Annotated in this window: 61 protein-coding genes and 2 riboswitches (1 of these 63 only partly in view); of the genes, 36 read left to right on the top strand and 25 right to left on the bottom strand. The window is 43.0% G+C overall.

Annotated features, from left to right (window positions below; genetic code table 11):
- Nucleotides 1-49 precede the first annotated feature (49 nt).
- The 3 genes from P343_RS24175 to P343_RS24185 all read left to right on the top strand — a co-directional run bounded on the left by P343_RS24175 (nt 50) and on the right by P343_RS24185 (nt 3,832).
- Nucleotides 50-973 (top strand): ABC transporter ATP-binding protein, encoded by a 924-nt coding sequence (locus P343_RS24175; protein ID WP_023509337.1) that lies wholly within the window; start codon nt 50-52, stop codon nt 971-973.
- 48 nt (nt 974-1,021) lie between these two features.
- A complete protein-coding gene (locus tag P343_RS24180) occupies nt 1,022-1,720 on the top strand; it encodes an ABC transporter permease (RefSeq protein ID WP_023509338.1) in 699 nt (232 codons plus the stop codon).
- A 444-nt stretch (nt 1,721-2,164) separates the two neighbouring features.
- Complete coding sequence (locus tag P343_RS24185; RefSeq protein ID WP_023509339.1) at nt 2,165-3,832, top strand: alpha-keto acid decarboxylase family protein; 1,668 nt, start codon at nt 2,165-2,167, stop codon at nt 3,830-3,832.
- 146 nt (nt 3,833-3,978) lie between these two features.
- Here the strand turns inward: P343_RS24185 and P343_RS24190 are convergent, their stop codons facing one another.
- On the bottom strand, nt 3,979-5,118 hold the full coding sequence (locus P343_RS24190) for a YhgE/Pip domain-containing protein (RefSeq protein ID WP_023509340.1): 1,140 nt from the start codon (nt 5,116-5,118) through the stop codon (nt 3,979-3,981).
- A gap of 60 nt (nt 5,119-5,178) precedes the next feature.
- Nucleotides 5,179-5,826, bottom strand: a complete 648-nt coding sequence (locus P343_RS24195) for a TetR/AcrR family transcriptional regulator (protein WP_023509341.1) — start codon at nt 5,824-5,826, stop codon at nt 5,179-5,181.
- A 294-nt stretch (nt 5,827-6,120) separates the two neighbouring features.
- Between P343_RS24195 and P343_RS24200 the strand changes: the two genes are divergently transcribed.
- The gene (locus P343_RS24200; protein ID WP_023509342.1) at nt 6,121-6,405 is read left to right on the top strand and encodes a type II toxin-antitoxin system Phd/YefM family antitoxin; all 285 of its coding nucleotides are present in this window, start codon (nt 6,121-6,123) and stop codon (nt 6,403-6,405) included.
- Nucleotides 6,389-6,529: a hypothetical protein gene (locus P343_RS24205; RefSeq protein ID WP_023509343.1), complete on the top strand. Its 141-nt coding sequence runs from the start codon at nt 6,389-6,391 to the stop codon at nt 6,527-6,529. Before P343_RS24200 ends, P343_RS24205 begins: the two co-directional genes overlap by 17 nt.
- A gap of 20 nt (nt 6,530-6,549) precedes the next feature.
- Here P343_RS24205 and P343_RS24210 read toward each other — a convergent pair whose 3' ends face one another.
- Nucleotides 6,550-7,416, bottom strand: a complete 867-nt coding sequence (locus tag P343_RS24210) for a DMT family transporter (protein WP_023509344.1) — start codon at nt 7,414-7,416, stop codon at nt 6,550-6,552.
- Between the two features lie 60 nt (nt 7,417-7,476).
- Complete coding sequence (locus tag P343_RS24215; protein ID WP_023509345.1) at nt 7,477-8,088, bottom strand: TetR/AcrR family transcriptional regulator; 612 nt, start codon at nt 8,086-8,088, stop codon at nt 7,477-7,479.
- Between the two features lie 192 nt (nt 8,089-8,280).
- Here P343_RS24215 and P343_RS24220 point away from each other — a divergent pair, with 192 nt between their 5' ends.
- The gene (locus P343_RS24220; protein WP_023509346.1) at nt 8,281-9,750 is read left to right on the top strand and encodes a DHA2 family efflux MFS transporter permease subunit; all 1,470 of its coding nucleotides are present in this window, start codon (nt 8,281-8,283) and stop codon (nt 9,748-9,750) included.
- Nucleotides 9,751-9,829: 79 nt separating this feature from the next.
- Here P343_RS24220 and P343_RS24225 read toward each other — a convergent pair whose 3' ends face one another.
- Both P343_RS24225 and P343_RS24230 read right to left on the bottom strand, forming a co-directional pair.
- Complete coding sequence (locus P343_RS24225) at nt 9,830-10,195, bottom strand: fluoride efflux transporter FluC (protein ID WP_023509347.1); 366 nt, start codon at nt 10,193-10,195, stop codon at nt 9,830-9,832.
- A 2-nt stretch (nt 10,196-10,197) separates the two neighbouring features.
- Nucleotides 10,198-10,581: a fluoride efflux transporter FluC gene (locus P343_RS24230; RefSeq protein WP_023509348.1), complete on the bottom strand. Its 384-nt coding sequence runs from the start codon at nt 10,579-10,581 to the stop codon at nt 10,198-10,200.
- A gap of 62 nt (nt 10,582-10,643) precedes the next feature.
- Nucleotides 10,644-10,711, bottom strand: a riboswitch (Fluoride riboswitch).
- Between the two features lie 388 nt (nt 10,712-11,099).
- On the opposite strand from P343_RS24230, the gene P343_RS24235 reads away from it, so the two are divergent.
- Nucleotides 11,100-12,698, top strand: coding sequence for a lactate permease LctP family transporter (locus tag P343_RS24235; protein ID WP_023509350.1), 1,599 nt, complete (start codon nt 11,100-11,102; stop codon nt 12,696-12,698).
- Between the two features lie 123 nt (nt 12,699-12,821).
- Here the strand turns inward: P343_RS24235 and P343_RS24240 are convergent, their stop codons facing one another.
- From P343_RS24240 to P343_RS24265, 6 genes are all read right to left on the bottom strand, one after another.
- The gene (locus P343_RS24240; RefSeq protein ID WP_023509351.1) at nt 12,822-13,268 is read right to left on the bottom strand and encodes a ferritin family protein; all 447 of its coding nucleotides are present in this window, start codon (nt 13,266-13,268) and stop codon (nt 12,822-12,824) included.
- A gap of 335 nt (nt 13,269-13,603) precedes the next feature.
- A complete protein-coding gene (locus P343_RS24245; RefSeq protein ID WP_023509352.1) occupies nt 13,604-14,368 on the bottom strand; it encodes an ABC transporter permease in 765 nt (254 codons plus the stop codon).
- The gene (locus P343_RS24250; RefSeq protein WP_023509353.1) at nt 14,365-15,282 is read right to left on the bottom strand and encodes an ABC transporter ATP-binding protein; all 918 of its coding nucleotides are present in this window, start codon (nt 15,280-15,282) and stop codon (nt 14,365-14,367) included. Before P343_RS24250 ends, P343_RS24245 begins: the two co-directional genes overlap by 4 nt.
- The gene (locus P343_RS24255; protein ID WP_023509354.1) at nt 15,279-15,482 is read right to left on the bottom strand and encodes a PLDc N-terminal domain-containing protein; all 204 of its coding nucleotides are present in this window, start codon (nt 15,480-15,482) and stop codon (nt 15,279-15,281) included. Before P343_RS24255 ends, P343_RS24250 begins: the two co-directional genes overlap by 4 nt.
- A gap of 42 nt (nt 15,483-15,524) precedes the next feature.
- Nucleotides 15,525-16,568 (bottom strand): DUF5808 domain-containing protein, encoded by a 1,044-nt coding sequence (locus tag P343_RS24260; protein WP_023509355.1) that lies wholly within the window; start codon nt 16,566-16,568, stop codon nt 15,525-15,527.
- Entirely contained in the window at nt 16,565-16,954 is a 390-nt protein-coding gene (locus P343_RS24265; protein ID WP_023509356.1) for a GntR family transcriptional regulator, read from the bottom strand. The genes P343_RS24260 and P343_RS24265 overlap by 4 nt, the downstream gene beginning before the upstream one ends.
- Before the next feature lie 184 nt (nt 16,955-17,138).
- Between P343_RS24265 and P343_RS37755 the strand changes: the two genes are divergently transcribed.
- A complete protein-coding gene (locus tag P343_RS37755) occupies nt 17,139-17,264 on the top strand; it encodes a hypothetical protein (RefSeq protein ID WP_422784804.1) in 126 nt (41 codons plus the stop codon).
- A gap of 129 nt (nt 17,265-17,393) precedes the next feature.
- On the top strand, nt 17,394-17,681 hold the full coding sequence (locus P343_RS37760) for a hypothetical protein (protein ID WP_422784805.1): 288 nt from the start codon (nt 17,394-17,396) through the stop codon (nt 17,679-17,681).
- 12 nt (nt 17,682-17,693) lie between these two features.
- On the opposite strand, the gene P343_RS24275 is transcribed toward P343_RS37760, so the two are convergent.
- On the bottom strand, nt 17,694-18,059 hold the full coding sequence (locus tag P343_RS24275) for a winged helix-turn-helix transcriptional regulator (RefSeq protein WP_023509357.1): 366 nt from the start codon (nt 18,057-18,059) through the stop codon (nt 17,694-17,696).
- A 126-nt stretch (nt 18,060-18,185) separates the two neighbouring features.
- Here P343_RS24275 and P343_RS24280 point away from each other — a divergent pair, with 126 nt between their 5' ends.
- From P343_RS24280 to P343_RS24285, 4 genes are all read left to right on the top strand, one after another.
- Entirely contained in the window at nt 18,186-19,205 is a 1,020-nt protein-coding gene (locus tag P343_RS24280) for a zinc-binding alcohol dehydrogenase family protein (RefSeq protein ID WP_023509358.1), read from the top strand.
- Nucleotides 19,206-19,658: 453 nt separating this feature from the next.
- Nucleotides 19,659-20,654, top strand: coding sequence for an AraC family transcriptional regulator (locus P343_RS36670; RefSeq protein ID WP_236620327.1), 996 nt, complete (start codon nt 19,659-19,661; stop codon nt 20,652-20,654).
- Between the two features lie 570 nt (nt 20,655-21,224).
- Entirely contained in the window at nt 21,225-21,362 is a 138-nt protein-coding gene (locus P343_RS37085) for a hypothetical protein (protein ID WP_023509360.1), read from the top strand.
- A 252-nt stretch (nt 21,363-21,614) separates the two neighbouring features.
- Entirely contained in the window at nt 21,615-24,647 is a 3,033-nt protein-coding gene (locus P343_RS24285) for an efflux RND transporter permease subunit (protein WP_023509361.1), read from the top strand.
- Between the two features lie 231 nt (nt 24,648-24,878).
- On the opposite strand, the gene P343_RS24290 is transcribed toward P343_RS24285, so the two are convergent.
- Entirely contained in the window at nt 24,879-25,766 is an 888-nt protein-coding gene (locus P343_RS24290; RefSeq protein WP_023509363.1) for a LysR family transcriptional regulator, read from the bottom strand.
- 175 nt (nt 25,767-25,941) lie between these two features.
- On the opposite strand from P343_RS24290, the gene P343_RS24295 reads away from it, so the two are divergent.
- From P343_RS24295 to P343_RS24315, 5 genes are all read left to right on the top strand, one after another.
- Nucleotides 25,942-27,132 (top strand): aminotransferase-like domain-containing protein, encoded by a 1,191-nt coding sequence (locus P343_RS24295; RefSeq protein ID WP_023509364.1) that lies wholly within the window; start codon nt 25,942-25,944, stop codon nt 27,130-27,132.
- A gap of 27 nt (nt 27,133-27,159) precedes the next feature.
- Entirely contained in the window at nt 27,160-28,077 is a 918-nt protein-coding gene (locus P343_RS24300; protein WP_023509365.1) for a ketopantoate reductase family protein, read from the top strand.
- A 212-nt stretch (nt 28,078-28,289) separates the two neighbouring features.
- Nucleotides 28,290-29,330 (top strand): NADH:flavin oxidoreductase/NADH oxidase, encoded by a 1,041-nt coding sequence (locus tag P343_RS24305; protein ID WP_023509366.1) that lies wholly within the window; start codon nt 28,290-28,292, stop codon nt 29,328-29,330.
- A 479-nt stretch (nt 29,331-29,809) separates the two neighbouring features.
- Nucleotides 29,810-31,285 (top strand): MDR family MFS transporter, encoded by a 1,476-nt coding sequence (locus P343_RS24310; protein ID WP_023509368.1) that lies wholly within the window; start codon nt 29,810-29,812, stop codon nt 31,283-31,285.
- An 86-nt stretch (nt 31,286-31,371) separates the two neighbouring features.
- Nucleotides 31,372-31,914, top strand: coding sequence for a DUF4811 domain-containing protein (locus P343_RS24315; protein WP_269077905.1), 543 nt, complete (start codon nt 31,372-31,374; stop codon nt 31,912-31,914).
- A 142-nt stretch (nt 31,915-32,056) separates the two neighbouring features.
- On the opposite strand, the gene P343_RS24320 is transcribed toward P343_RS24315, so the two are convergent.
- Entirely contained in the window at nt 32,057-32,851 is a 795-nt protein-coding gene (locus P343_RS24320) for an SDR family NAD(P)-dependent oxidoreductase (RefSeq protein ID WP_023509370.1), read from the bottom strand.
- Between the two features lie 220 nt (nt 32,852-33,071).
- On the opposite strand from P343_RS24320, the gene P343_RS24325 reads away from it, so the two are divergent.
- From P343_RS24325 to P343_RS24335, 3 genes are all read left to right on the top strand, one after another.
- Entirely contained in the window at nt 33,072-33,500 is a 429-nt protein-coding gene (locus tag P343_RS24325; protein ID WP_023509371.1) for a MarR family winged helix-turn-helix transcriptional regulator, read from the top strand.
- Between the two features lie 407 nt (nt 33,501-33,907).
- The gene (locus P343_RS24330; RefSeq protein ID WP_023509373.1) at nt 33,908-34,693 is read left to right on the top strand and encodes a glucose-1-dehydrogenase; all 786 of its coding nucleotides are present in this window, start codon (nt 33,908-33,910) and stop codon (nt 34,691-34,693) included.
- Nucleotides 34,694-34,958: 265 nt separating this feature from the next.
- A complete protein-coding gene (locus tag P343_RS24335; protein ID WP_023509374.1) occupies nt 34,959-35,831 on the top strand; it encodes a GRP family sugar transporter in 873 nt (290 codons plus the stop codon).
- A gap of 165 nt (nt 35,832-35,996) precedes the next feature.
- Here P343_RS24335 and P343_RS24340 read toward each other — a convergent pair whose 3' ends face one another.
- Genes P343_RS24340 through P343_RS24350 form a run of 3 tightly spaced genes read right to left on the bottom strand, consistent with a single transcriptional unit; the run spans nt 35,997 to nt 38,346 of the window.
- Nucleotides 35,997-36,452 (bottom strand): heme-degrading domain-containing protein, encoded by a 456-nt coding sequence (locus tag P343_RS24340; RefSeq protein WP_023509375.1) that lies wholly within the window; start codon nt 36,450-36,452, stop codon nt 35,997-35,999.
- A 12-nt stretch (nt 36,453-36,464) separates the two neighbouring features.
- Nucleotides 36,465-37,652: an MFS transporter gene (locus P343_RS24345; RefSeq protein ID WP_023509376.1), complete on the bottom strand. Its 1,188-nt coding sequence runs from the start codon at nt 37,650-37,652 to the stop codon at nt 36,465-36,467.
- 28 nt (nt 37,653-37,680) lie between these two features.
- The gene (locus P343_RS24350; RefSeq protein WP_023509377.1) at nt 37,681-38,346 is read right to left on the bottom strand and encodes an IclR family transcriptional regulator; all 666 of its coding nucleotides are present in this window, start codon (nt 38,344-38,346) and stop codon (nt 37,681-37,683) included.
- Nucleotides 38,347-38,658: 312 nt separating this feature from the next.
- Between P343_RS24350 and P343_RS24355 the strand changes: the two genes are divergently transcribed.
- The 3 genes from P343_RS24355 to aac(6') all read left to right on the top strand — a co-directional run bounded on the left by P343_RS24355 (nt 38,659) and on the right by aac(6') (nt 42,452).
- Nucleotides 38,659-40,122, top strand: coding sequence for a DHA2 family efflux MFS transporter permease subunit (locus P343_RS24355; protein WP_023509378.1), 1,464 nt, complete (start codon nt 38,659-38,661; stop codon nt 40,120-40,122).
- A gap of 335 nt (nt 40,123-40,457) precedes the next feature.
- Nucleotides 40,458-41,834 carry an amino acid permease gene (locus tag P343_RS24360; protein ID WP_031263691.1) on the top strand — a complete coding sequence of 459 codons (1,377 nt, stop codon included), beginning with the start codon at nt 40,458-40,460 and terminating at the stop codon, nt 41,832-41,834.
- Nucleotides 41,835-42,011: 177 nt separating this feature from the next.
- Entirely contained in the window at nt 42,012-42,452 is a 441-nt protein-coding gene (gene aac(6'), locus P343_RS24365; RefSeq protein ID WP_023509380.1) for an aminoglycoside 6'-N-acetyltransferase, read from the top strand.
- A gap of 44 nt (nt 42,453-42,496) precedes the next feature.
- On the opposite strand, the gene P343_RS24370 is transcribed toward aac(6'), so the two are convergent.
- The gene (locus P343_RS24370; RefSeq protein ID WP_023509381.1) at nt 42,497-42,883 is read right to left on the bottom strand and encodes a carboxymuconolactone decarboxylase family protein; all 387 of its coding nucleotides are present in this window, start codon (nt 42,881-42,883) and stop codon (nt 42,497-42,499) included.
- A 54-nt stretch (nt 42,884-42,937) separates the two neighbouring features.
- Here P343_RS24370 and P343_RS24375 point away from each other — a divergent pair, with 54 nt between their 5' ends.
- Both P343_RS24375 and P343_RS24380 read left to right on the top strand, forming a co-directional pair.
- The gene (locus tag P343_RS24375) at nt 42,938-43,324 is read left to right on the top strand and encodes a MerR family transcriptional regulator (RefSeq protein ID WP_236620329.1); all 387 of its coding nucleotides are present in this window, start codon (nt 42,938-42,940) and stop codon (nt 43,322-43,324) included.
- A 10-nt stretch (nt 43,325-43,334) separates the two neighbouring features.
- Nucleotides 43,335-43,817 carry a GNAT family N-acetyltransferase gene (locus P343_RS24380; RefSeq protein WP_023509383.1) on the top strand — a complete coding sequence of 161 codons (483 nt, stop codon included), beginning with the start codon at nt 43,335-43,337 and terminating at the stop codon, nt 43,815-43,817.
- A gap of 9 nt (nt 43,818-43,826) precedes the next feature.
- Here P343_RS24380 and P343_RS24385 read toward each other — a convergent pair whose 3' ends face one another.
- Nucleotides 43,827-44,705, bottom strand: a complete 879-nt coding sequence (locus tag P343_RS24385) for a cation diffusion facilitator family transporter (protein ID WP_023509384.1) — start codon at nt 44,703-44,705, stop codon at nt 43,827-43,829.
- Nucleotides 44,706-44,883: 178 nt separating this feature from the next.
- On the opposite strand from P343_RS24385, the gene P343_RS24390 reads away from it, so the two are divergent.
- The 3 genes from P343_RS24390 (at nt 44,884) to P343_RS24400 (ending at nt 47,644) form a co-directional block, all read left to right on the top strand.
- The gene (locus P343_RS24390; RefSeq protein ID WP_023509385.1) at nt 44,884-45,261 is read left to right on the top strand and encodes a DUF2500 domain-containing protein; all 378 of its coding nucleotides are present in this window, start codon (nt 44,884-44,886) and stop codon (nt 45,259-45,261) included.
- 150 nt (nt 45,262-45,411) lie between these two features.
- Nucleotides 45,412-46,584 (top strand): tryptophan synthase subunit beta, encoded by a 1,173-nt coding sequence (gene trpB / locus P343_RS24395; RefSeq protein WP_023509386.1) that lies wholly within the window; start codon nt 45,412-45,414, stop codon nt 46,582-46,584.
- Between the two features lie 10 nt (nt 46,585-46,594).
- Nucleotides 46,595-46,701: riboswitch (guanidine-I (ykkC/yxkD leader) on the top strand.
- Nucleotides 46,702-46,822: 121 nt separating this feature from the next.
- A complete protein-coding gene (locus tag P343_RS24400; RefSeq protein ID WP_023509387.1) occupies nt 46,823-47,644 on the top strand; it encodes an MBL fold metallo-hydrolase in 822 nt (273 codons plus the stop codon).
- Nucleotides 47,645-47,759: 115 nt separating this feature from the next.
- Here the strand turns inward: P343_RS24400 and P343_RS24405 are convergent, their stop codons facing one another.
- Nucleotides 47,760-48,203, bottom strand: coding sequence for a hypothetical protein (locus P343_RS24405; RefSeq protein ID WP_023509388.1), 444 nt, complete (start codon nt 48,201-48,203; stop codon nt 47,760-47,762).
- Between the two features lie 97 nt (nt 48,204-48,300).
- Here P343_RS24405 and P343_RS24410 point away from each other — a divergent pair, with 97 nt between their 5' ends.
- The 4 genes from P343_RS24410 (at nt 48,301) to P343_RS24425 (ending at nt 51,084) form a co-directional block, all read left to right on the top strand.
- The gene (locus tag P343_RS24410) at nt 48,301-48,852 is read left to right on the top strand and encodes a GNAT family N-acetyltransferase (RefSeq protein WP_023509389.1); all 552 of its coding nucleotides are present in this window, start codon (nt 48,301-48,303) and stop codon (nt 48,850-48,852) included.
- 57 nt (nt 48,853-48,909) lie between these two features.
- Nucleotides 48,910-49,317, top strand: coding sequence for a GNAT family N-acetyltransferase (locus tag P343_RS24415; protein ID WP_023509390.1), 408 nt, complete (start codon nt 48,910-48,912; stop codon nt 49,315-49,317).
- 68 nt (nt 49,318-49,385) lie between these two features.
- On the top strand, nt 49,386-50,111 hold the full coding sequence (locus tag P343_RS24420) for an HAD-IA family hydrolase (RefSeq protein WP_023509391.1): 726 nt from the start codon (nt 49,386-49,388) through the stop codon (nt 50,109-50,111).
- Nucleotides 50,112-50,142: 31 nt separating this feature from the next.
- Nucleotides 50,143-51,084: a coiled-coil domain-containing protein gene (locus P343_RS24425; protein WP_023509392.1), complete on the top strand. Its 942-nt coding sequence runs from the start codon at nt 50,143-50,145 to the stop codon at nt 51,082-51,084.
- A gap of 205 nt (nt 51,085-51,289) precedes the next feature.
- On the opposite strand, the gene P343_RS24430 is transcribed toward P343_RS24425, so the two are convergent.
- The gene (locus P343_RS24430) at nt 51,290-51,931 is read right to left on the bottom strand and encodes an alpha/beta hydrolase (protein ID WP_023509393.1); all 642 of its coding nucleotides are present in this window, start codon (nt 51,929-51,931) and stop codon (nt 51,290-51,292) included.
- A gap of 338 nt (nt 51,932-52,269) precedes the next feature.
- Between P343_RS24430 and P343_RS24435 the strand changes: the two genes are divergently transcribed.
- Nucleotides 52,270-53,712, top strand: coding sequence for a purple acid phosphatase family protein (locus P343_RS24435; RefSeq protein ID WP_152525262.1), 1,443 nt, complete (start codon nt 52,270-52,272; stop codon nt 53,710-53,712).
- A gap of 109 nt (nt 53,713-53,821) precedes the next feature.
- Here P343_RS24435 and P343_RS24440 read toward each other — a convergent pair whose 3' ends face one another.
- Nucleotides 53,822-54,028: a hypothetical protein gene (locus P343_RS24440; RefSeq protein ID WP_023509395.1), complete on the bottom strand. Its 207-nt coding sequence runs from the start codon at nt 54,026-54,028 to the stop codon at nt 53,822-53,824.
- A 48-nt stretch (nt 54,029-54,076) separates the two neighbouring features.
- Nucleotides 54,077-54,763 (bottom strand): tyrosine-protein phosphatase, encoded by a 687-nt coding sequence (locus P343_RS24445; RefSeq protein WP_023509396.1) that lies wholly within the window; start codon nt 54,761-54,763, stop codon nt 54,077-54,079.
- A gap of 597 nt (nt 54,764-55,360) precedes the next feature.
- Here P343_RS24445 and P343_RS24450 point away from each other — a divergent pair.
- Nucleotides 55,361-56,137 (top strand): tyrosine-protein phosphatase, encoded by a 777-nt coding sequence (locus tag P343_RS24450; protein ID WP_023509397.1) that lies wholly within the window; start codon nt 55,361-55,363, stop codon nt 56,135-56,137.
- An 86-nt stretch (nt 56,138-56,223) separates the two neighbouring features.
- Here P343_RS24450 and P343_RS0118585 read toward each other — a convergent pair whose 3' ends face one another.
- Nucleotides 56,224-57,090: a DUF1643 domain-containing protein gene (locus P343_RS0118585; RefSeq protein WP_023509398.1), complete on the bottom strand. Its 867-nt coding sequence runs from the start codon at nt 57,088-57,090 to the stop codon at nt 56,224-56,226.
- Between the two features lie 327 nt (nt 57,091-57,417).
- Between P343_RS0118585 and P343_RS24455 the strand changes: the two genes are divergently transcribed.
- Nucleotides 57,418-57,671: the 5' portion of a LemA family protein gene (locus P343_RS24455; protein ID WP_023509399.1), read on the top strand. 292 nt of this gene lie beyond the right edge of the window; only the first 254 of its 546 coding nucleotides appear in the window; it begins with the start codon at nt 57,418-57,420; its stop codon lies beyond the right edge, outside the window.

The following is a 57,671-nucleotide window of genomic DNA, read 5'->3' on the forward strand; positions in this document are numbered from 1 at the left end:
AACGATCGCCCGGTACACTGAAAACATAGTCAAAACGAGGAGGCTAACGATGAATTTTGTTGTACAGACGAGAAATCTGACAAAAACATATCAAGGACATGATGTTGTAACCAATGTAACGATGAACATTAGACAAGGTGAAATATATGGATTTCTCGGACCTAATGGCGCTGGTAAGTCAACGATCATGAAGATGCTGACCAATATGATTAAGCCGTCACATGGTGAGATTACACTCTTTGGGAAACCGCTAAAGCACGATTCATTCGAATTTTTAAAGAGAATAGGCAGCATGATTGAGTATCCGATCTTTTATGAAAAAATGACCGCACTAGAGAATTTAGAACTTCATTGCGCATACATGGGGTACCATGACCCAAACGGTATTCGTGAAGCTTTAGAACAGGTTGGTCTCGAAAATGTAGAGAATAAGCGGCCAAAAGAATTTTCATTAGGAATGAGGCAGCGTCTTTGTGTTGCAAGAGCAATCATTACAAAACCGGAATTCTTGATTTTGGATGAACCCATTAACGGGCTGGATCCTGCCGGAATTAAGGCTATGAGACAATTATTCAAAATGCTTAACAAGGAATACGGAATGACTCTGTTAATTTCCAGTCACATTATTGGTGAAATCGAACAAATTGCTGATACAATCGGCGTCATTAAAAGTGGCAGACTCATTGAGGAAGAGCCTATGGATACGATAAAAGCGAGAAATACAGAGTATATTGAAATCGTAACGAGTCAGCAGAGGAAGGCAGCGATGGTTCTGCATGACAAACTAGGCATTGATAACTTTAAGGTGATTGATGAGCAGGGCATTCGTGTTTATGCCACAGATGTACCTCAGTCGACCATTTCAAAGACATTAATACTGGAAGATATTAATATTGAGTCAATCGATAGAAAACGGACAACACTTGAAGAATATTTCATAAAAAAAGTTGAGCTTGATCAACCAGTAAATTGATTCTTGGATTAAGTATTGAACGTTCAATGAAGAAGCAGGAGGGATACTTTGTTTCATTTAATAAAACTTGAGATAAAAAAGAATAAGTTAGGATGGTTTTTCAAGGGATCCGTTCTTGCTAATATCATTATCCTCGGTTTTGTATGTATGTTTCCGTTAATTGAAAGAAATGAAGGAGAACATATATTTACGAAGTACACGGATTATTTTATGATCAGTGGAGCCTTTGTCAGGGCTACTTTTACTATATTTGCCGCTGTACTTATTTCAAAGATGATTATTGATGAGTTTAAGAATCGAACGATCCTTGTTCTCTTTTCTTATCCGATCAACCGAAAAAGGATCCTAAGTGCAAAATTAATTCTCATCTTTTGTGTAACATTTATGGCTATGGCAATCTCTAATGTAGTAGTGATTAGTGGTTTTATTGGATTGAATCAAATCTTTCATTTAACTTCTGCAATGAGTTTAACAATCGATGATTTTTTGGCGGGAATATCAAATTTAATGATGTTCAGTCTGGCGACTGCAGGTGCTGCACTTGTACCGTTATATTTCGGAATGAGGAAATATTCCACACCAGCAACGATCATTTCTTCACTGTTAATCGTTATGGTAATGTGTTCGTCATCGGGTTCGGCTTTCTCATTGGCTAGTATCATTTATATTCCACTTGGCTTAGCAATTATTGCGCTTGGTATAGTTGCGGGGGCAATTCGAAAAATTGATCGTATTGACTTAAATTGAGTAACGTTTTCTCATAATAAATTAAGAAGAGACATCGCATGATTAGCCGAATATGTGATGTCTCTTCTCTAATTGATAACTGGGGACGCAGGGAGTCTAATTTATTTTTATTTAACTATCGTGTACGTTGCAGTATGAAAAGAAGATTGGTAGTTACTTAAATTGTACACGCTACGATTTGTTTTTGATTGTAACACATCTCCATAACAGGAAGTGTGATCGCCATCATGGGTTCGTTCCTTGAAGTCCAAGCTGTCTATTTCTTCGTAGTTCGGCACCATCATTTGCGATTGTTCCAGCAATACATGACCGCTTAGTCGAAATATTTCGGGCAGGGATGAACTGTTCCCTATTATTGATTCACCTACATCGCTGATACATAACTCTTCTTTCTTTGGTCAAAATAGAGGGCATGACAGCTTTTTAACAGGAGGACACAAGGTGATGCAAGTAGGTGAATTTTTGTTTGAATGCTTGAAAAATGAAGGCATTACAGATATTTTCGGGGTTCCGGGCGACTATAATTTTTCATTACTCGATCAAATCGAAAAGGATGGAGAGGTGCGCTTTGTCCATTGTCGCAACGAATTGAACGCGGGCTATGCTGCTGACGGCTATGCACGCGTTAAGGGGATCGGCGCGTTAATTACCACATTTGGCGTTGGCGAATTGAGCGCATGCAACGCAATTGCTGGAGCTTACAGCGAATCGGTTCCGATTATACACATTGTCGGAGGACCGAAATCAATGATGCAGATGCAGCACAAGCCGATGCATCATACTTTGCTTGACGGCAATTTCGATACATTCAAGAACATGTATGAGCAGATTACAGCCTATGCGGCCAGCATTACCCTGGAGAATGCAGGTATTGAAATCCCCAATGCGATTCAAAAAGCGAGAGAAACGAAAAAACCGGTGTATCTGACCATTCCTATGGACGTCGTCACAACGAACATGACCTCAAGAGCAGGAAACCCGCAGCGAAAGAAAACGGATAAAGCGTCTCTGAAAGAAGCCGTCCAGATGATTACTACTCGTTTGCAAGCCGCCGAACGCCCGGTTATTCTGCCGGATGTTTATGCCATGCATTATGGACTTGGCGAAAAAGTAGAGGCACTTGCGCAGAAAATGAACGTTCCGGTCGTTACAATGATGATGGGGAAAGGCGGATATGACGAGAGTTTGCCGAATTATGCGGGCTTTTACTGCGGAAAACTCAGCAGTAATAAATCGGCTCGAGAACTTGTTGAAAACTCGGATTGCGTGCTCGCGTTCGGAGCGGTGTGGGACGATTACAATACCGGACTATTTACCGACAAAATTGATCCGCTCGCAATCATAAATGTGATGCCGAACTATGTGCAGATTGGGAAAACAATCTATCCGAATATTATTATTGACGATATGATTGAAGCTTTTCCAACGGAGAATCATTCATGGACGCTGCCGAATCCGGTTGCGTTTCCTTTTGATCAGATGAATCCGAGCGATGGCAACCTATCTGCGGACAGCTACTATCCTCAATTTCAGAATATGCTCAAGGAGCGAGACATAGTAGTCACGGAGTCTGGAACGTTTGCATGGGGCTTGGCGGAGGTCCGGTTGAAGAAAGGGACAACTTATATCACTCAAGGTGGCTGGGGCGCGATCGGCTATGCGCTACCGGCTGCATTCGGCGCGTGTATCGCAGCGCCAAACCGACGGGTTCTGCTTTTTACCGGTGAAGGCTCAATGCAGATGAATGTGCAGGAATTAAGTTCAATGCTGGAGAACGGCTGCAAGCCGATCATCTTTATCCTGAACAATAAAGGCTATACGATTGAGAAGTACATCAATACAGTGAAAAATACGGTATATAATAATTTTCCTGATTGGGCTTATCACAAACTGCCTGAAGTTTTTCAACATGAAGCGTTTACTGTGCAAGTTTCCACGGACAGTGAACTGCGTCAAGCAATTTCTGAGGCGGAACAAAAGTGCGTCAAGCAGCTCTGCATCATTGAAATGATGGTGGCCCCAATGGATGCGCCGGAGATCATTCACCGCATGCATGAGACAGTATTGGAAATGGAGAACAAGAGCAAAGGCTTGCTTTCCGTTTTTAAATGAGCGACAGATTTCAAGTATTAGCAAACTTGGCTTTGCCAAGCCTTAGTTCCGTTTATACTATAATCCTTTTAGTATAAAAAAAGAGACGGTCATTGATCTCAGAGCTTTCACTGAGTCGATGACCATCTCTTTTGTCCACGTATAATTTATACTGTTTTTCTTTTTCTTTTCCACCAGCCGGAAGCAAGTACTGCAACTAAGGCACCCAAACCGGTGTAACCCAAGATCGAAGCCATTGTCCAAAGATCTGCTTTTCCTCCAAAGTAGAGAACGTCTTTGATCATTTCCATACCGAAACGTACGGGTACCCAGCTGTAGACCCAATAATGGAAGAAGCTGTTCAGCATTTCAGGTGGGTAAGGAAGAAGTGGTGATCCATAGAACCAAACGAGAATAATAATCGGCCATCCTGCTAGGCCTAGCCAATTCAGTATCGTCGTTTGTAATAAATAATAGACAAAAGCACTAAATGTAAGGGCGACAATGAGGTTCCAACTGTTTGGAACATGCAAATTCATCAAGCCGCTGACAACGGCGAACAGGATCATGGCTTGTGCAATCGAAAGGACAAACCCTGCAAGAACCTGACCAATGGTTAATCGAAGGGATAAATCGCCTCCACCTATTTTTCTAGATGTTCGCCACATTAATAATGAACTGATCAGTCCGCCCAGCCAAACAAGCATGGTTAGGAGTACCGGCGCATTTCCACCGGCACTGTGGCTGCCCACTTTATTCATGAGGTGAGTCTCAGCGACAATTGGATGATTGATGACTTTAGCCTGTGCTGATGTCAGTGGCATCTTTTTCATATCTAGAGCATGAAACAGGGTATTACTTATGCTCGTATTCAATTTTATTGAAACTTTATTAAGGACTGTTTGAACAATGTTTGCTGCCTGAGCGTTCATTCCTTGATTGATCCAAAATTCTATTTGTGCAGGTTGCGGTTTAGGTGTTTGCAGGGAAGCCAATTGATTTGTAAAATGCTCAGGTATGATTACAGCTCCATAATATTCTTTATTATCTAGAGCTTTTTTAGCGGCATGGCTACTGCTCAGCTTCACTAATTTAATTGGCGAATCCTTTTTACTGAACGATTCCTGCAACTTTGACTGGATCGTTTTCCCTTGTGTTCCCCGATCTTCATTAACGATGGCCACCTTTAGTCCTTTCACTTTTGCGGTACTTGACGGGCCGAATTGGGCAAATGAAAAGAGGGAGAGAACAAGCATTATAAGAACAAGGTAGAGCCAAAATGTTTTTCCTGTAAAAATACGAAACATTCATTTTCCTCCTTATTATTCACTGACCAATCAGTGAATTAAAATGTAAAATAATAATCGTTAAATTTGCCAGCACTCTAATAAAAAATCGATATTAACGATAATATAGCGCTCAGAGTCTTCATTGAGTTCGTATTCACCCATAATGAAGACCCGTTCAAAAATATGACTTTGAAAGGTGCTGGCCAACTGACGTGCCATAAGTTTGCAATTGAGCGGACGCAATTCTCCATTTAAGACTCGTTTTTCTAGAAGCGTAGCAATTTGATCAATAACCGCATGAAATGTATCGACAACCCAAGTGGTTTGCTCCTTTTTCAATAAAGGCTGTTCATGAAACAGAATCATCAATGTTTTTCGATTGGTGTCGGACGTGATGGTCTCCCACATCCCTCGAAAGAGGTTGATGAGCATGTCGCGAATAGGCGCTTGTTGATCGACATCTTGAAGAAGCCGACGAATCAATTGGAACTTATATTCAGTTGCTTCTTGGATGATTGAATCCAGAATTTGCTGTTTTCCTTCAGGGAAATAGTAGTACAATAATCCGTCAGCCATGCCGATCGATCGGTTGATCTCTTTGCTCGATGTATTATGGAATCCTTTTTCAGCGAATAAATCTCTTGCAGATTCTAATAATTGTTTTTTTCGTTCGATTGCCTGAAGATCTCTACTCGTCAGGCTTTTTTTTCGTGATGATCCGGCCATATTCACTCACCTCATGGTCAATCGTAATCGTTAGAGGAGGTGAACGTCAATACACTACGGTTGCCTCCTTCCGGCATATAAAATCAATTTCATTGACTGATCAGTCAATGAAATTATAGCTGATTCTTTTTTAATCGTCAACAAGTGTTCTTCGGTATCTGTGAGATGAATGAAATAATTCCCTGAATTTTTTACCACTCAAGAAGTGGCGGTTCCAAACGTTAAATTTGGTTTTGCTCCATATTGATCACTGTAGCCACAAAGGAATATAATTATACTACGGAGGGTTGCACGGTGAAGATAAAACCTTCAGCATCTATTAGAAAAAACTACAATGAAATAGCGGAATTGTGCAGAGAAAGCGGTGAACCGGTCTACCTGACAAAAAATGGTGAAGGTGACCTTGTTGTCATGGATATCGAAGCATTCATAAAACGTGAAAGTATGTTGAGACTGAGGGAACATTTGGTAGCGGCTGAAGAAGATCGATTACATGGGAAACAAGGGTACACCATTGATGAAACAACCTCATTCATACGCAATGCAGTCCAAGAGGTTTTAGATGGAAAACGAAAATAAGCGATATACGGTTATTGTATCGGAGAAAGCAGCAGAAATACTGGTATCACATGCTCGGTTTCTTGCAAATGTTAGTGAAGGCGCGGCAAAAAAACTCATCGAAGATTGTCCGGTGCACTTTTAATACTAAAGAATGAGGGCACATTATTCTGATGATTGTTGCTTTCTAAATGTATAAGACAACGCGATGAAAATGAACAAAATACCGAGAATCTGCAAATAAGCAGGCACAAATCCGGTAATCAATACATCCAGCAGAATCGCGACCAGAGGATCCAGATAGGTAAGAGCGGAAATCACGGGTGTTGGGAGCGAGCGGATGCTTCCATAAAACAGCAAATAAACGATACCTGTATGAACGATTCCGGTAAAGATGCTGTAAAACCAGTTGGCTGCGGTTAAGTGCATGAAGAATGAGTAATGAACAAATGGCAGCAGCATGATCACACCGATAAAGGTTTGAATAATCGTTACCAGATAAGGGCTAGCTTGCTTAATGTACTTTCCGGTGATGATTACGAAAGCGTACAGTAAAGAAGCAGCAAGCGCATAGAACGGGCCAACAACGGATTTACCGCCAGATAGATCGTTAATACTGATGCCTGATATCAGAACGGTACCGATAAAAGCAAGGACAACAGCTAGGATACCGAGCAATTTAATCCGGTCTTTGAAAAAGATCCAACCGATAATAAGCACGATAATCGGAGCCAGATTATAGATTGAGATCGCAACGGTAATTGCTGTTTTTTCAAATGAAGCAAAGAAAAAAATCCAGTTAAGGACGAGAAACACGCCGCCAATCAAGATGGCGGTCATTTCTTTTTTCTGCCATGTTTCTCGCGTATACTTCCCACTGATCAACCAGTAGGCAGTGAGAAAGACCGTTGCGCTAATGCAGCGGACAAAAACCAGCTCCAGAGACGGAAGCCCGGACAGCCGCGAAAAGAAACCGATCGAACCAAAAATGGTCATAGCAATACTTAGTTTAATTAAAGCGGACTTGTTCACTGATGTATGTGCTCCTTTGATGCTAAAATAATACTGGACTTAGATTATAGTACGGTATCTTCATCGTTTCTCAATAAAAAGCGGTTCAAGTAATGTTTTGTTGAAGTTTTCGATCACTTCTTTTGCAGAATACCCACTTTTTTGGCGAAGAAAATTATATATTTTGGGATTCATAGAAGCAATCAGTGTATGGGCGGTAAAATCCGCATTAATCGGCCGTGCTTCTTTTTTTTCACTCGCCTCTTCAAGCAGAGAGCAAATGGTCTGATGGAAAAAAATATAAGGCGCTTTTTCGTAGAACGGCTTTGCGTTATTTGTACATGTTATGAATGAGTGAATCGTCTCAAAAAGTTGCGCGTGCTTCTCTAGAAAATTGAGATGCAGTTTAAGGAGCGCCAGCATTCTTTCTTTTACTGGTTTTGATTTCAGTTCTGCTAAGCTTTGGAGTGTTTTAACCTGCAAACAATGAAAATTTTCACTCATTAATTCTAGGCAAAGCTCGCCTTTATTCGCATAACGGCGATACATCGTGCCCTGTCCCACATTCGCGGCCTTTGCAATCTGATGCATGCTGACATTCTCAACACCGTATTTAGAGAATAAGGATTCAGTTGTCTGTAAAATTGATTTGCTTATTTCATTTGCATCTCTGCGTTGCGTTTGATCAGACATACAAAGTAGATCTCCTTTTCTTGAATCGAGTAAATGATTTGACAAGCGGACAATTGTCCGTTAATATTTTTCTATGCATCGGACAATTGTCCGCATAAATGTCTGTTCTTTTGATTTATTGTAAAGATTAATTGATAGCAGGTCAACAATGAGGGTCCCTGGATAAATGATTCGTAAATTGGAGGATGAGGTATGGCTTTAAATGAAACATCAGATATTCGCTCTGATCAGGCAACGTCAATAAAGGGGATTATTGCCCCGCTGTTGGCGATTATTGTCGGTATGTTTATGGTTATTTTAGATGGAACAGCAATGAATGTTGCGCTTCCTGGATTGGTTAAGGATTTTGACAGTAAGATTTCTGTTGTTCAGTGGGCGGTGACTGGGTACGCGCTGGCACAAGCAGCAGTTATTCCGCTTGCCGGCTGGCTTTCTGATCGCTTCGGCGCAAAAAAGGTTTTTCTTTTTTCAGTGATTATGTTTACGGTTGGCTCAGGATTATGCGCGCTTGCTTCAGGAGTGGAACAGCTTATTGCGTTCCGAGTGCTCCAGGGCCTTGGCGGCGGGATGGTTGCCCCGATTGCGATGGCTTTTGTTTACCGCCTGAGTCCTCGTGATAAAGTAGGTGCGGTCATGGGGATGATCGGCATCCCAATGCTGCTTGCTCCGGCACTCGGACCGGTTTTATCTGGCTGGCTCGTTGATTATGCAAGCTGGCACTGGATTTTCCTTATTAATCTGCCCGTCGGTGTACTCGCTGTTTTTGCTGGCATTCGCACAATGCCGAATCTTGAACGTCAATCTGTGCCCGCACTGGATGTTCTGGGTATGTTTCTCGCTCCGATCGCCTTTGCTTCAATTGCTTATGGCGTGAGTGAAGGCGGAACAAGCTGGACATCCGCGAAAACGATCACCGGCTTAGTCGTAGGTGGCATTGCACTTATTCTTTTTGTCATTACAGAGCTTCGCCGCAAGCAGCCTTTGTTAGAGCTCCGCGTCTTTCGTTCTGCTGATTTTACAAGAGGAATTATTGTTCAATGGATTACACAAATCGCGTTGTTCGGTACGATGTTTCTCGTTCCGCTGTTTCTTCAGCAAGGCAAGGGATTTAGCGCGTTCGAATCGGGATTGGCTGTACTTCCGCAAGCGATTGCTGCAGGGATCTTTATGCCAATTGGCGGACGTTTGTTTGATCGTCTGGGCGCGCGTCCTGTTGTAATTACCGGTTTAGTGTTTGTCACATCAGCAGCATACTTACTGTCAGGCATTTCAGCTGAGGACGGATCGAGCGCACTGATTCTTCCACTGGCACTTCTCGGAGCCGGAATGGGCTTGTCAATGATGCCGCTCAATACACATATTATCCAAGCGGCCCCGCAAAATATCGTTAGCCGTGTCACATCGCTGACCAATGCCGCGCAGCAAGTCATGATGTCGTTCGCAGTTGCCGGTTTGTCGACGATTCTTTCTGAACGAATGGACCTGCACATGAAAGAAGGCGTCCAGCCGCTTCACGCACTATCTTCCTCATTTGGAGATACATTCTCTGTATTAGTGGGGATCGCTATTGTAGGGATGATTCTAAGTCTCATGCTTAAGCGGCCGAAAAAAACAAGTGATGGACCAGAAAGTAAAAAAGTGCCGGTAATGGCTGAGCAATAAAAAATTCATTCGAGTAAAATAAAAACGGGCGGGAGAAATCGACACATGATTTCTTCCGTCCGTTTTTATTGTGGAAAAATTAGCCGAATAAATGTCCGGCGGCGAGTCCGGCATAAATCAGCAGGATACCAAATACATAGGTGCCTCCTGCGTAACACAGAAAAAGTGCGAACTTCTTTTCACGTAAAAGTTTCATATTTTCCGCGTTAAGTGTGGAAAAGGTTGTGAAGGTGCCGATAAGTCCTGTTGTCAGCAAGAGTAAGAAATGCTGTTCGAGCGGCAACGCGACTACAAAACCGAGAATAAAACAGCCGATCATATTGATGGAAAAGGTGGCAATGGGAAATGGAACGTGTTTCTCTCGATCGATTTGTTTGGAAAGTGTCGCTCGACCCAAGACACCAAATACAGCACCGATGGCGACCATAATTCCGTTGATTAGCATGATTATGCCCCCTCTTCTGAATGAAGTGCAGAGTGACTGACGAGATAGCCAAGCCAGCAGGCGGCAAGTCCGCATATGATCGTAGCAGAGAAATAGAGAGCGGCAAGCAGGATATGTCCGCTATGAACAAGTTTGATGACTTCTAACAGAAAAGAGGAGAGCGTAGTGAACGAACCGATAAAACCGGTACTGATTAATGAACGCCATGAATCTGGCAGATTTCTGAAGAAGCGAGACGACTGTGCAATAAAAGTGATGAGAAAACAGCCAATGACATTGATCAATAATGTAGCAAATGGGAAAGGCGGGACTTGGATGATGCATTCCAATGCATATCTTGTCAGTGCACCGAGGATGCCAAACAAAATGAGCAGTAAATAAGACAAAACGATTCCTCCTTTAATAAAAAAACAAAAACGCCTACCTCAAATTACCCTTAAAAAAGGGGATCAAGGTAGACGTTATTAGCTGATTCTAGTACAGCGGTTGAAGGCGAACGTCATCGCCTATTTACTAGACATCATACCGCACAACACGGGCGAGTACAACCTGATGGTTGAATGGAAAGCTGTTTTTCGCCTTATCTCTTTTTTTCTGAAGAGGGTCGCGGATCAATTGTAACGCTGGGCCTCTATTTAGGGTGTATAAAATAATTGATATGAATTCATGCAACGTCGTAACAAAAGTTACAAAAAAGGCCTTATTCATTAATGAAAGCGCTGTTATAATAAAGATGTTGGATAGGATACTAGTTTTAACAAAGCCATATGAAGAAAGGGAGAATGAAAAAGCAAAGATAACAGTTTCAGCTTATGAATGACGGTACATATTTTGTTCAATAATTATTAAGTAGGTAAGATGTACAATTAAAAAGCAGCAGCTAAACAAGCAGGAGGTGTAGACAATGACTTGGACACAAATCTACGATCCGGGACACAATATATTTATATCTGCGGCAATTGCCGCTTTACCAATTGTTTTTTTCTTTTTAGCCCTAACGCTTTTTAAGATTAAGGGATATCTTGCTGCATTCTTGACTGTGCTTATTGCTGTAGCAGTTGCCTTGAACTTCTATCATATGCCGGTGAAGGCTGTTATTGGTGCGGCAAGTTATGGAGCCACCTACTCGATTTGGCCGATCGCATATATTGTTTTTGGCGCCGTCTTTTTATATAAATTGACGGTGAAAAGTGGAGCGTTTGAAGTGATTCGTCAATCCATTATCTCTCTGACGGATGATCCGAGAGTCCAAATACTTATTGTTGGCTTTGTTTTTAACTCATTTCTCGAGGGGGCGGCGGGATTCGGCGCTCCTATTGCGATTACAGCCGCACTGCTTGTCGGTCTCGGCTTTGATCCGATAAAAGCGGCGGGGTTATGCCTCGTTGCCAATATCGCTCCGGGATCATTTGGAGCAATTGGCATTCCGGTGATTGTTGCCGGTCAGGTTACAGGGCTCTCACCCAACTTGATCGCAGCGCAGCTGTCCACGTTCATGCCCTATATTTCCTTCACCGTCCCATTCCTAATTGTAGCGATTTTGAGTGGTTTTAAAGGCGTGAAAGAAGTATGGCGGCCAACGTTGGTTACGGCGCTTTCCTATTCACTGACACAGTGGTTCACCATTCGTTTCATTGGTCCTGAGCTTCCGGATATCACGTCGGCTATTGTTTCTTTAAGCTGCCTTGCCGTATTTTTAAAAATAGGGAAAAAGGGTCAATCACCTGCTTCAGAAAACCATTTGACTTTAGGAAGCATCATAAAAGGATGGTCTCCCTTTATCATTTTGACAGTGTTTGTTTTGATTTGGTGCTCAAGCATCTTCAAGCAAATGTTTTCCCCATCAGGAATTCTTGCAGGGACCACCGTCAATATTCCTATTCCATGGCTGAACAATGTGGTGATGAAGGTAGCCCCACTGGTTCCGAAAACGACGCCTTACCCGGCGATTCTGACGCTTGATTTTATTTCGGCGACCGGTACAGCAATTTTTCTCGCTTGCGTGACAACAATGCTTCTATTGAAGATTAATCTGCGTGCGGGTAAACAAGTATTTGTTGAGACTGCTAAAGAACTCTATAAACCGATTATGACCATCATGTTCGTTCTCTCATTTGCTTTTATAGCTAATTATTCGGGTGAGTCAGCGACACTTGGTATCGCTTTGGCTCGTACTGCACAGTATTTCCCAGCAGTCTCACCTATCCTTGGCTGGCTTGGTGTGTTTCTGACAGGTTCGGTTGTATCGGCGAATGCACTTTTCGGAGGGTTGCAGCACACGACGGCTAACCAGATCGGCGTTTCTCCGCTTATTTTGATAACAGCAAATGTCGCAGGAGGTACAATGGCGAAAATGTTGTCACCACAATCCATTGCCGTAGCGGCAGGTGCGGTTGGTCTAGCAGGAAGAGAGTCGGCGCTCTTTCGCTTTACAATAAAATACAGTCTAATCTTTCTCGGCATTGTTTGTTTTGTGATTTTTATCCAGTCGCTGAATTTTTAATTACAAGTGTGCTGATTTGCAATCATTTTTCAGACGGTTTTTCAGTGGAATAAAAAAACGCCTCCCTTGATCCTTTGACAAAAGGATGAAGGGAGGCGTTATTCGCTGACTTCAGACAGCACTTTAACGTAAGGACGTTTCCATAAAACCAATACGAACAGCATGTTTTATTTCATCTGAGAATGCGCGAAAAAAGATATCTCTTAGCGTCTGGTCATGTGTCATCAAATAAAAATTGCGGTATTTTTCGTAGTCTTCCAATTCGTCACGATAGGCAATCTGTAATCCTTGACGGAATGATTGAAATTGAACTGGCGTTATTTGAAAAACAGGCTTAGTTCCGGTCAATTGAGTATAGAGCCGGCTATACATTAGAAAATGATCGTGTTCGTCGTGTTGAATCCTAAGGATATCTTCTCGCATTTGGGGGGTTGGAGCGGCTTCGGCCAATCGTCCATAGAAATCAACACCAGTTGCTTCTCCTTTAATGGAGCCAAGGATATCTTTAATTAAAGAAGACGAAGGACTTTCTTGACTCATTTGGCGATATTGCTCTTCATCATAATACAACTCATGTCACCACCTATTCTTTACACAAATTTTTATAAAGATTCAGAGGAATTTAGTGTACGTGGTTCGGCAGTAAGAGAACTTTCGCTAACTACGTGTACGTCCTGTACACAACGCGAAAGCCATCGCATCCTGCGAAAGTACGTCCTGTGGCAGGCCGAACACTAGGTCATCCGCCGTGACCGTCGCGACGGTGGCTTAGCCTGCGCTAGATGCTTGGCTTCGCCAAGTTTTCTTTATCTCGTTATAGGCTATGGTGAATTAAGATTTATGTGAATGTCCAACAGAGTGGGTTGCCCGAATACGACGTGAAATTACACCGTTAAAATGCAGAATCATATACTCTTTTTCTTAAATACAGCCATGGCGAGGATCAGAGCGGCGAGAATCAGAGCGCCTGTGATCCAAGCGATATTTAGTAATTGGTCGAACTCTGCTTTGCCTGTCAATAAGGCAACGTTTTCTGAAACGAGCTTTAAAGGATTAAACGTATCCATCCTGAAAATGGTTTGGCAGATGAGTAGAATCCCCAGCCCAGCAGCAGTCACAAAGAGTCCGCCATAAGTCCCCCGTGTGATCACACTCGCCATCAGGAGAACGGCGAGAAGAAATGCACCAAACAGCCAGAGGCAGAAAAGTGAGAAAAACAAATGTCCGACTGAAATGGGTTTGAACAAATAGAGGGTATAGCCGTAATGGATCGTAATGGCAAGGACATAACTCAGTGTCCACAAAATTAAAGCTGCAGCATATTTTGCAAGAATGACAGTGTAGCGGGACAAGCCCTTGGATAGCGGGATAATTAATGTCCCTTTGGCCAGATCTTGAGACAGTAAACCGCCAAAGACGAGAAGTAATATGGCCATACCCATTTGCGAGAAATTGTTGAAAAACTGAACAAAGGCATCGATGAATGTCGGTTCCGGAACCTTGAGAACCATTCCTTCAACTTTCACATTGGCCAGAATATCGGGCATCATTTTCGCAGTCAGTGGACTCATCATGCCGAAAATAGCAGAAACAGATAATAAAATAAGCACTTTATAGTTGCGCACATGCTCAAGCAGTTCTTTTCTTAGAAAAGCAGTAAATCCATTCATTTGATCACATCCAAAAAGACATTTTCGAGCGAAGGTTCAAGTAGTTCATAGTTCATAATTGGTATTTGCTCATCAGATAGCACATCGATAATTTTTAGCCCGTTCTTCTGCGGATCATGGAGCTGCACCGTTACTGCATTTTGACTGCGTTCAACGGATTGAATAAATGAGAGTGCGTGAAGGTGTTCAAGCAGGCGTCTCGCCTGTGCTTCATTAAGTGTTTCAATGCGTACGGCTTCTTTTCTGTACGTATTTTTAATCTCGGACAGCTTTCCATGCAGGGCGAGTTTTCCCTCATGAAGCAGGCCGATCGAATCGCAAATACGTTCCACGTCAGACAAAATGTGCGTTGAGAACATGACGGTTGTCTGATCAGCAGCTACAGACAGAAGGTCAAGTATTTCTTTTCTTCCTTTTGGATCAAGCGCCGATGTTGCTTCATCACAAATCAGTAGCTTTGGTTTGTTCAGCAGCGTTTGTGCAATTCCGAGTCGCTGCTTCATGCCTCTTGAGAAACTGTGTATTCGCCGTTTGATCCCGTCAAGGCCGACAAGCGGCAGTAACTCTTGGATCCGTTTACTAGTTTGCAGCCTTTTAAGTCCGGTGATCCGGCCGCACATCATCAAGTATTCTTTGGCAGACATATATCCGTAAAATTCAGGTACATCGGGCAAGTAGCCGATAAACCGGTTCGTCGCTGTATTGCCATAGGCCACGTTTTCACCGCAAACGCGTATTTCTCCGCCGGTAGGTTTAAGAAAGCCCATGATCATCTTCATCGCAGTCGTTTTGCCTGCCCCGTTTTTTCCGATCAGTCCGAAAATGGAATGCTCAGGAACAGAGAAGCTGAGGTCGTTCAAGACGGGATGCTTGCCAAAATTTTTCTGAATGTGGCGTACTTCTAAAATGTTCATTCGTCTTCACCTCTGCCGATTGTGAAATAGATGATTGGACCAATGATCTGAAAAAAAAGAACAATGATGATCCAGATGAACATATTCCCGAATCTGAACGATCTGTGCCGAAGAATATGAATCAGGGCAGAGAGGGCAAGAATAAGTTCAAGAGCAATAATCGGGATCAGGAACGGCAGGTAATCTGAAATGTGGGTCATAAAACTCACTCCAATTCAAGTGGATGTATGTGAAAGTCATGCTTAACGAGAGAAAGCAATCGCAATGACGATGATACCAACCAAAACAATCCAAGCAATCGGGCGGGCAAAATTTACTGTGTAGCCGATCCCGATCCGCTTTTCCACAAAAATTGAGGGATCGGAGCGATTGAAATAGAAGAGTCCCCAGATCCACTTGGCATCGTCATCAAGGATCGGTCCGGATGAACGCTTGCTTCGGACAAAACGGTTATAGAGCAAAAGCATTGTGATGAGAAAACCGAGATCGACAAGTGTAATGATCATATACCACAGCGTGCTGACAGGCGTAATAAAGCCGATGACGATCAGCAAGAAAAGAAGTTCGGACAGCAGACAAAAGACGATCAGCAAGATGCCCATCATTTTTCGATACTGTGCGTAACCTGGGGCAGCATTCGGATTGCCTTTTACGGATGCCGGTGCACGCCGGATGAAAAGAATAAGGACACCCAGCAGCACTTCAATAAAGACAGGCGACAGCACGGAACGCCATGATTTAGGCGCCCATCGATCGGGGCCGGCGATTCCAAAGTGCGTTAGAATTGAGTCGGTCATGTACGGATAGCCAAACCAAACGACAGCAACTGTAGCAATGAAGAGCGGGACCAACAGCAGAAACCAGCAAAGTGACAATACGGTTTCTCGATCACTTTTTCCAACCTCGACAACAATTTTATCCGTGGTCAACTGGGCATTCGGCACCATACTTTGCTTCAGTATCCGTGTCCGCCGGTTAGCAAGCACAAAAATGAACGAATCGATGAAAATGAGCGCAACCATGGCAACATTAAAGACATCTACCAATGTTCCTTTTGCTAAGAAAAAGGGAAGAACGAAAAGAATGACTAAAATTGCAAGTGCGGTACCAGTCGCTTCGATCAGATAGCGGCGACGGATATAGGTAGCCTGAGCATGCTGCCAGATCGCGCCATCCGCGAAAACCACGCCAAACAGAACATTTTTACGTGAAAACCAAGGCTGCAAAATAAAGAGACAAGCGACAAGGACATAGGTGCAGATAAGAATAAGGCTGGTTCCACTCATGGTTCATTACCCTCCAGTTCGTCATACAGATGATCAATCATTTGATGCAGCACGGCCCGGTCTACACGGCGAGTAATTGCCTCAGATACGATTGCCCGCAGCGGATCTCCGGATGCTTGAAGAAATTCGGCAGCGTTCTTTGCTGCATTTCCTGCTTTGATAAAGGTTCCTCGGCTACGCTGGATTTCGATGAACCCTTCGCTCTGCAGTAATTTATAGGCCTTGTTTACTGTATGGAGATTGACGCCGATTTCCGCACCAAGTGTGCGCACAGAAGGCAATGCATCACCATCCTGAAGCTGACCGGAGGCGATGCCGGTCACAATCCCATTGCGTATTTGCATATAAATGGGCTGATCCGAGCCGAAATCAATGGAAAGAAGCAAGTTGATCTGCCTCCTTTTTTTGTTCTATCTGTTATACACTATATATAACACGAATTAAATGAATCGTCTATAAGGTAAATGATAAAAAGTGTAAAATCGAAAGAACAAAGATGAAGATCTCTGCTGGAATCCGATGCAGAATGTCATATAAAATAAGCTAAATAAGAAAATTGGAGGATAATAAATGGACCCGATCATTCAATCACTGTTTGCTGATCTCGAAGCTACAGACAAAAATGCCCAATATGAATCGTTTAAAAAGTTGCTCGCGATTACTGAAGAAAAAGTGGATTGGGCTTATGAGGTGTAGGACGAGCTTGTTGAAAATCTTGCCGATATAGACCCACATCAGCGGGCGAGAGCTGCTCAGTTTCTTGCGGCACTGGCAATCAGTTATCCTGAGAAGCGCATACTGAGCGCGTTTCCGACGCTATGGAAGGTGACCAAAGATCCGAAGTTTGTGACGGCGCGTCACAGCCTGCAGTCCATATGGAAGGTTGGACTGGCGGGCCCTGAGCAAAAAGAGAAGGTCGTTAATCTGCTTGTCCATCGCTATCATGAATGCTTAGGCGAGAAAAACGACACGCTGATTCGCTTTGATATTATCCAAGATTTAAGAAAACTCTATGACCGACTGCAAGATGAAGCGATCAAAAAGGCGGCGCTGGAATTAATCGCTGCGGAAGAGCGGGATAAGTACCGGAAAAAATACAGCAAGCTTTGGTGAATGAACTGCTTGTTAGTCTGTACGTATGTTTCTTTCTTGTACCTCCTGATGGGTCTCCTCATAATGGTCGCCCCAGCGTTTCATTTCTTGAATAATAGGCTTCAAGGTTTCACCAAACGCGGTCAGCGAATATTCCGTCTTCGGAGGGACGACCGGGAAAACCTCTCTGTGAATGACGCCGTCTTTTTCCAATTCACGAAGCTGCAACGTGAGCATGCGTTGGCTTACACCGGGCATCAAGCGGCGCATTTCGTTAAACCGTCTCGTTTTATTCATCAAATGATAAAGGATGACCCCTTTCCATTTTCCGCCGATTATATCAAGCGTTGTTTCAACAGGGCAATGTTTGCACGCGTATCCCGTTTTCCGATTGCGCATCAATAGGCCTCCTAGGTTACATTCTTGTTCCTTCGTCACGCTAATGTGCGTTCTATCCGAGTCACTTTAGAGCCATTATACTATAAATGTGCTTGAAACTAAGAAAAGAAGCCAGGAGGCGTTAAAATGAAAGCATTTGGTACGCTTGAAGTTACAGACATCTCAAATCCAAACAGTATTGTCCCCATAGAGATTCCGGATCAGCAGCCGACAGGACATGACTTGCTTGTAAAGGTTAAGGCAGTTTCTGTGAATCCAGTAGATACAAAGGTACGGAACTCGCGGAATGGGCTGACAAATGGCGCACGAATCGTTGGGTATGATGCGAGCGGGATTGTTGTGGCAACAGGGGAAAAGGTGACGCTTTTCAAGCCAGGAGACGAAGTGTATTATGCGGGCGACATTACACGTAAAGGAACGAATGCTGAACTGCATCTTATTGATGAACGGATTGTTGCGATCAAACCTAAAAGCCTGGACTTTCTTACAGCAGCTGGACTGCCTCTGACCAGTATCACGGCTTATGAGGCGCTCTTTGATCGGTTGCCATTCAGTGCGGAGCATCTTGAGAGCAATGCGGGGAAGCGGCTATTAATCATAAATGGTGCAGGCGGCGTCGGATCAATCGCCATCCAGCTTGCCAAATGGGCGGGACTCCATGTTACAGCAACCGCCTCACGCCCGGAAACGGTTCAATGGGTTAAAGAGCTCGGTGCGGATGAAGTGATCAATCACAGAAACTCATTCAAGGACGAATTTGAAAAACTTCCGTTTGATACGGTTGATGCGATTTTGTGTCTGAACAATACGAAGGGGCACTGGCAAAACATGCATGATGTGATCAAGCCTCAAGGACATATCTGCTCCATTGTTGAAATTGGCGAGACAGTAAATCTTGATTTGATCAAACCGAAGAGTATTACCTTTAGCTGGGAGTTCATGTTCACACGTCCGATGTTTGAAACCGAGGACATCATTGAGCAGCATAACCTCCTCACAAAGGTTGCAGAGTTATTAGACAGCGGTGTAATTAAGGATACGGTAACGAAAAAATTGACACCATTGAACGCAGAAAATCTCCGCGAAGCACATGAACTTATTGAAAGTGGACGAATGATTGGCAAAGTCGTTGTTGGAGAAAATTAAATCGATGAACAAGCTGCCTTTAGGGATGACCTAAGGGCAGTTTTTTTTATTGAGCAAGAACTCGACAGAAGTTAAGCTGTAAACCATTTTAAGGGAATTTCGTATCAAATCAGCGGAAAGCTGTAACTAGTTGGGAAAAAGTCGTAACGAATTCCAGAAGTAGAAACGAACGAGTGAAAAGTCGTAACTAATCCCGAGAAAATTGTAGCTAATTGATCAAAAGTAGTAACGAAATTCAGAAGTTAAAACCAGCGCTTGAAAAGTGAAACCGAATCGATCGAAGAAGTGACACTACTAAGCAAAGGTGGACTGATACTGTGCAGCAATTATTGGGTTCTTGGTAATTTTTTTCAGTTAAATCAATCGTCGATCACTTTTAATGTAAGGCTTAGTTCACTTCTTCTGTTATCATGGCTTATATTAATTCTATAGATAATAAAGTGGTTCAACAAATTGAAAAAGTCCGATAAAATAGATTTTATCAGCAGCTTTATAGACAACAAAGCAGGGTTGGAGGCGTCTATGAATTCAATCTATCAGGAGAGAATTAAGGCAGTCATTGATTATATTGAAGATCACTATACTGAAAAAATTAATCTCAATCAGCTAGCAGACATCTCTCACTTTTCAAAATTTCATTTCAGTCGTATTTTTTCTTCTGTGACAGGGGCGACGCCAATAGCTTTTCTGAATCAAAAAAGACTGGAGAAGTCCATCGATTATCTTACAGAAACGGATCAGTCCATTTTAGAAATAGCGCTGCTTTGTGGATTTGGCTCAGCTTCAACGTTTAACTCTCTCTTTAAAAAACATTTTCAATTATCACCGTCGGAGGTAAGAAAGCGCCAAAATAAAGAGAGCAATATCTCGCAACAGCTTAGCAAGATTCTGGAAGAAGGCCATGATTCTCTTTGTTACTCTGGAAGTGTAGAGAACAACTTTTTGAGGAGGATCTGGTCTATGAACATTACATTAAAAGAATTACCGGATTATCAAGTGGCTTATGTTCGCCATGTTGGAAATTACTTGGGCACTGGTCAGGCATGGGAAACTTTGATGACTTGGGCAAGTAAACACGAGATATACCCCACGGAACACTATTTTATTGGCATCTCACTCGATGATCCACAGGTTGTCGAAGAAAATAAGTGCCGTTATGATGCCTGTGTTACCCTTCCTGACGATTTTGATCGCAAGCCTGACGGTGATATTCAATTTAAAATGCTTTCCGGGGGGAGTTACGCACTCTATCAATTCTATGACACGATTGATAAACTGGCTATCGCTTATCAAAGCCTTTTTGGGCAGTGGCTGCCAAGCAGTGAATACGAGGCTGATGACAAACCGTGTCTTGAATTTTGCATGAATAATCCATTTGAAGATCCTGAAGGAAAAGCCAAAGTCGATTTGTATCTTCCTATTAGAAAACCTGAATTCGTCAATCCTTAAGAAAGCGAAGCTCTAGTTGCGTTTAAAAATCCACTTTTATACTTTCTGATGGCATAAAACACTAAAAGATCCTCGGTCGTCTTTCGGGGATCTTTTTCTATGAGTACAACGAAAGAGCTTTTTAGAATACGAACATTGGTTAAGCTATTTTCCAAATCGATTTTTAAGACAAATGCGAAAGTATAAAAGATTAGCGGTGTCTACTATAAGTGTAACGAAAAGAGGAACTTCGACTAATAAAAAGGAACTTCAACTAAATACGCTCACTTCCATTGAGCAACATTGAAGCACCGCTTCCTACGGAATCAACCGGTGTTAAAGAATTGGAGTTGCCAAGTTATTCTTTAAATTACTTTGACAGATAGAGTAATCGATGCTATTATTACTATATCAGATAGAGTAATTAGTGAGTGGAAACGGGGTGGCCCTATTCGCAGTGAGATCCTAAGAGAATATCTAGACTCAATGATTTTTCGCTTGCTTAAAGAGGAAGATTCGTATGGCTATGAACTTTCGAAGTAGATTAACCAGTAAACTAACAGTCGATTTTAATTAAAGAAGCCACACTCTGTGTCGCTTTTCAAAGATTTGAAAAGTGAAGATGGAAGACGCTATGTGGCCGATCAATCACTTTCTGTGGTGGCCGTCTCCGATGGAAAACAAATCGGCCGTACGGATGATGGCGGTTACTGTAGTTTTTCCTCTTAATCCTTAAACGAGTCATTCCACGGCTTTCTTAACCAAAAATTAAACTAAAGGGCCATCTCATTTTACCTTCTTTACCTACAATGAATAAGCATTGAACATTTGACGAAAAAGAAATGTTCTCTACAAGTTCAAAATTTTCCCATCTACATCTTAAGTCTTATAGAGATCTACAATTCAGGTCCGTTTCTGGACCGTTCTCCCACCTGTACAATGAAGAAAATACTACAGCAATCATTATTAGGAGGAACGTTCATGGGTTCTATCATCAAATTTTCCTTGAAAAACGTGGCGATTATTGTGATCGCGATGATCTTAATTGTTGTCGGCGGGCTCTACTCCGTCAAAACGATGAAAATGGAGTCGATGCCGAATGTCGACATTCCGTACCTGGTTGTACAGGTCCCTTACCCGGGTGCGACACCGGAACAGTCATTGAATGACATTGGCAAACCATTGGAAGAATCACTGTCCGGTATTAGCCAGCTGAAGAATTTATACATCGAAACCTACAGCAATATGGCGGTGGCAGTCCTTGAATTCGATATGGATAAAAAAATGGATGAGGCGAAAAAAGATGTAACGTCAGCAGTCGCCTCAACAGAGTTTCCCGCTGATGCCGGCAAGGCAGTCATTCAGGAACAGGGGCCGTCGGCAGCACCGGTATTCAGCTTTGCACTGTCTTCAAAAAGTGCAAATCAATCGGATTTGACTCAATTCATTGATGATCAGGTAAAACCGGCCTTTTCGAAAATTGATGGAGCCGGAACCGTAGATGTGTATGGTGAGACAGATAAGCAGATCCACATTCAACTGAACACCGGCAAAATGAAACAGTTGGGCGTTACATATGATGCGGTGAAGCAAGCCATTCAAGCGAATAACTTTTCTTTACCGGCAGGGCAAGTTTCTATAGATCAAAAGACGCTGAATGTGCAAACGGACGCTAGCTTGCATTCAGTGAAAGACATTCGATCTATTGTTCTTCTGTCCGCTGGCCCGCAAGGTGTTCACAAAGTGAAACTGACGGACATCGCGAAGGTAAATAATGGAGAAAAGGAAGAGACGGTCTATACACGTCTTAACCAAAAACCGGCTGTTCTCGTTGAGTTAAAAGCACAAGCCGGAGCGAATGCCGTCGAAGTCGTTAAAGAAGCGAAACAAAAATTATCGGATCTTTCCTTGCCTCAAGGATACAAATTGACGAATCTTTACGATAGCTCTAAAGATGTCCAAGATTCGGTGTACAGCATGCTTCGCGAAGTGCTGCTCGGTACATTATTTGCCGTCATTGTGACCTTTGTGTTCCTGCGCAACATTCGCGCGACGATCGTTGCCGTGCTTTCGATCCCGCTCTCAATCCTTGCATCCATGATTGTGATGCATTACATTGGCTACAGCATGAACATGATGACGCTTGCCGGTATCGCCGTTGCAGTTGGACGTGTTATTGATGATTCGATCGTTATTATTGAAAACATCTACCGGCGTACGTTAAAAAGCAAAAAGCGTGATGAGCATCTCGTACTGAATGCGGCTAAGGAAGTAGGCGGCGCAGTTCTGGCTTCAACGCTGACCACAATTGCTGTTTTCGGTCCGCTCTCTTTTGTACCTGGAATTGTTGGGAAATTCTTTGCGCCATTCGGTATAACCGTAATTGTCGCATTAGCTTTTTCCTTTATCGTATCTGTGACGGTTGTGCCGCTATTGGCAAGAATCTTCTTATTAAATATGAAGCATAAGGAACCAAAACCAAGTATTTTCCATAAAGCATATCGCGCTGCTTTGAACTGGTCGCTTGGGCATAAAATTATTACGATTGTTCTGGCGGCGCTTGTCTTAGGAGGATCAGTTGCTCTTGTGCCGGCGATTCCGAAGAACTTTATGCCAGAGGAGAAGGCAACGTCCTATACATTGAACGCCGAGCTTCCGGTTGGAACATCACTTGATCAATCCAATCAGAAAGCGGAACGGTTAGAATCAATCATTAAGAATGAAGAACATGTGAAATATATTCAAACGTATGTTTCTGGTGATCGGGTACAAATGACGATTGATTTGTCTGATAGCGTGACGGTCGCTCAAAGTAAAGCTTTTGAAAAACAGACACGAGACGCGGTGAAGGGCCTGGACGATGATACGGAAATTTCGATCGCGCCGATTGGCATGACAGGCGGAGACAGCGGATTTGCGTTGATTGTCGATGGCGGCAGCAAGGAGCAGCTTGCTGATGCCAGTGATAAGATTGTCGCAAAATTGAAAGGTGTAAAAGGCCTGACCAATGTACAGACCAATTTATCCGGTGTCGAGCCACAGATAAAATTGACGATCGACAAAGATAAGGCAGCCGATAAAGGATTAAACCCGATTATGGTTGCATCGTACGTGAGAAGCGTTCTGTCCGGAGACAGCGTAGCGAACGCTCAAGTAGATGGGAAAACCGAGCAGATTAACTTATCACTTGGGCATGATCCGCTGCATTCAATTAAAGCCATCTCCAATTTGACCATGACGAATAGTTTGGGGCAGGACGTGAAGATATCAGATGTGGCCACACTGAAAAGACAACCAGGTCCATCCGGACTCTACCGACTGAACAGTCAGGAATACGTGCAGATTACCGGGCGATTTACCACAGATAATGTTTCGGAAGTTCAGGCGACTATCGACCAACGGATCAAATCATTGCACTTGCCGAAAACGATCAAAACCAGTTCAGAAGGATCTTCACAAGCGATGAGTGAAGGGTTTACGAATATGACAATCGCTATGGGTATTGCTGTCGTACTCGTCTTTATGGTCATGCTGCTGGCGTTCGGTAATTTGCTCGCACCCGTTGCCATTCTCTCGTCGCTGCCATTTATCTTCACTGGTGGATTGTTCGGACTTTATATTAGCAAGAAGGCGCTCGGAATGCCGGCATTGGTCGGCTTCCTGATGCTGATCGGTATTGTGGTAACCAATGCGATTGTGCTGATGGATCGCGTCATGCAGAATAAGAAAAAGGGCATGTCGATCAATGACGCTCTGATTGAGGCAGGTATGACCCGTCTCAGACCGATTTTGATGACGGCACTCGCCACAATCGGCGCGTTGCTACCGCTGGCAATTTCCACAGAAGGCGGACTCATTTCCAATGCACTTGCCATTGTCGTCATTGCTGGGCTGATCACATCAACTTTACTGACGCTGATCATTGTGCCGACGGTTTATGATTTGCTCGTTTCGATTAAAGAACGGATCTTCCGTAGAAAAAACAAACAGGTACAGGATGAAGATATTGCTTAACCTAACAAGCAATAAATGAAATACGGAAAATGCCGCAGCGAAAGCTGCGGCATTTTTTTCAAAGTACAAAACTATAGTCATATCATCAACGACAAGAAAATTGGAAAGTGCGTGATCGATGGACAGAATGACGTGATTGACGCTAACCCTTGAGGCTTGAAACCATCAAGTGAAAAATCGAAATGAACAGTAAGGTTGGTTGGATATTTTCCCGGACTTTTCGAAAACCCTCTAAAGCTTATTTAGTCCTTCCTTTTCAACATAAGCCAAAATGTGGTCAAATATTTTCAGAGCGGCGGGAGACAAGTACTGTTTTTTTAGATAGGCAAGTCCAATGAGTCGATGTTCATCCGGTTTAAAGCGGTAGATGCCGACGTCAGAGTGATTTTTCTGTAACACGAGCTCGGGAAGAATGGCAATACCGAGACCGCTTTCCACCATTGCGACAATTGACTGGTCATCAATGCTGTAAAATTGAGAGTGGACCGATAAATTGTACTTTAGCAGCAGCGCCTTAGTATCTTTGTTGTAATCATCACGCTGCAGGATGAAACTCATATCCTTAATTTCATCAACTGTAACATAATCTGGGTGCTCGGGTCTGAAATCCTTAGGGGTAACACACAGTAAGGGATCTTTGCTCAAGGGTGTAACTGCTAGATTTTCTTCTGCCGGTAGCGATATGAATCCGAGATCAACAGCGCCTGTCTTAATCCATCCAGTCACATCTTCATAACCGCCTTGAAAGATGATGATTTGGATATGAGGGAAAAGTTGCCGGAACGATTTGACGATATCGGGAATCCAATTGATACAAATGCTGCTGTATGTACCGATTCGAACCACTCCTTTTTCCAAACCGTTAATATGGGCAGCTTCTTGCTTCAGCCGTTCTTCACAATTGAGGACTGCACGAACATAAGGTAAAAGATTTTGACCCTCAAAAGTCAGCTGCATTCCAGTCCGGTCTCTGATAAAAAGCGCCACACCCAATTGATTTTCCAATTTTGTAATGGAGTGACTTATTGCTGATGGTGTTAAGTTCAGAACCTCTGCAGCTTTTAGAAAACTCTTTTGCTCTGCTACTGCGTTAAAAATCGAGTATGAAAACAGGGACATCGAGCTGCTCCCCTTTTGAATGAATTTTATTCATTTAAACGTGAATAAGATGAAGTTTACTTTCCTTTATTAACACATTACTATAAATGAAGACAAATAGAAAAGAAGTTTTTTCAATGATGCGCGAGTGGATGGTTTTCTCACATTTTTTTACTTTGATCGTGAGGAGAATAAGATGAAAACTTATCGGTATGCAGAACGAATGAGCTTAGTGAAACCTTCGGCGATCCGGGAACTACTAAAATTAGGTGCAGACCCGGACGTTATTTCTTTTGGAGGCGGGTATCCGGATCCCGATCTTTTCCCGCTTGAAAAGCTGAGTTTAGTTTTTGAACAGGTCATTAAGGAGCAAGGAAAATCAGCACTTCAATATACCATTTCAGAGGGACTTTCTGAACTCCGTCTGAAACTAATCGAAAGAATGAAACGCGTCGGGGTCACCTGCGGCCTGGAAAATCTTTTCTTACTGCAGGGCAGCCAGCAAGGCTTGGATTTGGTCGCAAAAATGTTCTTGAATAAAGGCGATATTGTGATTACGGAAAATCCGACTTTTCTTGGGGCGCTGGTCGCTTTTAATCCGTATGAACCGCAGTATGCAACGGTTTCGATGGATGAAGAAGGTATGGATATGGATAAATTGGAAACTGTGCTTAAGGCGAATCCGAATGCCAAATTCATTTACACGGTGCCAACCTTCCATAATCCGACGGGCATCACAATGAGTCTGTGTCGCAGAAAACGTCTTGTCGAATTAGCCAACGCCTACGATGTGATCATTCTAGAAGATGATCCTTATCGTGAAATTCGCTATGAAGGAGAGCAGCTTCCAAGTATCAAGAGCTTTGATACGGAAGGGCGGGTTATCCATTTAGGCAGTTTCTCTAAAATTCTTTGCCCGGGTTTGCGCCTTGGTTGGGTAGTTGCTGAGAAAGAATTGGCGGAAAAACTGTGCCTGCTGAAAATGGCTGCCGATACGCAAAATTCAACGCTGAACATGTATGCTGTAAACCGTTTTATGGAGTTGTATGATATAGATGAACACATTACGCATATTCGGAAGATCTACAAGGACAAAAAGGATTTGATGCTCGAGACGTTACGTGTCGCTCTTCCACAAAGTGTCAAATATACAAATCCGGAAGGTGGGCTCTTCACTTGGCTGACCTTTCCGGAAGGGGTAGATACAACCCGGTTGATGAAGGAGCGTGTTCTTCCTGAAGCAAAAGTAGCCTATGTCCCAGGAAGCACATTCTTCCCGGTGAAAGAGGAAGTGAACCACTGCAGATTTAATTTTTCATACATGTCCAAGGAAAACATTGTGCGGGGCGTGACTGCGTTTGGGCGTATTCTAAAAGAGTACTGTTAACAAGGTAAGCAGCGAGGGGGAAAATCAATGGAGATAAAATCTGTAGCAATCATTGGACTTGGTGCACTTGGAATCATGTATGGAAAACATTTTGTTGATCATTTAGGTGTGGATGCGGTGCGTATTATTGCCGACCACGATCGGATTGAGCGTTATAAGAAAGAGGGCATCTTCTGCAATGGCGAGCCATGTGCATTCCGGTATGTCGATGCTGAGGAACAAATGGAATCTGCTGATCTGCTCATTTTTGCGGTGAAATACACCGGATTAAAAAGTGCAATCGAAAGCGCAAAAAATCAAATTGGCAAACAGACGATTATTCTATCGGTGCTTAACGGAATATCAAGTGAACAAGTCATTGGCGAGGCTTTTGGCTTTGACCGGCTGCTCTATTGTATTGTCGCCGGAATGGATGCTTCCAAAGTAGGCAATGAACTGACCTATAAAAATATCGGTTTTCTCAGCTTTGGTGAGGCGAATGACGAACGGAGCGAGAAGGTGCAGGCACTTGCCCGTCTTTTTGACAAGGTGGACATGCCCTATGAAATTCCGGATCGCATGCTTCATAAAATGTACGGCAAGCTGATGGTCAATACAGGCGTGAATCAGTCGACCGCAGTATTCGAAACGAATTACGGCGGAATACAGGTTCCAGGCAAGCCGCGCGATACGGTGATTGCCGCAATGAAAGAGGTCATCCAAGTCGCAAATGCTGAAGGCGTGGACCTTCAAGAATCTGAAATTGCCGAATGGCTGAAAATCAACGATTCACTGAATCCTGAAGGCATGCCGTCCATGCGCCAGGACACTTTGCAGCATCGCCCAACGGAAGTTGACCTGTTTGCAGGAACAATTCGGAAGCTGGGCAAGAAGCACGGTATTCCAACGCCGGTCAATGATTTCCTCTATGATCGAATCCGAACAATTGAAGCAAGCTACGCATAATAAACGATAACCAAAAGCTGAATGTCACCGCGGCATTCAGCTTTTTCTTTTTACGCTCAAGTCTTCATGCTTGGTATCAAGCAAATGAATTTGATAGGATTTGAAATGAAGGCGGCAAAAAAGAACTCATTCGCTTGGGCAGATTTGCGATCATGACAGTACCAGATCGGATCAGATATGCTCAGCTAAAATTAGTCAAGGAGTGACCAGCAATGATTGATCTGTTTACACCATGGAAATTCAAGGGATTAGAATTAAAGAATCGTGTGGTTATGCCTCCGATGTGCCAATATTCGGTTGAGAAAAAAGATGGCGTAGCAACGGACTGGCATTATGTTCACTATGTCAGCCGAGCAATAGGCGGTGCCGGACTGATTATTATTGAAATGACGGATATTGAACCGGACGGCCGGATTTCGGATCATGACCTTGGTTTATGGTCCGATGAGCAGATTCCGGCACTGGCGAGGATTGTGGATGCCTGCCATCAGTATGGTGCCAAGGTTGCGATCCAGATCGCACATGCCGGACGGAAAGCACAAGATGCACCAACTCCGGTTGCTCCATCGGCGATTGCGTTTAATGAGCAGTACAAAACACCACGAGCACTGACAACGGATGAAGTTAAGGCAATGCCTGAGAAATATGCTCAGGCTGTAAAAAGGGCAGTTAAAGCCGGGTTTGATGCGATTGAGCTTCATGGTGCGCACGGTTATTTAATACATGAGTTCCAGTCCGCGTTTACGAACAAACGTGATGATGAATACGGCAAGGATTTAAGTAAATTCGGTACTGAAGTTTCGCAAGCGGTTCGCAGCGTAATGCCCGCCGAAATGCCGCTGATTATGCGTATTTCTGCAATTGAATATGTGCCGGGTGGCTATGGATTGGAGCATAGTATCGCATTATCGAAAGCCTATAAAGAAGCCGGTGTGGATCTCTTCCATATCAGTGCCGGCGGTGAAGGACCGATTGCTGCAGCAGGAAAACCGGGCACACACGCTGCCTACCAAGTACCATTCGCGCGTGAAATAAAGAAGGCGGTCGGAGCACCGGTGATTGCAGTTGGCCGCTTAGATGATCCGGCTCTTGCCAATGCAGTTGTCGGCAATGAAGAAGCGGATCTTGTCGCAGTTGGCCGTGGCATGCTCAGAAATCCTTATTGGACACTGGAAGCTGCCGCGCAGCTACGTAAAGAAACAGCGGTACCGCAGCAATACGCATTCGGATTTCCTGAACTTCTGCGACATTGAGGCTTTTTAATTGAAGAGTGGCAAACAGAAAGGATTTTCTCTAGTTACATAGAGAAAGTCCTTTTTTAAAAGATTAGAAAGTATAGAATTTTGAGGGGGAGTGCTCGTTCAAAAGCGTAAGGGGACGAGACTCCTGCGGAGCGATCCTGTTGATCGCAGGCCGAAGGAGACCCCGCAGACAAAAGTATGTCTGAGGAGGCTCCTGGACTGCCCGCGGAAAGCGAGTCCCCGAAGCGACATGAAGTACGGATTATCTAAGGACCTGGCACTTTTTTTCACGGACCAGGGAAAATAGGAGGAAAAAATCAACGCGATTCACATAGTGTTCATAAAGGAGTTTTACTATGGACAATGGATTAAAAAGGTCGCTTGAAACCGGAACGAGAGCAGCTCTTATGTATCTGGTTGAGGATCTGAAAATAATAAGGATGAACAGCCACTTGACTGATTATCTGAAGTAGGAAAGGGAGATTTCGTGCATGACCGAAATTAAGCAACCCGTTGATATTGACGGCAAAGCGTACAATCGAATATTTTTAATTATTGTCTTATTGATTGGAGCATTCTGTACTATTTTAAACCAGACATTGCTTGCGACGGCACTGCCTGATATTATGAAAGACTTTGATATTACGGCGGCGACAGGGCAGTGGCTGACATCGGGATTTCTGCTGATGAACGGTGTAATGATTCCCGTAACCGCGCTGCTGATTAATAAAATTAATTCTAAAATGCTGTATATTGGATCAATGATCATTTTTTTGCTTGGTACGGTTCTGGCAGCGGTCGCACCTAACTTTGCTATTCTGCTCACCGGACGGATTATTCAGGCAGCTGGTGCAGGCATTATGATGCCGCTCATGCAAACCATTTCTCTGCTTATTTTTCCTCGAGAAAAACGGGGAATTGTTATGGGACTTGGCGGCCTCGTTATCGCATTTGCTCCGGCAATTGGTCCGACGCTTTCCGGATGGATTGTCGATAGTTATGACTGGCGCGTACTCTTTTACATGATGATACCGATCGTGGTTGTTGTTATTCTACTGGCCTTCAGGGCAATGAAGAAGGTTGTTCCTCTGACCAATCCAAGAATTGATTACTTGTCGATCGTGTTGTCGACCATTGGTTTCGGCGGCATGCTTTATGGCTTCAGCAGTGTCGGAAACTACGGCTGGTCGGATGGACGAGTGATTTGGCCACTCATTGTCGGTGTTCTGTTTATTATTCTTTTCGTATGGCGTCAACTGGCCATGAAATCGCCAATGCTTGAATTGAAAGTATTTAAATCGCCCATCTTTACGCTGTCGGTGGTGATTAGCAGCATTGTTATGATGGCGATGATTGGCGCTGAACTGGTTCTTCCTTTATACATTCAGAATCTTAGAGGCGAGAGCGCTCTTCATTCAGGACTCATACTGTTGCCAGGAGCGATTGTCATGGGACTGATGAGTCCGGTGACCGGGCTTATTTTTGACCGGATCGGCGCACGTAAACTGGCGATTACAGGAATCTTTTTACTGACAGCCGGAACTGTGCCGTTTATGTTCCTGACGGCACATACAAGTTATGTGTCCATTGTAGTTATGTATGCTGTTCGTTTCATGGGCATTTCGATGGTGATGATGCCTGTAACAACGGCCGGGATGAACGCACTACCGGATTCACTGATGAGCCACGGGACGGCCGTGAATAACACGATTCGTACCGTTGCAGGTTCAATCGGTACAGCAGTTCTAATTAGTATATTTACCAATGTTACCAAACACGGTATGCCAAAAAAGAGTTTGATGACGACCGATCCGGCCCACTATGGACAACGCGCTATTGACGCGACGTTAAACGGTATGAACGCAGCATTCATTGTCGCCGTTTGCTTCTGTGTGCTGACACTGATACTCACGTTCTTCATAAAAGGCAAAGAGAAGCAAGCTGCAACCGGCGAAGTATCCAGTTAACCGATTGTGAGAAGAACGCCCCACTATATTTCTAGGAAGTGAACAATGTGATTTTATTCACCTTAATTATTAGCGTCATACTGTTTGTGATTTTTATTTTTACCAGCGGATCTAAGCTGTTTTCGAAGTATAGATGGTTGCAGTACATTTTGGTGGCACTGTCTCTAATTGTGTTTCTTGGCAGTGAGACACTGCTCATTTTGAATGAGCATAGTCACTTCGGCATGAAAAATAAGGTATATACGAAAAAGGTTGAGATTTATTCAGCAACCGGACAGAATCCGCAGGCCCCATTTCTGGTCCTTACCCAGAATGTAGGCAAAGATAAGCTGTACATTTATAACATCAACAAACTAGGCAAACCGAAGATGAAGCATACGCAGATGACCGACCATAATCTTGTTAAAAATACGGATCAGCCGGCATATCTGGCGATAGAAAAAACACGGCGTGTGTTCAAAAGCGATTTTTACAAAACACTATTTGCCTATAGCGGAAACAAGAATGTGCTTGTCTCTACACGAAATGTCTTCTACCTGCCGCAAAATCATCAAGTGATGAGTGTGCAGGACATGAAAAAAATGCAAAAAGAGATGCAGAAAAAGCAGGCAATGCAGCAAAAAAAATGATAGGCAGCAGTACAGGACTTTTCACCAAATGAGGTGGGAAGTTCTTTTTTTGCGTGGTTAACAAATGTTCACAAAAAAATAGTGGGGGACCTGAATCCAAATCCCACCACTATCTTGAATGAAGCATCAGTTTTTCAATTTATTAGAAGACGCTGCGAACGAGGCCGCCGTCAACACGCAATGCCGTACCATTGATGGCCGAAGAAAGAGGGCTGCTGATGTAAGCTGCAAAATCACCGATTTCTTTTGGACGGATCAGGCGTTGAATGATGGAAGTCGGACGGTTGTTGGACATGAACTTCTTTTCAGCTTCTTCTAAAGTAAGCTTTTCATTTGGATAGAGGTTGTCCAGCATTTCTTCCACACCTTGAGTGAGCGTTGATCCAGGCAGAATGGTATTGACGGTGACGTTTGTTCCGCGCGTCAATTCGGCCAGGCTGCGAGAAATCGCTAACTGGGTCGTTTTTGTCGCGCTATAATGTACCATTTCCATTGCTGGAGAAATGGCTGATTCACTGGATATGAAGATAATACGTCCTTCTTTTTTCTGTAGCATTTTTTCAAGATAATGCCGGCTGAGGCGAATACCACTCATGACGTTCACGTTAAAAATATGTTCCCACTCGCTATCGGAAATCTCAAAGAAATCGCGGGTTGGGAAGATTCCCATGTTATTAATCAGAATGTCGAGATCTGGATATTTTTTTGTTAATGATTCGAAGCCCTCATTGGTACTAAGGTCTGCAACCGCTGGCTTTAAATCAGCATTTTTAACATTTTTGCTGATGTCATTAATTGCTTGTGCCACTCGATCTTCGCTTCTTCCGTTAATCAGAACAGTGGCTCCTTCCGCTGCCAGTGACTGTGCAATCGCTTGTCCAATACCTGCTGTTGAACCCGTGACGAGTGCCGTTTTTCCATGCAATTGTAAATCCATAATCAAATCCCCCAATTTTTTGTGATGAATGAACGAATCTTGATTGCGCATAATCATGATTGTCTGCTTACCTAATCCTCATCAGAAACCTTTACAAGAGGAAAAATTTCATGTACTATATGCATGTGCATGCAAAATATAGCACGCTGAAATTGATCTGTCAACAAGAGTCACTTGGGAATACTGGGAGTTACTTTATTTAAATAGAGGAGGTGGTCTGATGAAGAATCCTACATTACCATTATTTGAACATTGGCTGTATCTGAATCAATATCACGCACAGATCGAGCAGACACTAGAAAAGAATTTAACAGCGATGCATGATCTGTCGTTAAAAGAATTTTATGTACTGTACTTCTTAGCTCAGAAGTCCGAAAAGCAGTTGAGACTTCAGGATTTGCAAGAATCTGTCGGATTAAGTCAAAGCGCAATGTCAAGACTCGTCAGTCGCTTCGAAGCAAAAGGGTGCGGCGTTCTTGAAAGACGAACCTGTGAGACTGACCGTCGCGGGGTTTATACATCGATCACGAAAAAAGGTGAAGAGAAACTGAACGAAGCGATGAAAACGGTCGATCAAATTCTTGCTCAAAGATTTAAGGAATGTAATCTGGAAAGCCTTTTCGCGCAACCGGATAAAATTACACCCTGAATCCATGATTCAGGATTTTTTTCTATTAGTAAAGAAAAGTTCGAAGAGGGAATCTAGAAAATATTCTCGGGCAGGTGTTGACTTGTATTTAGGCACATGATATTATATGCATGCGCATGAATCAAAAAAACTCTGCGTTTTCGTATATAAGCTTTCGTTCAAAAAAGATTTCAATAAGTTGTTGACATGATTTTTGATCGGGGTTAATATATGCATGCGCATAAATTAAAATTTAACTTACCTGATCATAATCATTACATAGGAACATAGGAGGATTGAGTATGATGAGAGATTTAAATTGTTCTAATGAATGTATGTGCATTCATTAAAATCAATTTGACCAATGATTATTTTTTACCTGAGGACATCAAAATAAAGAAATCAACCATAAAAGGGAGCGAGAAAAAATGTATAAAGACTTAGCAGGAAAAGTAGCCGTTGTAACAGGTGGATCTAAAGGAATTGGAAACGCGATTGCGCGTCGTTTGTCTGAAGAGAAGATGTCTGTCGTCATTAATTACCACAGTGATCGCCAAGGGGCTGAAAATACAGTGAAAGAATTGGAAAAGCTAGGCGGGAAAGCGGTGGCCGTAAAAGCTAATGTGGGAACAGAAGAAGGCATTCAGGCATTATTGGATGCAGCTGTTAACACCTTTGGCGATATGGACGTTTGGGTGAATAATGCCGGCATGGAAAATTCTTCTTCGACTCATGAATTGAGCTTAGAGGATTGGAACAAGGTGTTGAACGTCAACTTGACGGGCGTATTTCTAGGCGCAAAAGCTGCCTTGAACCATTTTCTGAGCCATGACAAAAAGGGCAACATCATCAACATGTCATCTGTCCACGAACGGATTCCGTGGCCAACATTTGCGCATTACGCGGCAAGCAAAGGCGGAGTCAAGTTATTTAACGAAACGATTGCTCTTGAATATGCCAAACGCGGAATAAGGATTAATGCAATAGCTCCGGGGGCAATTAATACACCGATCAACGCTGAAAAATTTGCGGATCCCGCACAGCTCGAGAGTACGCTGAATTTGGTTCCTATGAATTATATCGGCAAGCCCGAAGAAGTGGCGGCTGTCGCTGCATGGCTGGCTTCAAATGAATCCAGCTATGTAACCGGCACATCCATTTTTGTCGATGGAGGCATGTCCCTCTACCCTGAATTTGCTGAAGGCAAAGGCTGATTCATATTAATTAAATAATGATTGGAAACTGTGGGGTATCACTTGCAGTTTTCATCCTTTTTATTGCACTCATCAATTAATAGAATCTATTCAAAAAGGAGGACAAAAAGGGCCGAGAAGATCAAGGAGGCGCAGTTCCGAGCACCGGAGCGTATGCAAAAAATACGTGAGGAGCAGAGAAACAAGTTGACGCAGAGATTCGACAGCAATTTTTCCCGGACTTTTTGAACAACCTCTAATTAAACACTAAAAGGAGTAAAACATTATGTATATACTGGTTGCACTCATACCGGCAATTATGTGGGGAATCATTCCACTTCTTGTTTCAAAATTTGGCGGAAAGCCGAATCAGCAAATCTTAGGGACAACGCTTGGGGCGGTCATCTTCGCCGTCATCCTGTACTTTTTCACAACACCTGCTTACACATGGGTGAGCTTCTTTGCCAGCTTAACGTCCGGTCTTTTCTGGACCGTCGGACAATATCTGCAATATACATCATTCAAAAGCATTGGCGTTTCCAAAGCGATGCCAATCAGTACAGGTATGCAGCTGCTAGGCACATCACTGGTTGGGGTTCTCGCTTTTCAGGACTGGAACACCCCGGTAAAGTTAACCCTTGGTTTTATCGCTCTAGCCATCATTATTATCGGTGCGGTACTGACCTCTTACCAGCAGAAAAAAGCAGGTAATTCGGAAGGTGCGTCGCAATCATTGAAACTGGGCATTATCATGACCATTTTTTCAGCGATCGGTTATGTCATTTATGCGACAATCGGCCAAGCCTTTCATGTGAGCGGCTGGACCTCCATTTTGCCGCAATCTATCGGCATGTTGCTTCTTGCGCTCATCCTGAGTATAAGAAATGGCGGAGAAAGACGTTTTTCAAAAGAAACGTTCAAAAATATCATTGTCGGTTTGTCTTGGAGTGTGGGAAATCTGGCGTTGCTGCTTTCAACAAATGAAGTCGGTGTGGCAACCAGTTTTACGCTCTCGCAGATGGGCGTTGTTATTTCGACGCTTGGTGGGCTGTTCATACTGAAGGAAAAAAAGACGCACAGAGAATTAGTTTCTGTGATTATCGGTGTCATTTTTGTTGTGATTGGCGGTGCGTTGATTGGTTATATCAAGGGACTGTAAGAACACAAACGATCTTTAGCATACTCGGATTAAGAAAAATGGATTTTACCACCAAGTAATGGAAGCTCTTTCGAAACTCAGAAGAGTTAAGTCAAGCCCAAACGATGTACACAAAATTGGCCCTAAGCGAATCTCTTGCTCAGGGCCAATTTCATATTTGATTGCTCACTTATTCAAAAACCGTTTGATGCCCTCAACGACGTAATCATGATCCATTTGTGGAGTCAGACCAGCAACTGTGACCGAACCGATGACCCCGGCATTTTTTATACGGATTGGAAAAGAACCGCCTACAGCCTGATATTCTGAAGAGGAGAGAAGCGAGCTTTTATCATGAGTGGTTCCGGCTTCCTCGAATCGGGCAGCAATATAATGCGAACTGTGATTGTAATGATCGACAACACGTTTTTTGCGGAAAAACCAGAAGACATTTTCTTCAGAGGTCCCGTCCATCAAGTGTGTGAACAGTGGGACGCGATTGCGTTCAATATGAACAGCTACAGATTTTCCGTTTTCCTTTGCGTAATTGATCAAGGTTAATCCCAAAGTTAATGCATCTTCATTGGTGAACCTGTCAAATTGCAATTCGTTTTCCAATTGTTCGAGTTGTTTGAGACTCATTAATGTCACTCCTTAAAATAGTTTCTGTTTCTTATCCAGTGAGTAGCTCAATAAAGCAAGCCCCAATGCTAATCCGACCATGATGGCACCGATCCACGCTGTATCCAGGTAGGTCAGATAATCGACCGCAACGCCTCCTAAAGCAGATCCGGCAGCGATGCCGATGTTAAATGCTGATATATTTAGTGCGGATGCGATATCTTTTGCTGATGGAACGAGCTTTTCGGCTAGCGTAACGATATAGGCCTGAACACCGGGCGACATCATAAAGGCACAGAAACCTAGAATAATTACGGACAGAACACTGAGTATATGGTTTGGTAAAAGCCACATCTGCAGAAGCAGTACCACGCCTTGAATCAGAAAAATCCACCGTAAGGCCTTAACTGGGTGCTGATTGGCAGATCTTCCTCCAATAATATTTCCAATCGCGAGAGCCACTCCGTAGATAAGAAGCAAGATGGAGATGGCACCGACCGAATAACCGCTGATTTGTTCGAGGATCGGTGAAAGGTAGGTGAACAGGGCGAATGTTCCGCCAAAGCCAAATGCAGTCATCAGAAAGGCCATCATAATACGTGGATTTTTGATGAGTCTTCCTGCGTCACGTAAAGTCGGGGTCTCATCGTGCCTCGTTATTTTATCAACAGCAAAATAGTTCATGATCAATGAAGCGAAACCAAATCCGGTAATGGTAACAAATGTAGCACGCCAGCCAAAATGCTGCCCTATAAAAGTTCCTAGAGGTACGCCGACAATCGTCGCCACCGTTAATCCGGTGAACAGGATCGATATCGCTGTTCCTTTTTTTGTTTCAGGAACAAGATTTGATGCAACGATTGCGCCAATGGCCATAAATACGCCATGTGTCACAGCTGTCACCACTCGGGATATCATTAACAGCTCATAGGATCCGGCTATTGCAGAAAATGCGTTTCCCAAGGTAAACACTGCCATTAATATCAGAAGCAATGCCTTTTTGGGGATGCGTCCGGTCAATACGGTAACAACCGGTGTACCGACTGCGATCGAAATCGCGTAACCGGAGATAAGTGTTCCGGCTTTTGAAATTGATATATGAAGATCATCGGCTACGGTTGGTAGCAGACCGACAATAACAAACTCTGTTGTCCCAATTGCAAAGGTACTGATAGCTAAAGAGAGCAGACCAATCGTTGCTTTAGCAGACATGTCTTTCATCGCTTTCCTCCTGGATCTGATTGTTTTTCTACCAGAGCATTTTGGAAATCCGGGTGCTGCACTGAATCAACTTTTTACTGATGAATTTGTCCCTTTTCTTTGTCAGTCGGGTAGATGGTCCGGATAAAGCCAATGCAGCAATGACATTGTCCTGATAGAACAGGGGCACGGCAATACAGCGCAGACCGATTTCCGTTTCTTCGTCATCAATGGCGTAACCTTGCTGCCTGATCACTTTCAAATGCTCCTTCAGTAAGTGTCTATCGGTAAATGTATTTGTTGTTTTTTGATCGAGTATTAATTGTTTGATCAGATTTTCTCGATCGTTTTCATCTAAGAAAGCTATAATGACTTTGCCAAGAGCATTCAGATGAGCAGGAGCTTGCGCTCCGATTTCCGAAGGACATCTGATGGCAGGCGTTCGATCTACGATTTGTGTCGTGATCACATCTGTTCCATGTAAAATACCGATATTAATCGTTTCGCCTAATTCGTCATTCAGCTGATACAGCGGCGGAACCGATAGCCAATTTAATCGGGCGTTGTATGGATTGGAATAGCCGCCGACTTTATCGGTTACGCTGTATGACTGATCATGTTTCTGTACATAACCCATCAATTCAAGCGTGTATAAAAGGCGAAACGTTGTGGACTTATTCAAACTGAATTTTTTCATGACTTCACTTAGCGTCATACTTTCCTCTTATTGCAGGGCATCAAGGATCATGAGTCCTTTTTTTAAGGTGGCCACCTCGTATTGACTCACTTGATTCACCTTCCTTCGGATGATGTTTATCATAAATGCTGGTAAGGGGAAAATCAAAAAAGAACAATTTGTTTCTCTATTTGAAACGATAGATCAGCGAGCCATAGGTTAAAAGCGGAGAAACGGGTAAAAAATTATGATTCGCATTCCGTGAATCGAGCAATACTATTAAAAGAATACACGAAAGGAAGGGACGAGTTCGATTACGGCGACGATTTTAAATCAAGGAGTCTGTATGGAATGACTGCGAAGAATTCATGTGTAGATCTTGATGGTAAAAAGTACAACCGGATATTATTGATCTGTGTTCTACTTGTCGGTTCATTCTGCGCGATCTTAAATCATGCAATGCTGGCAACTGCACTTCCAGATATTATGAAAGAACTTAAAGTGGACGCGGCGAACGGCCAATGGCTGGCATCGGGATTTTTATTAATCAACGGCATTATGATCCCGATTGCTGCACTGCTTATGAGCAAAGTAAGCTCACGATTTTTATACATAATAGCGATGATGTTTTTCCTGCTTGGCACACTTTTATCGGCAGCTGCTCATCAATTTCCTGTTCTTCTCGCCGGGAGAATGATTCAGGCGGCAGGTACAGGCATCATGATTCCGCTGACGGAGACCATTTTTCTGCTTGTTTTTCCTAAAGAAAAAAGAGGATTTGCGATGGGGTTAGACGGGCTCGTGATCGCTCTCGGACGAGCCGTTGGACTGACACTTTCGGGCTGGGTCGTTGATAATTACCATTGGCGTGTTCTTTTTTATCTTTTGATCCCTGTCTCCCTATTTGTTCTTGTAATTGCTTGTTTGACGATTAGAAGAATCATTCCGTTAACCCATTCAAAGATTGATTATCTTTCCATAGTACTATCTTCGATTGGTTTTGGCGGACTGCTTTATGGATTCAGCAGTGTGGGCAATCATGGTTGGACGGATGTAAATGTGGTTATGGGATTAGCGATCGGAACGGTAATCACAATTCTGTTTATCTGGAGGCAGTTAAAAATAAAGGAACCCATAGTGAACTTAAAGGTGTTCCGGTCACCGCTTTTCAGTCTCTCCGTAGTGGTCGGCGGCACAATCATGACAGCAATGATTGGAGCCGAACTTGTTCTGCCGCTGTATCTTCAAAATTCACGAGGAGAGAGCGCCTTTTTTTCAGGACTTGTTATTATGCCCGGCGCCATTGTCATGGGGCTGATGAGTCCGGTGACGGGAATCATTTTTGACAAAATCGGCGTTCGAAATCTAGCTATTGCCGGCATGTGTTTGCTGACCATAGGCACAATACCGTTTATGTTCCTTACCATGTCCACCACTTATGGCTTCATGATTGTTTTATACGCCGTGCGCTTTTTCGGCATATCTATGGTGATGATGCCGATGACCACAGCCGGTATGAATACGTTACCCGATACGCTGATGAGTGACGGAATCGCCGTCAATAATACAATGCGTACCATTGTCGGTTCTATTGGTACTTCGATATTAATCAGTGTCATGTCCAATGTGACCAAAACTGAACTTCCGGAAAAGAATATGTTCGGCTCCGATCCCACACTATATAACGTCTTAAAAACGGATGCCGTCTTAAACGGCGTCAACGCCGCTTTCATGGTCGCCGTCAGCTTCTGTTTGCTGACACTGGCGCTTACCTTCTTTATAAAAGAACGACATATCAAACATCGAATACAGTAATGCCTATGGTTCTATTCTACTTAATCGCGATCGTTATCGGTTAACAACGACATTTTCTCGAGAAAACCTGCGATAAGGTCTAGATCCGTGTTGCTGTAGGTCTGAATCACCTTTATGTTTTTTTGCGTCAATAAAGAATTCATAATGGGAAAAAATAGAAGGCGAGTTACCTTGACACGCATATTTAAACCTTTATAATTTGAAATGCCGCACTTCAGGCAGACTGTTCATGGATAATCAACCATGGAAACTGCTTGAAACGCGTTTTTATTTCGCCTGTCGCTTTATTGCTTTAAAGCGTATTCGCGAGAAACACAGAGAGAAAGGATATAAGAATGATGCGTGCAACAGAAGAGAAGAACGAAACATTAAGGCGTGGATTGCTGCCGCGCCATATTATGCTTATGGCCATGGCCGGTATGATCGGTACAGGCATTTTTAAAGGGAGCGGCGATACATTAAGCATTGCCGGACCCAGTGTAACGATTGCATACTTGTTATGTGGGCTCATTTTATTTATTGTTATGGTCGCTTTGGAAGAACTGGCGATTGCTTATCCGGGATTGAACATCCAGCATCTTATGCATAAAGCCTTTGGATTCCGTGTATCAATCATGATTGGATGGTTGTACTGGATTAACTGGATGATTGTTACGGTCGTTGAGATTTTAGCTGCAGGAAGTTTTCTTGAATATTGGTTCCCACATGTGCCTTTATGGGTATTAGCAGGGGTGTGCGGACTGTTTATCGTTGGCATTAACCTTTTTCAAGTCAGCCTCTACGGTGAATTTGAATTCTGGTTTGCCGGAATTAAAATTGCAGCAATCATTGTGTTTATTATTTTAGGCGTGCTTATTTTATTTGGGATCATTCCAAGCCCTGCCAATCCGGTTAAGAATATCTTTGGTTACGGTGGATTTTTTCCGCATGGGTTTGGCGGCATGATCCAGGCCTTGCTTGTCGTGATCTTTTCCTACGGCGGGTCTGAACTGATCGGGCTTACAGTAACCGAAGCGAAAGACGTGGAGCATGTATTGCCGAAGGTTATTAAAAGTGTTGTTTCACGAGTAATCATGTTCTACATTCTGCCAATTATCATTATCTGTGGCATGATGCCTTGGAGCAGCGTGTCCGCCACGCAGAGCAGCCCGTTTGTTCAAGTGTTTGAGGCGGTCGGCCTTCCAGGTGTGCCTCATCTAATGAATTTTGTGCTCCTGACTGCCGTATTGTCCGCAGCCAATTCCGGTATCTATGCGACAACTCGGACACTTTACTCCATGGCTGAGCGCGGCGAGGCACCAAAATTTGTCCGTAAGCTTTCAAAACGAGGCGTGCCGCTCGGTGGAATTGCACTGACAACAAGCTTTTTAGTCATCGGCATTGTCTTGGCATACCTGGCTCCTGGTCAAATCATTAATCAATTGATGAGCATCCCAGGATTTACGATTTGTCTTGTGTGGATCGCCATTTGTGCTGCTGAATTGAAGTTGCGTCCTTCTTACGAGCGCCTGCCATTCTTTAAAATGGCCGGATTCCCGTATATGACCATTCTAGGAATGGCTTCACTGTCCGCAATTTTCCTATCCTTCGTGCTGAACGGAGCGAACCGAGTAGGGACGATCACCTGTTTTATTATCATGGGCTTTCTGATCGTCGTTTCGTTCCTCGTTAAATCAGGATCCGAGCAAGCTAAGAGCGAGCGTCCATCCTGATTGATTTTAGATGAATAGATGAAAGAGACTGTCCTTTTAAGGGGCAGTTTTTTTACGCACAAAAAGAGGAAATAGTATCCGGATCACGATGTGGTATTTTACCCTGTTTGCAGTAAAATTAAAATACAACAGAGTGGAAGTCCTGCTTACAAACTTAAATCGATAAGGTGCAGATAAATGAACGTTATCAAAGCAACGGAACACACTATTGATGCATTAGTGGACTTAGAAATGAAGTTATGGCCGGACCATACAAAGGAGGACTTGCTTGCCGAATGCCGAAAGCAGCTTCACTCGGATCAGAATGTTCATTATTTAATAAGGAACAAAAACGACTATATTGCGTTTATCCACGTCTCGATCAGAAATGATTATGTAGAAGGTGCGAACTCTAGTCCAGTTGGTTATGTTGAAGGCATTTTTGTGGAAAAAGAGTTTCGTATGTTGGGGCTTGCGAAAAAATTGATCGCTGCAGGTGAGGAATGGGCGAAAGCTAAAGGTTGCAGGCAGATGGGTTCCGACACAGAACTGGCGAATCAGAGCAGCTTAAACTTTCACATTCAAACAGGTTTTTCAGAAGCCAATCGAATTATTTCCTTCATAAAAGATATTAAATAAAAAAGCACCAATTACAAACGTAAGTAATCGGTGCATCGCAACAATTATGAAATGAGTTCTCTTTTTTTGAATACCTCTTTAGCGACAGCGACTGCATTAAGGACTCTCGGGAATCCAACGTAGGGTACGCATTGAATAAATGTTTCGGCGATTTCTTCCGGAGTCAGTCCGACGTTCAGTGCGCCGTTGATGTGTACCCGAAGCTGGTTTTCCGTTCCTCCTTGAGTTGCAAGGCTGGCTAGGGTAATGCATTCTCGTTGTTTCAGGTCCAGAGTTGGCCGGGTGTAAATGTCTCCAAAAGCAAATTCAATAATGAACCTGCCTAAATCAGGGGCAATTTCCTTCAAGTTTTGTATGACTTGATCGCCAACCGCTCCATCCACTTCCGCCAATTTCTCAAGTCCCCGTTCAAAACGTGTTTTGTCTTCCATATGCTTCATCTCCTAAAGTTGATATAATGAAGCATATATATTGGAGTATACTCCATGTCAAGAGGAGTGTCGTCTGTGGTTTATTCGATCGGAACTTTTACAAAAATAACCGGTTTAAGTGCTGATACACTGCGTTATTACGAAAAAGAAGGATTGATTTTTCCAGAAAGAGACTTAAATAATCGGCGTGTTTATAGTGAGAAAGACATTGATTGGATTGAATTTATACTAAGGTTAAAAGAAACGGCGATGCCGATCAGTCAGATCAAGGCATATGCGCGCCTGAGGTACGAAGGAGACAGCACCTTGGAAAAGAGACTCGACCTGCTTCTAGACCATCAACGTTTCATCTATAAAGAAAAAGAAAAACTTGAACAAAATATTCTGCATCTTAATAACAAAATAAATATTTACAAAGAAGCCATCGAAGAGCGAAGATGATGATAAGTACATGATTGGGGGCTATGAACGGTCAAAAGGAGAGATCCGGAAGCTAAAAATTGAAGATTTTAAAAAGTGCGCGTCCATTTGGGATATGGAAAAGCAGAACAAATTAGCTGAAAAATTTTATCGTGAATTACAAACAGGGAATAGGGAGACGTTTGTCTATGTTGAAGGCGATACATACATAGCTGAAGGATCAATTGTTTTCAACATGCAAGATCCCGATTATACCATTGATAATCAGCGTGTCTATTGTTCAAGGCTGATTGTAAAGGACACCTATCGTCATCGTGGAATAGGAAGCGCCATGATTGATTTTCTGGTCGACTATTCACAGAGATTGGGCTATAAAGAAATGTCCATTGGTGTGGATTTGGACAATGTGATCGCGAGGAACCTATATAAGAAAAAAGGGTTTACACACGTGCTGTTTCAAGGAAAAGATGAGCAAGGAGTTTATGCAAAACTATTAAAAAAGCTGTCCGATTGATCATACCGGTCAGCTCTTTTCGCTTGGCTCTACATGAACGTGCACATCAAAGACATCATACTTTTCCATCAGCACATCTTCCACTTGTGAGGAAATCTTGTGTGCTTCTTTGAGCCCCATATTTGGATCGACAAGGATGACAAGGTCGATAACCATATTGTTGCCGTACGTTCTGCCGCGGATATCACGGACGCCTTCAACTCCTTTAACCGAAAGGACAATCCGATTAAACGAGTCTAGGAGTGTGTCGTCAAAACCATCAGATAAGTTATAAGATGATTCTCTGAAAATGTCCCAAGCCGTCTTGCAAATTAGAAGCCCGATCAGCAAGGCAATGACCGAGTCAAGCCACGGAAGATGAAGCTGCGCGCCAAAAATACCGACACTCGCGCCGACGCTGACCCAAGCATCGGATAAGTTATCTTTTGCTGCGGCCATGACAGATGCGCTGTTTGTCTTCATGGATAAGTTTTTGTTGTACCGATAAACGGCAAACATGACAACCGCGCAGAACAAGCCGATCCAAGCCGATAAAATATCCGGTGTTTCCTCATGTCCGGCAATTAATGATTTTCCACTGTCAAATAAGACCTGAATGCCGACCGCCATCATTACAAATGAGGTAAAAAGTGAGGCAATCGTTTCGCTTTTCCAATGCCCATAGGGATGATCACTATCTGCCGGCCGCTGTGAAAGCCGTAATCCGATCAGTACGGCGACAGATGCGACAATGTCCGTCACATTATTAAAACCGTCGGCGCGAAGTGCTCGTGATTCCATGGTAAAACCAATAAATAATTTAAGCACGGACAGGCAGAGATAAGCGGCAATGCTGATGATCGCGCCGCGCTCGCTTAATTTTAAATTCAAATATTTATCTTGAATCATTGTTCGTGTCACCTGCTTTGTCTCTTCGTCCTACAATTATGATAACCTATCTAAGATAATACGGAAAAACAGTTACGTAATGAAATGATATGTACACGAGCAGTATCGTCATAAAATGTTGAAATACAGCGCGTTTGATTCAGTAAAACGCAGAAAATCTATTCTCGGAGGTTTTTCGATGTTTGATAGCCCTTTTGGTACCTTTTTTGATGGCATGCCTGTCTTCTTCGTCATTGTTTTTGTAATCATCCTTGCGATTGTCGTCATCACATTGATAAGAAATATAATGACTTGGTCCTCTAATAATCAACAGCCGCGCCTGAATGTTGAGGCAACTGTCGCAGGAAAAAGAACAAGAACATCAGGTGGCAATCAGACAGCGGTATCCACCCATTATTATGTCACCTTTGAGGTTGCAAGTGGCGATCGGATGGAATTAAAGGTGAGCGGTCAGGCTTACGGATTAATGGCTGAAGGTGATCAAGGAACGCTGCAGTTTCAAGGAACGAGGTATTTGGATTTTCAGAGATCGACGGATCAAAGATCAGATGTTTAAAAAATCGCCGTTGTTAAAAATGTTTGGAAAATTTGTGTCAGTCCAAAAAATATCCTTGACTTCATTTTGCTTTTAATGGAAACTTATGGGGCACTACATTTTCGGTACACGTCAGAGGGCGAGTACGAGAACATAGGGAGCTGAGTAGAGTTGAGTAAAAGTACAGGTGTGGTAGCGGCAGGAACATTCGGGGAATTCGGAGGAAGCTATGTACCGGATGAGCTGCAACAGGTCTTGTCAAAAATAGCAGAAGCTTTTGACAAGTACAAGGATGATCCGGAATTTAACGAAGAGTTGCGCTACTATTTGAAAGAATATGTGGGCCGCGAGAATCCGCTGACGTTCGCAAAAAATCTTACTGAACAGGTTGGCGGCGCGAAAATCTATCTGAAAAGAGAAGATTTGAATCATACAGGGGCACACAAGATTAATAACACTATTGGCCAGATTTTGCTTGCGAAACGGATGGGCGCGAAAAGGATTATTGCCGAAACAGGAGCCGGCCAGCATGGTGTTGCGACAGCGACTGTTGCCGCCCTGTTCGGATTGCCTTGTACAATCTATATGGGCAAATACGATACGGAGCGACAGGCTTTGAATGTTTTCCGAATGGAGCTACTTGGTGCGGAAGTGGTGCCGGTGGAAAAAGGTCAAGGTCGTTTGAAAGATGCGGTTGATGAAGCACTGGGCGATTTGGTGCGGAATCATGAAACAACATTCTATTTGCTTGGTTCAGCTGTTGGTCCGCATCCTTACCCGACAATCGTACACCATTTTCAATCGGTGATCAGTGAAGAATCCAAACGCCAGATTCTGGAGAAGGAAGGCAAGCTTCCGGCAGCAGTCGTTGCCTGTGTCGGTGGGGGAAGCAATGCGATCGGCGCATTCGCACATTATATTGATGAGCCGATTGTCCGCCTTGTAGGCGTAGAACCTACTGAAGCGGCAAGTATCGCAGAAGGCGTGCCTGCCGTTATTCACGGATTCAAATGCTATGCGCTTGTTGATGAAAATAATAACCCGAAACCAACGTTCTCAATTGCCGCCGGACTGGATTATCCCGGTGTCGGACCGGAACACAGCTATCTAAAGGCTTCGGGTCGCGGTGAATACGTAACGGTTACCGGTAAGGAAGCACTTGATGCGTTCTTGACACTTTCCAAAGTGGAAGGAATCATTCCGGCATTGGAAAGTGCGCATGCCGTTGCCTATGCGATGAAGCTGGCGAAGACGTTGCCTAGGGACGAGAGTATTATTGTTAACCTGTCCGGCCGCGGCGATAAAGATGTGAAGCAAGTCTATGATATGTTAAATCAAGATTGAAAAATAAATACGAAATAGCTTCTAGGGTTCCGTTATTGACAAAAAAATAAGCCTGGACCGAGAGAAGATGATCCTATTTAGGTAAGGGTCACACGGAGGGATAAAAGCCCGGGAGAATGGTCGATACATTCTCTCGGGCTTTTTGTATAAATTGGAACGGTAACTTAATCTGAAAATTTCGTGCTGATCAACACGATCCAATAACAGAGTCTATAAAAAGGTGCAGGAGGAACATGAGATGCTTATCCATTCAAACGATCAAATCAGTGTCTTCCGCAGTTGTCTGCAAGAGACTGTGAGTGTTGTAATAAAAACAGAAGAAATGGTAATGGTTGTCGATCCAAATTGGCTGCCGCAAGAAGTAGAAGAAATAAGAGCATATGTTTATAAGATTTTAGGGCAAAGAACATTATATTTATTATTCACACACTCAGATTATGACCACATTTTAGGTTATAAAGCTTTTCCGGATGCCAAGGTAATCGCAAGCAGTGCCTTTGCAAACAGTAATCAAGAAAAGAAAAGCAACATTTTGACAGCAATCGAATCGTTCGATGACGAATTCTATTTATCTAGAAACTATGAACTCGTTTTTCCACAAGTGGATGTTTCATTTGAGAATGACGGGGAAACAGTAATGCTTGGCGGATTGACGTTAACTTTTTACAATGCGCCCGGCCACAACGATGACGGGATGTTTACCGTAATTGAACCATTGGGTATTCTGCTAGCCGGTGACTATTTTTGTGATGTTGAAATTCCTTATATTGATTACAGCGGCGGACTCTATGAAACAACCGTTTTAAAACTAGATGAACTACTGAACACCTTTGATATTCAGCTTCTGATACCGGGACACGGCAGCTTAACAAAAGACAAACAGGAGATGAAAAAAAGACAATTGGATTCGTTGAACTATATACGCGCAATGCGGCGGTTTATTAAACAAAACAATCAAGCCGCAATAGATCAATTGATTGCTGGATACAAATTTCCAACGACGATGAAAAAGGTTCATCAGGAAAATCAATTGCTATTGAAAAAAGAAATCGAGGTATAAACTTGAGTCATGAAAAGAACACTATGTTTTTATTCGTTTTCTTCTTAATTTAATGCGATCCTCATCAATTGGCTAAAGCGGCTGGTTTCTCAAAAAGAAACGCAGCATGTTTATTTCAATGAACATCTACAGAGAAAACATAATCTGAGTTGCCATGGGGCCAACGCGCATGTAGCAAGATCACATAACGACCCGGTTCTGACGGCAAGGTAAGTTGATTCTGTTTGATAAACAGCTTTTTTCCCTCACGGTCATTTTCCCATATGTGTGCGTATAGGTGAGGATGGGAGTGATTAGAAAAACTGATTTTTGCGATTGCACCTAGATGAACGGTAAGAGGTGTTAAATGCTTTGCAATGACAGATGGGGAGGTTGCATCAGCGACAAGAGCGCTATGATACAGGAATCCGTATTGCCATTCATAAGTACCTTTTGCAGCTTCTACCTGGATGTGATTAATCTTAATGACCGCTTCCGGAGGTGTTTTTTCACGAGAGCATCCGGTGACTGCCATAAACAAAATCATGATGAATACGGGGACAAACCAAAACTTTTTCATCAAATCCCTCCATTATTTATCCTTGTTTTTTCCATTCTAACCCATCTATTCCTTAAATGAATGATACAATAGAAAAAATAATGAAGAGGTGATCGGGGTGTTTGTTCATAAAATCGATGATGACCTGTCTCTGAAATTGATTGATTTAGGGGATGCGGAGCGAATTTTTGAGTTGACCGATCAGTCGCGAACCTATTTGCGTGAATGGTTGCCCTGGCTGGATTTTACAAAGACTGTGGACGATACACGCGCATTTATTCAAGCAACGTTGCGCGGATTTGGCGAAAGTCGTAGTATGACAACCGTAATCCTCTATAAGGGTGAAATTGCCGGAATTGCCGGATTCAACGAGATAAACCGAATGAATCGAACGGCGCAGATTGGTTATTGGCTTGGTGAGAAGTATCAGGGGAAAGGGTTAATGACACGGTCTGCCGGTGAGTTGACCGATTATGCGATCAATGAGTTGAATATGAACAAAGTAGAGATCAGAGCGGCCTCAGGAAATCAGAAAAGCCGCCATGTGCCTGAAAAACTCGGATTTTCACAAGAAGGCACCATTCGTCAGGCGGAATGGCTCTATGATCACTATGTTGATCACGTCGTGTACGGCATGCTGGCGTCGGAATGGAATAAAGAAGACGAATAATGAACGCCTATTATATGCGGTAAGTTATTAATAGTTACAGTAGGAGGAGGACAAAGAGTGAACAGTTTTAGCAACGATCAGCCTTCGTCAAAAGCCTTTTATCACTTGTATCAGACTACAGGATGGAATGATGAAGGCACATACAGCGAAGAACAGCTTTTCCGGGCGATCGGGAATAGTTGGCATATCCTTTGCGTTTATAACGATAATCAGCAATTGATTGGGTTTGCCCGCCTGATTTCAGATGGCGTTTACCAGACATTTCTTTGCGACCTGATTGTCCATCCGTCCTGCCAGCACATGGGCATTGGTTCGGAAATCGTTCGCCGTCTTATCGATCATTGCCGATCACAAGGCATGCACTGGATACAATTATCAAGCGCCATTGGAAAACAATCATTCTATGAAAGATTTGGCTTTAAAAGACGCCCTGATGAAGGGCCAGGTATGCAGCTGTTCCTATAGATTGTTAAATAGATGATCATTTAAAATCATAGACTAAATCAGATCACATTTATTTAAGAGGTGTCTTTATGTCTGGTCATGCGATAAAAGCACTGCTCATTGATTCTGGCCGAGTGCTGAATGGACCTGCTTCCGGACATTGGTTCATTTCCCCCAAATTCTATACTTACGTTGATCGAAAGACGTTTCAATCCATTTCATCGAGTAAACGGCAAAATGCTTTCCATCGTGCTTCTCAATACATCAGTCAGCAATCGCTCATTCAAAATGAAGAGGAAGAGTACGCACATTTTATTCATTTCTATTCTTTATTTTCTCAAAGTCTTCCGGAACTAGATTTAGATGAAATGAAGGTTCAAGCGCTTGCGGAAGACCTCGTCTATAACAGGAAAAAGTATGCATTTTTTAATGATGTTCTTCAGTGCCTGCCTGGGCTCAGCAAATCGTTCAAGCTGGCCGTTGTCTCAGATGCGTGGCCGTCACTAGAACCCGTGTTTGTCGAAGCGGGGATGAGAGACTATTTTTCATCCTTTATCATCTCATCAAAAGTAGGGGTAACCAAACCGAATCCGATGATGTACCGACAGGCATTGAACGAGTTGGAGGTGGCTCCTGAGGAAGCTCTTTTTATCGATGACAGTCTTCGAAACTGTGAGGGTGCGGAACAATTGGGAATTCGCTCGCTGCGTATGCTGAGAGATTGGCGGATGTACACATACAGGAAGCTGTTTAAAAAGGAAGTCTCCATAGTCCGTGATTTTTACGGAGTGATGAAGAGGTTGAACCAGCGATAAATTTTTTGATAAAAACGAGGGAGGCGATTCGATGTTTGAACGATTCGACAAGGAACTTCAGGAGATCAAAGAACAGTTGAGAAGCAAAAGAAAGTGGGAAGATCAGCTCGGCCGGTTAGAGGATGAAGCGGAGCAACAAGAAATCAAGCTGAACATGCTGAAGAAGATTCTGGACAAAGAAGAAAAAGATGTGGTGAAACTGGACTCGTTTAGTGTTTCCGCAATACTGTATACATTAATTGGGCGTAAGCTTGAAAAGATGGATCAAGAGAAACAGGAAGCGATTGCCGCAGAGTTGAAATATCAAGAAGCTTTACGAACAGCGGAAGATATGAAAAAAGAGCTTGCCGAGCTCCGCAACCAACTTGAAACGGTTCAGCATGCGGATGAAGATTATACCGAGTGGATGGAACAAAAAGAGCAGCTCATTCATGATGAACAGTCGCCGCTCAGCGCCGAGATTTATGTATTGGTCAACCAAGAGGCGGACCTTCGAGCAACGATTAAAGAATATGTGGAAGCAATCGAGGCGGGAAACCAAGCACGCAACTCGCTGGAACATGCACTGAAATCCTTGGGCAGCGCTGAAAATCTGTCGACTTGGGACATGCTTGGCGGAGGAGCACTGACGACAGCGATGAAACGCGGAAAAATGAATGACGCTCAGGATGATATTCATGACGCGCAGCAGGCATTACGCCGTTTTGAAAGTGAATTAAATGATGTTGGTGACGGTGCTCTGGCGGATCTTGACACGGGAAGCTTGCTCACCTTTGCTGATTACTTCTTTGATGGTTTTCTGATGGATTGGATAGTACACAGCAAGATTCAGGATTCGGAGTCGCAAACAAGGAACGTATTGCAAAAAACAAATGATTTGTTAGGCAGGTTGGATGAGCAGATCACGAAACTTAAAGGACAGCGTGATGCTGTGTCAAATCGGAGAGTCGCCTTGATTGAAAACGGGCAATAAACTCAGTTGATCTTAGCTGGTCTCACGATATCAAAATACTGAAGGTGTAACGAATAAGGAAAAAGTAGTAACAATCGATGAAAAGTCGTAACTCATTCATTTACACAAAATAGATTACATGCCCATAGTTTACATCTCTTAGCTCAAAATCATCGTTAAAAAATGCCTCCTCCGAAAATGAACAATTTCAGGAAGAGGCATTTATTCATTGCTTGAACTGCACATGCAGCCAGTTTCGGATATCAGTGACTTCACTCGAGATAACGCCATGAGCGGTTGGGTACTCATGGTATGCTGCTTCCAGCCCCTTACTTTCCAGAAATGCTTTGGTCGCCCGGCTAACTTCCAATGAGAAAAGCGGATCGAATTGGCCATGACCGATGAAAAACGACGGTTGCTCATCAAGAACGGTCTTTTTTGCCGCTTCAGCAGCGACATAGTCCGGCAAACGTCCGCTCAAAATAACGGCACCGTTCGACTTTTCCGGATACAGCAGGCTATAGGATAAGCTCAATATCGCTCCTTGGCTGAAGCCAAGAAAAAATCTCGGCTGTTTAAAGGAAAGCTTTTCCTCCTTCACCGTTTCATCAAAGAATGTATCAAGATCCTTCAATGTTCCATTAATGACTTCTTCCTCTGATTGTCTTGAAAAATCAGGCACATAATACGTGAATCCTGAACCGTAAGGACGATCACCCTGAACATCAATTTGCACAAAGTCTTTCTCGCCTTCTCCGGGAATCATAGTCAAGTCATAATAATTTGAACCGACACCGTGCATAGTAAAAAGAATCGGTGTTGAATTTGTAACGTTTTCCGGTTTGCTGATCTTATATAAATAGGTCATAGTCCCACCTCTTTCTGTTGTTACTCATAGCTTATTAACTAACAAAAAGTAAGTCAAATGATTGTTCCTAGATTGAGAAAAATAATTTTGAAGCGAATAACTAATGATTCGAATTTGGATGTACTTGATCCGTTCTATTTTTAATCTGGGAAAAGAGATCTTAAATTAATCAGCTATTTTCCCTTTCTGACTATGAGTTTATTCCTAGGATTTACCAAAAAAATATGTTCAGTTATCCGCTCATTTAAATTCGAACGATACAATTTTCTTTGTGGATAAATATCTTATCGATCACAGAGGAGTGGGTGAATTTGAAGTTCAGGCATGGAAAACAGGTCATGGCTATTGTCGCTGCATGTTGCTTAATGTTAGGAGTGTTTGTCGCTTTTCCGGGTTTTTCAACACAAGCTTCCGCCGAAAACCCTGAGCACATTGTGAAAAAAGTGATTCCAACCTTTACAGGAGATACCAAAACGACCAAGGGATTCTCCTGGTACACAACATTAGAATCAGATCGCAGCGATTTACAACTTGTGAAAAAAACGGGTAAAAAGAAACCTGATTTTAGAAAAGCGTTGAATTTTTCCGGGACAAGCTATGTATCGACGAATGATAGCGGTGAACGGGTCCACAAAGCTGAAGCGAAGAGACTAAAAGCGAACACCGAATACTATTATCGTGTCGGCGATAAAAAGCTGAATACATGGAGTGAAACGAGACTTGTAAAAACATCAAAAAAGAACGGCTCGTTCACCTTCCTCGAGCTAACAGATCCGCAGGCAAAAACGGAAGACGAGGGCAAGCTTGCTGCAGATACTTTTAATACGGCTGCGAAAACAGTTAAAGATTACGACTTCATGACCGTGACCGGTGACTTTGTTGACAATGGAGTGGTTGAAGACCAATGGGACTGGCTGATTAATAATAGTCAGAATGTATGGGGCAATACTACGGTTGTTCCTGTAGCCGGAAACCACGAAAGCAAAAACAATGCATTTATCGACCATTTTAACTTGAAGCCTGCAGCTTCGAACACAGACACGACGACAGGTGCCTATTATTCCTTTAATTACAGCAACACACATTTTGTCGTCCTTAATACGAATGAAGACTCTGAAGAATACCGTGACTTTACACCAGCCCAGGTAAAATGGATGACTTCGGATATCAAAAAAGCCAAAGCAGCAGGTGCAAAATGGACGGTTGTCTTGATTCACAAGGGGCCATATACAACATCCAACCACGCAACAGATTCTGATATTATCGATCCAAACGGGGTCAGAAATAAAATTGCGCCATTGATTGGCAAATTGGGCGTAGATCTAGTGATTCAGGGTCACGACCATATCTATGCACGAACAAAGCCGATAGATGGAGAAAACCAAGCGACCCAACCAACAAAAATAACTGAATGGTTAAATGGACAGCCGATTGAGTATTCTGTAAATCCAGATGGAGCGATCTACTTTATTCCGGCGACGGCAGGCCCGAAAGTGTATAAAAAGAACCAAGATCCGGTACTTGGCGATGCGTTCTACAGCAAATTCGAACGTGCTGAAGAAAATCATGCCTTGAAATATGGTCTGGATCCTACTGATCCAACCCGGCCGGTTCGCGGAGCCATCCAGAACTTTACCAGCGTTAAAGTTGAGAAAGACCGCATCACTGTTGTGGTTTATGAAATAGATCGAATCAAAGGCGGCGCTCCTTATATCGTCGATCAGTTCGGCATTGAGAAAAGCAAAAACGCTAAGCCTAGCAAATCAAAACAGCATCGTTAAGCGAAAGCTAAGCTTAATGATCAAGTAGGACGGGGGATGCCCTGTCCTTTTTTTTGTCTAACAATTAAGCCGTTTTTTCTATTTGTGCAGAATAACTGTGCTATCTCTATTAAGCATTATTACGTTTCCTGCTCTTGACGAACTCAGTGCCGATGATACCGAAGATTAAAATGATTAAGGAAATTTTGCTATAGTCTTTGAAAAAGGTTGTAAATGGAATATCCAATAAGCGCAAGATAAGTGTTAATATCCGACCGAACAATAAAAGGATGCCAAAGAAGAACAATAAGTTAAATATTTTTTCGAGTACGTACATGCTAATCCTCCTTTATCGGGATGGAGTATAAATGCTTGATGTATCCATTTAAAAAAGTTTGTTCTTTATGGTTACTTGCTCATTAGTGGTTAAGTTAAGTTTTCCAAGATACTCGTCTATTGTGTGATAATCTTCTTTAAACTGTATTAATGTCTTCTCCATGTTCTCCATGTCTGAACGTCCATAGTAGTCGGGAAGTTCAGGGTTCTTTTTCTTGGTTTCGCGAATGAGATGTCTTATGTAGGTGTAGGAAACTTGATAGTCAGCTAATATATCACTCGCACCGACACCGGCTGCGAGGAGCAAAAGGGCAGCAACGACACCTGTACGATCTTTACCAACCGCGCAATGGATCAAAACCGCGCCTTTCTGTCCGGCAATGATCCGCATAATCCGGCCTATAGCAGGAAAATCTGAAATGATTTCACCATAAAGCGCGGGAACACCGTCTTTAGATCCTGGATCACGGTTGCCAATCGCAAATGGGCAATGAAAATAATCGAAATCGGGTGAGAGCTCAAAAGCACTGGGATTTCTCTCAATTTCCGGTTTCGATCGGAAATCAATGGCGGCGGTGACATTTAGTTGTTTCAGGATTTCAGCATCTTCTATGCTTAAGACAAGCGGCGCGTCACTGCGCAAAATTCGGGCGTACGCTGTCATTTTTCCGTTGCCGGCGGGATAACCGCCTAAATCTCTTGTATTCATGGTGTGCGAAAGTGGAATGCGTTTCATTGAAATAAAGTCTCACCTTTCTCTTCATTAAATAGATGTTACTTATGTTTCCGAAGTTTTCTACGATGCGAAAAGTTAGTGCTTTTGCTGAATGGTCGTGACAACCTCAAATATTACTTTTACACACTTATATCAATTTGACAAACCTAAATCACCTCATACGTATTTAGGAGAAGGTGTATTTAGTTAAATTCGTATCCACATTCAAATTCAATTTTAGCGTAACGCATTCATCAAATCTCTGCAGATCTTATGTTTCATTATCAAAACCACATCGCAGAAATGAAATATGACTGATTTAATCGTCTGAGTTGTCTTCATGAAAAGTGCATAGACTACAGAAAAAAGCTTTTATTTATCCGATAACGGCATCATAATATGACCGATTTGTCATTAAAAGTTTGACAGAACCTTAGTACTAACACAATAATATCAGCCAAAAATTATGATATGATAAAGAAAAACTTGGCGAAGCCAAGTCTTCCACGCCGGCTAAGCCTTAGTTTTTCTTATACTAGGTACCGCTAATCTTTTATATTTTATACAATCTTATTTGTATAAAGAAAAACACAAAGTAAATGGGAAGAAGGGCTGCTGATGGAGAATAACGCATTGATGGAACGTGTGCTTCCTTTAGAAGGCGTGTACAATTTCCGAGATATGGGGGGATTGAAAGCGCGGGACGGACGGAAAGTGAAAAAAGGGTTACTCTTCCGTTCGGCGGAATTGACCGGAATGACCAGCAATGATAAAACAAATCTTAGGCCGCTGAATCTCAAACTCATCTATGATTATCGTGACATGGCGGAAGCAGTTGTGAAACCCGATCCGCAAATCGGAAATGAACGGCATGAACGTGTGGCCGTTAACGGACAAGATAAATCAACCGCCAAAGATGAGTGGGATCCGGAAACCTTTTATAAAACGTTCACGCGTGAGAAATTTGCTCAGGTTTACAGAGAGATGCCGATACAAAATGCTTCCTATAAACGCCTGATGCATCTTTTTGCAAAGCCGGAACAAAATTTGCCGGTCCTTCACCACTGTGCGGGTGGTCGTGATCGCACGGGAGTCGGTGCGATGCTACTCCTCCGCACACTGGGCGTTTCATTTGAAACGATTATGGAGGATTATCTGCTTTCGAACAAGACCTTGGTTGCCTATCATCAGGAATTGTTTGAAGAAGCCGCGCAATTTGTGTCCGGAGCGCAACTGAAACAATTTGAAGAAGGTTTTATGCTGAACGAACAGTATCTGGATGCATCGATTAATTCGATTTTCAGCACTTATGGCAAATTCGGCAAATACTTGGAAAAAGAATTTGGGATTACACGCACTGAGCGTGAAAAAATCAAGGATTACTGCCTTGAATAAGTTTCATCATCTACGGCTTTTCCTAAAATGGAAAGGTCGTATTTGTTTATTTTGTAAAATTGTGGTGCGTAATATCTAACTTTCGGTTACGAAAAGATTTGCTGAAGTTCATCAATACTTCTGTTTTGCTTACTAAGCCATTGTGAAACTGCAGGATCGCTGTCCAGATTCAAATGAAACCAGACTGGGTTAAGTCCTTTAGCGATAAGACTCTGCGTTCTATTTGTGTTATCTCTGATGATGTACTGGGCATCTAATCCGTTCTTCCCGTTCCATTTCATCACTGTATAACGGTGCTGGATAAGTTCTTCAAATGGAATTAATGGCTTTACTTCTGTTTCGAAAATTGTCTCCAAAGTGTTTAACATAGTGTCTCTTTTTGATTGAATTTGTGGGCATGGGTGGTAATAATCGCCTTTGCCGTTGTGTTTGCCGAATGCTAGTATGCCTGAGTCCGCTATTTGTTGCTGCCAAAGCTTTTTTGCTTCATGGAGATTATGCCATGATGTTTGTGAATGGATTCCCCATCCGATAAGCATCCATGGATGTCTCTGCAATTCATCTTTAGTCACGAGTGACTCAGTCAGCATAATCTTGTTTTCGTTGACCAGTTGTTCAAAATGGTTAATAGCATCCTCGGCTCTCGTTTCTTGCAAATGAAATAGATTATAGATCTGAAGTGTTCCTATTGGATGCCCCATATAAATTCTCTCAACGAACCTGATTAGTTGATCTAAGGTTGGGTCCGCTTTGATCTGTCCCATTGCTGCTCCATATTTTTTTAGTTGGGTATCTAAATTAGGATCAGTTTGTGCGAACTGTGCAGATCCTGGATTCAGCATCAGCACGGAACCTAGTGAACGACTTGAATGGCCCCATTGAATGTACGCAGATGTTCTGAAGACGAGTCCAAAACGGAAAATAAATCTGCCGAAAACCCGTGGATAGTCCATAGTTGTTGTCCCCCTATACATTATTTGAGATAAAGCGGTTTAGTTTCATTTTACATCCGAAATTTCCAGCCGGGAAATCTATAATAAAAAAGAACATAAAAGTACTGAAAGCTTGGTTGGAGTCTAAGTTGGAGTTTTAATGAATTTTTCGGATTAGATGAATGCTGAATGATGGAAAAGAGGATTTGGCATGCATGGCAACCGGTCACAAATTTAAAATAATATTTGGTTTCGTTTGACATATTTTCTACCAAGCGATTTTGATACATGTCAGAAGTTGATGGTATACTTAGTATAACTTGTATCACGCAAAGGAGAGTAAAGCCTATGATGACGTGGATTATTCTTGCAATCGCAGTAATTATTGTCATTTACTTTATTGCCCAATACAACGGTCTGGTGAAGCTGCGCAACTGGGTACAGGAATCGTTCAGCCAGATTGATGTTCAGTTGAAACGGCGCCATGACCTGATTCCAAATTTGGTTGAAACGGTCAAAGGTTATGCAAAACATGAAAAAGAAACACTGAATCAGGTAATTGAGGCACGGAATAAGCTGGTCAGCGGTACGCCACAGGAGCG

This window comes from Sporolactobacillus laevolacticus DSM 442 (assembly GCF_000497245.1).
GTDB classification, from domain to species: Bacteria; Bacillota; Bacilli; order Bacillales; family Sporolactobacillaceae; genus Sporolactobacillus; species Sporolactobacillus laevolacticus.

Coding starts and splice junctions, on each gene's coding strand:
- P343_RS24175 (WP_023509337.1), top strand. CDS start 50: ATGAATTTTGTTGTACAGACGAGAAATCTGACAAAAACATATCAAGGA.
- P343_RS24185 (WP_023509339.1), top strand. CDS start 2,165: ATGCAAGTAGGTGAATTTTTGTTTGAATGCTTGAAAAATGAAGGCATT.
- P343_RS24190 (WP_023509340.1), bottom strand. CDS start 5,118: ATGTTTCGTATTTTTACAGGAAAAACATTTTGGCTCTACCTTGTTCTT.
- P343_RS24195 (WP_023509341.1), bottom strand. CDS start 5,826: ATGGCCGGATCATCACGAAAAAAAAGCCTGACGAGTAGAGATCTTCAG.
- P343_RS24205 (WP_023509343.1), top strand. CDS start 6,389: ATGGAAAACGAAAATAAGCGATATACGGTTATTGTATCGGAGAAAGCA.
- P343_RS24215 (WP_023509345.1), bottom strand. CDS start 8,088: ATGTCTGATCAAACGCAACGCAGAGATGCAAATGAAATAAGCAAATCA.
- P343_RS24220 (WP_023509346.1), top strand. CDS start 8,281: ATGGCTTTAAATGAAACATCAGATATTCGCTCTGATCAGGCAACGTCA.
- P343_RS24225 (WP_023509347.1), bottom strand. CDS start 10,195: ATGCTAATCAACGGAATTATGGTCGCCATCGGTGCTGTATTTGGTGTC.
- P343_RS24235 (WP_023509350.1), top strand. CDS start 11,100: ATGACTTGGACACAAATCTACGATCCGGGACACAATATATTTATATCT.
- P343_RS24245 (WP_023509352.1), bottom strand. CDS start 14,368: ATGAATGGATTTACTGCTTTTCTAAGAAAAGAACTGCTTGAGCATGTG.
- P343_RS24250 (WP_023509353.1), bottom strand. CDS start 15,282: ATGAACATTTTAGAAGTACGCCACATTCAGAAAAATTTTGGCAAGCAT.
- P343_RS24255 (WP_023509354.1), bottom strand. CDS start 15,482: ATGACCCACATTTCAGATTACCTGCCGTTCCTGATCCCGATTATTGCT.
- P343_RS24260 (WP_023509355.1), bottom strand. CDS start 16,568: ATGAGTGGAACCAGCCTTATTCTTATCTGCACCTATGTCCTTGTCGCT.
- P343_RS37755 (WP_422784804.1), top strand. CDS start 17,139: ATGGACCCGATCATTCAATCACTGTTTGCTGATCTCGAAGCTACAGAC.
- P343_RS24275 (WP_023509357.1), bottom strand. CDS start 18,059: ATGCGCAATCGGAAAACGGGATACGCGTGCAAACATTGCCCTGTTGAA.
- P343_RS24280 (WP_023509358.1), top strand. CDS start 18,186: ATGAAAGCATTTGGTACGCTTGAAGTTACAGACATCTCAAATCCAAAC.
- P343_RS24285 (WP_023509361.1), top strand. CDS start 21,615: ATGGGTTCTATCATCAAATTTTCCTTGAAAAACGTGGCGATTATTGTG.
- P343_RS24290 (WP_023509363.1), bottom strand. CDS start 25,766: ATGTCCCTGTTTTCATACTCGATTTTTAACGCAGTAGCAGAGCAAAAG.
- P343_RS24295 (WP_023509364.1), top strand. CDS start 25,942: ATGAAAACTTATCGGTATGCAGAACGAATGAGCTTAGTGAAACCTTCG.
- P343_RS24300 (WP_023509365.1), top strand. CDS start 27,160: ATGGAGATAAAATCTGTAGCAATCATTGGACTTGGTGCACTTGGAATC.
- P343_RS24305 (WP_023509366.1), top strand. CDS start 28,290: ATGATTGATCTGTTTACACCATGGAAATTCAAGGGATTAGAATTAAAG.
- P343_RS24310 (WP_023509368.1), top strand. CDS start 29,810: ATGACCGAAATTAAGCAACCCGTTGATATTGACGGCAAAGCGTACAAT.
- P343_RS24320 (WP_023509370.1), bottom strand. CDS start 32,851: ATGGATTTACAATTGCATGGAAAAACGGCACTCGTCACGGGTTCAACA.
- P343_RS24325 (WP_023509371.1), top strand. CDS start 33,072: ATGAAGAATCCTACATTACCATTATTTGAACATTGGCTGTATCTGAAT.
- P343_RS24330 (WP_023509373.1), top strand. CDS start 33,908: ATGTATAAAGACTTAGCAGGAAAAGTAGCCGTTGTAACAGGTGGATCT.
- P343_RS24335 (WP_023509374.1), top strand. CDS start 34,959: ATGTATATACTGGTTGCACTCATACCGGCAATTATGTGGGGAATCATT.
- P343_RS24340 (WP_023509375.1), bottom strand. CDS start 36,452: ATGAGTCTCAAACAACTCGAACAATTGGAAAACGAATTGCAATTTGAC.
- P343_RS24345 (WP_023509376.1), bottom strand. CDS start 37,652: ATGAAAGACATGTCTGCTAAAGCAACGATTGGTCTGCTCTCTTTAGCT.
- P343_RS24350 (WP_023509377.1), bottom strand. CDS start 38,346: ATGACGCTAAGTGAAGTCATGAAAAAATTCAGTTTGAATAAGTCCACA.
- P343_RS24355 (WP_023509378.1), top strand. CDS start 38,659: ATGACTGCGAAGAATTCATGTGTAGATCTTGATGGTAAAAAGTACAAC.
- P343_RS24360 (WP_031263691.1), top strand. CDS start 40,458: ATGATGCGTGCAACAGAAGAGAAGAACGAAACATTAAGGCGTGGATTG.
- P343_RS24370 (WP_023509381.1), bottom strand. CDS start 42,883: ATGGAAGACAAAACACGTTTTGAACGGGGACTTGAGAAATTGGCGGAA.
- P343_RS24375 (WP_236620329.1), top strand. CDS start 42,938: ATGTCAAGAGGAGTGTCGTCTGTGGTTTATTCGATCGGAACTTTTACA.
- P343_RS24380 (WP_023509383.1), top strand. CDS start 43,335: ATGATTGGGGGCTATGAACGGTCAAAAGGAGAGATCCGGAAGCTAAAA.
- P343_RS24385 (WP_023509384.1), bottom strand. CDS start 44,705: ATGATTCAAGATAAATATTTGAATTTAAAATTAAGCGAGCGCGGCGCG.
- P343_RS24390 (WP_023509385.1), top strand. CDS start 44,884: ATGTTTGATAGCCCTTTTGGTACCTTTTTTGATGGCATGCCTGTCTTC.
- P343_RS24400 (WP_023509387.1), top strand. CDS start 46,823: ATGCTTATCCATTCAAACGATCAAATCAGTGTCTTCCGCAGTTGTCTG.
- P343_RS24405 (WP_023509388.1), bottom strand. CDS start 48,203: ATGAAAAAGTTTTGGTTTGTCCCCGTATTCATCATGATTTTGTTTATG.
- P343_RS24420 (WP_023509391.1), top strand. CDS start 49,386: ATGTCTGGTCATGCGATAAAAGCACTGCTCATTGATTCTGGCCGAGTG.
- P343_RS24425 (WP_023509392.1), top strand. CDS start 50,143: ATGTTTGAACGATTCGACAAGGAACTTCAGGAGATCAAAGAACAGTTG.
- P343_RS24430 (WP_023509393.1), bottom strand. CDS start 51,931: ATGACCTATTTATATAAGATCAGCAAACCGGAAAACGTTACAAATTCA.
- P343_RS24435 (WP_152525262.1), top strand. CDS start 52,270: ATGGCTATTGTCGCTGCATGTTGCTTAATGTTAGGAGTGTTTGTCGCT.
- P343_RS24440 (WP_023509395.1), bottom strand. CDS start 54,028: ATGTACGTACTCGAAAAAATATTTAACTTATTGTTCTTCTTTGGCATC.
- P343_RS24445 (WP_023509396.1), bottom strand. CDS start 54,763: ATGAAACGCATTCCACTTTCGCACACCATGAATACAAGAGATTTAGGC.
- P343_RS24450 (WP_023509397.1), top strand. CDS start 55,361: ATGGAGAATAACGCATTGATGGAACGTGTGCTTCCTTTAGAAGGCGTG.
- P343_RS0118585 (WP_023509398.1), bottom strand. CDS start 57,090: ATGGACTATCCACGGGTTTTCGGCAGATTTATTTTCCGTTTTGGACTC.